60 protein-coding genes and 2 tRNA genes (1 of these 62 cut by a window edge) are annotated in these 53,156 nt (G+C 71.0%); 28 read left to right on the top strand and 34 right to left on the bottom strand.

Annotation, left to right across the window (positions count from 1 at the left end):
• Positions 1–111 precede the first annotated feature (111 nt).
• The gene (locus tag CF165_RS00900) at positions 112–648 is read left to right on the top strand and encodes an AAA family ATPase (protein ID WP_093945458.1); all 537 of its coding nucleotides are present in this window, start codon (positions 112–114) and stop codon (positions 646–648) included.
• 54 nt (positions 649–702) lie between these two features.
• Here the strand turns inward: CF165_RS00900 and CF165_RS00905 are convergent, their stop codons facing one another.
• Complete coding sequence (locus tag CF165_RS00905; RefSeq protein ID WP_167441303.1) at positions 703–1,521, bottom strand: COG1361 family protein; 819 nt, start codon at positions 1,519–1,521, stop codon at positions 703–705.
• A gap of 230 nt (positions 1,522–1,751) precedes the next feature.
• Between CF165_RS00905 and CF165_RS00910 the strand changes: the two genes are divergently transcribed.
• Positions 1,752–2,294: a DinB family protein gene (locus tag CF165_RS00910; protein WP_093945460.1), complete on the top strand. Its 543-nt coding sequence runs from the start codon at positions 1,752–1,754 to the stop codon at positions 2,292–2,294.
• Positions 2,295–2,298: 4 nt separating this feature from the next.
• On the opposite strand, the gene CF165_RS00915 is transcribed toward CF165_RS00910, so the two are convergent.
• On the bottom strand, positions 2,299–2,940 hold the full coding sequence (locus CF165_RS00915) for a TMEM175 family protein (RefSeq protein ID WP_093945461.1): 642 nt from the start codon (positions 2,938–2,940) through the stop codon (positions 2,299–2,301).
• A gap of 68 nt (positions 2,941–3,008) precedes the next feature.
• Here CF165_RS00915 and CF165_RS00920 point away from each other — a divergent pair, with 68 nt between their 5' ends.
• Both CF165_RS00920 and CF165_RS00925 read left to right on the top strand, forming a co-directional pair.
• Positions 3,009–4,535 (top strand): class-II fumarase/aspartase family protein, encoded by a 1,527-nt coding sequence (locus CF165_RS00920; RefSeq protein ID WP_093945462.1) that lies wholly within the window; start codon positions 3,009–3,011, stop codon positions 4,533–4,535.
• Positions 4,536–4,743: 208 nt separating this feature from the next.
• Positions 4,744–5,745 (top strand): SCO0930 family lipoprotein, encoded by a 1,002-nt coding sequence (locus CF165_RS00925; protein WP_093945463.1) that lies wholly within the window; start codon positions 4,744–4,746, stop codon positions 5,743–5,745.
• Positions 5,746–5,759: 14 nt separating this feature from the next.
• On the opposite strand, the gene CF165_RS00930 is transcribed toward CF165_RS00925, so the two are convergent.
• A complete protein-coding gene (locus tag CF165_RS00930; RefSeq protein ID WP_093945464.1) occupies positions 5,760–6,392 on the bottom strand; it encodes a DUF4383 domain-containing protein in 633 nt (210 codons plus the stop codon).
• A gap of 190 nt (positions 6,393–6,582) precedes the next feature.
• Between CF165_RS00930 and CF165_RS00935 the strand changes: the two genes are divergently transcribed.
• The gene (locus CF165_RS00935) at positions 6,583–7,461 is read left to right on the top strand and encodes a serine hydrolase (RefSeq protein ID WP_093945465.1); all 879 of its coding nucleotides are present in this window, start codon (positions 6,583–6,585) and stop codon (positions 7,459–7,461) included.
• 4 nt (positions 7,462–7,465) lie between these two features.
• On the opposite strand, the gene CF165_RS00940 is transcribed toward CF165_RS00935, so the two are convergent.
• On the bottom strand, positions 7,466–8,674 hold the full coding sequence (locus CF165_RS00940) for an alpha/beta hydrolase (RefSeq protein ID WP_093945466.1): 1,209 nt from the start codon (positions 8,672–8,674) through the stop codon (positions 7,466–7,468).
• Between the two features lie 144 nt (positions 8,675–8,818).
• Positions 8,819–9,781, bottom strand: coding sequence for an alpha/beta hydrolase (locus CF165_RS00945; protein ID WP_093945467.1), 963 nt, complete (start codon positions 9,779–9,781; stop codon positions 8,819–8,821).
• Positions 9,782–9,933: 152 nt separating this feature from the next.
• Here CF165_RS00945 and CF165_RS00950 point away from each other — a divergent pair, with 152 nt between their 5' ends.
• From CF165_RS00950 to CF165_RS00960, 3 genes are all read left to right on the top strand, one after another.
• A complete protein-coding gene (locus CF165_RS00950; protein WP_093945468.1) occupies positions 9,934–10,392 on the top strand; it encodes a MarR family winged helix-turn-helix transcriptional regulator in 459 nt (152 codons plus the stop codon).
• Between the two features lie 37 nt (positions 10,393–10,429).
• Positions 10,430–11,272, top strand: coding sequence for an SAM-dependent methyltransferase (locus CF165_RS00955; protein WP_093945550.1), 843 nt, complete (start codon positions 10,430–10,432; stop codon positions 11,270–11,272).
• A gap of 90 nt (positions 11,273–11,362) precedes the next feature.
• Positions 11,363–11,830 (top strand): DUF1453 family protein, encoded by a 468-nt coding sequence (locus CF165_RS00960; protein ID WP_093945469.1) that lies wholly within the window; start codon positions 11,363–11,365, stop codon positions 11,828–11,830.
• Here the strand turns inward: CF165_RS00960 and CF165_RS00965 are convergent.
• The gene (locus CF165_RS00965) at positions 11,813–12,760 is read right to left on the bottom strand and encodes a patatin-like phospholipase family protein (RefSeq protein WP_240521413.1); all 948 of its coding nucleotides are present in this window, start codon (positions 12,758–12,760) and stop codon (positions 11,813–11,815) included. The two genes, CF165_RS00960 and CF165_RS00965, sit on opposite strands and share 18 nt — an antisense overlap.
• 109 nt (positions 12,761–12,869) lie before the next feature.
• Between CF165_RS00965 and CF165_RS00970 the strand changes: the two genes are divergently transcribed.
• The 3 genes from CF165_RS00970 to CF165_RS00980 are packed head-to-tail and all read left to right on the top strand — an operon-like array spanning position 12,870 to position 16,425.
• A complete protein-coding gene (locus CF165_RS00970; protein WP_093945471.1) occupies positions 12,870–13,412 on the top strand; it encodes a PadR family transcriptional regulator in 543 nt (180 codons plus the stop codon).
• A complete protein-coding gene (locus tag CF165_RS00975) occupies positions 13,409–15,421 on the top strand; it encodes an NADPH-dependent 2,4-dienoyl-CoA reductase (protein ID WP_093945472.1) in 2,013 nt (670 codons plus the stop codon). The genes CF165_RS00970 and CF165_RS00975 overlap by 4 nt, the downstream gene beginning before the upstream one ends.
• 50 nt (positions 15,422–15,471) lie before the next feature.
• Positions 15,472–16,425, top strand: a complete 954-nt coding sequence (locus CF165_RS00980; RefSeq protein WP_093945473.1) for a prephenate dehydrogenase — start codon at positions 15,472–15,474, stop codon at positions 16,423–16,425.
• 4 nt (positions 16,426–16,429) lie between these two features.
• Here CF165_RS00980 and CF165_RS00985 read toward each other — a convergent pair whose 3' ends face one another.
• Together CF165_RS00985 and CF165_RS00990 are read right to left on the bottom strand one after the other, a co-directional pair.
• Positions 16,430–16,642 (bottom strand): antitoxin, encoded by a 213-nt coding sequence (locus tag CF165_RS00985; RefSeq protein WP_093945474.1) that lies wholly within the window; start codon positions 16,640–16,642, stop codon positions 16,430–16,432.
• A 23-nt stretch (positions 16,643–16,665) separates the two neighbouring features.
• Positions 16,666–18,633, bottom strand: a complete 1,968-nt coding sequence (locus tag CF165_RS00990; RefSeq protein WP_093945475.1) for an FUSC family protein — start codon at positions 18,631–18,633, stop codon at positions 16,666–16,668.
• A gap of 68 nt (positions 18,634–18,701) precedes the next feature.
• On the opposite strand from CF165_RS00990, the gene CF165_RS00995 reads away from it, so the two are divergent.
• Positions 18,702–19,151, top strand: a complete 450-nt coding sequence (locus tag CF165_RS00995) for an SRPBCC family protein (protein ID WP_093945476.1) — start codon at positions 18,702–18,704, stop codon at positions 19,149–19,151.
• 101 nt (positions 19,152–19,252) lie between these two features.
• The gene (locus CF165_RS01000) at positions 19,253–20,032 is read left to right on the top strand and encodes a polysaccharide deacetylase family protein (protein ID WP_240521414.1); all 780 of its coding nucleotides are present in this window, start codon (positions 19,253–19,255) and stop codon (positions 20,030–20,032) included.
• Here the strand turns inward: CF165_RS01000 and CF165_RS01005 are convergent.
• From CF165_RS01005 to CF165_RS01020, 4 genes are all read right to left on the bottom strand, one after another.
• Positions 20,029–20,502 carry a hypothetical protein gene (locus tag CF165_RS01005; protein ID WP_093945477.1) on the bottom strand — a complete coding sequence of 158 codons (474 nt, stop codon included), beginning with the start codon at positions 20,500–20,502 and terminating at the stop codon, positions 20,029–20,031. The two genes, CF165_RS01000 and CF165_RS01005, sit on opposite strands and share 4 nt — an antisense overlap.
• On the bottom strand, positions 20,499–21,104 hold the full coding sequence (locus CF165_RS01010; protein WP_093945478.1) for an RNA polymerase sigma factor: 606 nt from the start codon (positions 21,102–21,104) through the stop codon (positions 20,499–20,501). Before CF165_RS01010 ends, CF165_RS01005 begins: the two co-directional genes overlap by 4 nt.
• A gap of 420 nt (positions 21,105–21,524) precedes the next feature.
• Positions 21,525–22,190: an SGNH/GDSL hydrolase family protein gene (locus CF165_RS01015; RefSeq protein WP_093945479.1), complete on the bottom strand. Its 666-nt coding sequence runs from the start codon at positions 22,188–22,190 to the stop codon at positions 21,525–21,527.
• A 10-nt stretch (positions 22,191–22,200) separates the two neighbouring features.
• Positions 22,201–22,809: an NAD(P)-dependent oxidoreductase gene (locus tag CF165_RS01020; protein ID WP_093945480.1), complete on the bottom strand. Its 609-nt coding sequence runs from the start codon at positions 22,807–22,809 to the stop codon at positions 22,201–22,203.
• Between the two features lie 83 nt (positions 22,810–22,892).
• On the opposite strand from CF165_RS01020, the gene CF165_RS01025 reads away from it, so the two are divergent.
• Positions 22,893–23,456, top strand: coding sequence for a TetR/AcrR family transcriptional regulator (locus CF165_RS01025; protein WP_093945481.1), 564 nt, complete (start codon positions 22,893–22,895; stop codon positions 23,454–23,456).
• Here the strand turns inward: CF165_RS01025 and CF165_RS01030 are convergent.
• A complete protein-coding gene (locus CF165_RS01030; RefSeq protein WP_093945482.1) occupies positions 23,453–23,941 on the bottom strand; it encodes a GbsR/MarR family transcriptional regulator in 489 nt (162 codons plus the stop codon). The two genes, CF165_RS01025 and CF165_RS01030, sit on opposite strands and share 4 nt — an antisense overlap.
• A 93-nt stretch (positions 23,942–24,034) precedes the next feature.
• Between CF165_RS01030 and CF165_RS01035 the strand changes: the two genes are divergently transcribed.
• Together CF165_RS01035 and CF165_RS01040 are read left to right on the top strand one after the other, a co-directional pair.
• Positions 24,035–24,931 carry an ABC transporter ATP-binding protein gene (locus CF165_RS01035; RefSeq protein ID WP_093945483.1) on the top strand — a complete coding sequence of 299 codons (897 nt, stop codon included), beginning with the start codon at positions 24,035–24,037 and terminating at the stop codon, positions 24,929–24,931.
• Positions 24,928–26,562 carry an ABC transporter permease gene (locus tag CF165_RS01040; RefSeq protein WP_093945484.1) on the top strand — a complete coding sequence of 545 codons (1,635 nt, stop codon included), beginning with the start codon at positions 24,928–24,930 and terminating at the stop codon, positions 26,560–26,562. Before CF165_RS01035 ends, CF165_RS01040 begins: the two co-directional genes overlap by 4 nt.
• Here the strand turns inward: CF165_RS01040 and CF165_RS01045 are convergent.
• Both CF165_RS01045 and CF165_RS51995 read right to left on the bottom strand, forming a co-directional pair.
• Positions 26,559–27,035, bottom strand: coding sequence for a hypothetical protein (locus CF165_RS01045; RefSeq protein ID WP_093945485.1), 477 nt, complete (start codon positions 27,033–27,035; stop codon positions 26,559–26,561). The genes CF165_RS01040 and CF165_RS01045 overlap by 4 nt on opposite strands.
• Positions 27,036–27,074: 39 nt before the next feature.
• On the bottom strand, positions 27,075–27,413 hold the full coding sequence (locus CF165_RS51995; RefSeq protein WP_158226728.1) for a hypothetical protein: 339 nt from the start codon (positions 27,411–27,413) through the stop codon (positions 27,075–27,077).
• Between the two features lie 140 nt (positions 27,414–27,553).
• Here CF165_RS51995 and CF165_RS01055 point away from each other — a divergent pair, with 140 nt between their 5' ends.
• Entirely contained in the window at positions 27,554–28,780 is a 1,227-nt protein-coding gene (locus tag CF165_RS01055) for an MFS transporter (RefSeq protein ID WP_093945487.1), read from the top strand.
• Here the strand turns inward: CF165_RS01055 and CF165_RS01060 are convergent.
• Positions 28,722–29,306 carry a TetR/AcrR family transcriptional regulator gene (locus CF165_RS01060; protein WP_093945488.1) on the bottom strand — a complete coding sequence of 195 codons (585 nt, stop codon included), beginning with the start codon at positions 29,304–29,306 and terminating at the stop codon, positions 28,722–28,724. The genes CF165_RS01055 and CF165_RS01060 overlap by 59 nt on opposite strands.
• Positions 29,307–29,401: 95 nt before the next feature.
• Here CF165_RS01060 and CF165_RS01065 point away from each other — a divergent pair, with 95 nt between their 5' ends.
• The gene (locus CF165_RS01065) at positions 29,402–29,827 is read left to right on the top strand and encodes a nuclear transport factor 2 family protein (RefSeq protein ID WP_240521415.1); all 426 of its coding nucleotides are present in this window, start codon (positions 29,402–29,404) and stop codon (positions 29,825–29,827) included.
• Positions 29,828–29,933: 106 nt separating this feature from the next.
• On the opposite strand, the gene CF165_RS01070 is transcribed toward CF165_RS01065, so the two are convergent.
• From CF165_RS01070 to CF165_RS01080, 3 genes are all read right to left on the bottom strand, one after another.
• Positions 29,934–30,722, bottom strand: a complete 789-nt coding sequence (locus tag CF165_RS01070; RefSeq protein ID WP_093945552.1) for a metal-dependent hydrolase — start codon at positions 30,720–30,722, stop codon at positions 29,934–29,936.
• Between the two features lie 59 nt (positions 30,723–30,781).
• Complete coding sequence (locus CF165_RS01075; RefSeq protein ID WP_093945489.1) at positions 30,782–31,135, bottom strand: STAS domain-containing protein; 354 nt, start codon at positions 31,133–31,135, stop codon at positions 30,782–30,784.
• Positions 31,136–31,353: 218 nt separating this feature from the next.
• A complete protein-coding gene (locus CF165_RS01080) occupies positions 31,354–31,662 on the bottom strand; it encodes a WhiB family transcriptional regulator (protein ID WP_093945490.1) in 309 nt (102 codons plus the stop codon).
• A 164-nt stretch (positions 31,663–31,826) separates the two neighbouring features.
• Between CF165_RS01080 and CF165_RS01085 the strand changes: the two genes are divergently transcribed.
• The 3 genes from CF165_RS01085 (at position 31,827) to CF165_RS01095 (ending at position 33,500) form a co-directional block, all read left to right on the top strand.
• Positions 31,827–32,243, top strand: a complete 417-nt coding sequence (locus CF165_RS01085) for an ATP-binding protein (RefSeq protein WP_093945491.1) — start codon at positions 31,827–31,829, stop codon at positions 32,241–32,243.
• The gene (locus tag CF165_RS01090; protein WP_093945492.1) at positions 32,240–33,019 is read left to right on the top strand and encodes a SigB/SigF/SigG family RNA polymerase sigma factor; all 780 of its coding nucleotides are present in this window, start codon (positions 32,240–32,242) and stop codon (positions 33,017–33,019) included. The genes CF165_RS01085 and CF165_RS01090 overlap by 4 nt, the downstream gene beginning before the upstream one ends.
• Positions 33,020–33,080: 61 nt before the next feature.
• Positions 33,081–33,500, top strand: a complete 420-nt coding sequence (locus CF165_RS01095) for an ATP-binding protein (protein WP_093945493.1) — start codon at positions 33,081–33,083, stop codon at positions 33,498–33,500.
• On the opposite strand, the gene CF165_RS01100 is transcribed toward CF165_RS01095, so the two are convergent.
• Positions 33,486–33,980 carry a MarR family winged helix-turn-helix transcriptional regulator gene (locus tag CF165_RS01100; protein WP_167441305.1) on the bottom strand — a complete coding sequence of 165 codons (495 nt, stop codon included), beginning with the start codon at positions 33,978–33,980 and terminating at the stop codon, positions 33,486–33,488. The two genes, CF165_RS01095 and CF165_RS01100, sit on opposite strands and share 15 nt — an antisense overlap.
• Before the next feature lie 48 nt (positions 33,981–34,028).
• On the opposite strand from CF165_RS01100, the gene CF165_RS01105 reads away from it, so the two are divergent.
• Both CF165_RS01105 and CF165_RS01110 read left to right on the top strand, forming a co-directional pair.
• On the top strand, positions 34,029–35,006 hold the full coding sequence (locus tag CF165_RS01105; protein ID WP_093945495.1) for an aldo/keto reductase: 978 nt from the start codon (positions 34,029–34,031) through the stop codon (positions 35,004–35,006).
• 18 nt (positions 35,007–35,024) lie between these two features.
• Positions 35,025–35,663: a nitroreductase family protein gene (locus CF165_RS01110; protein WP_093945496.1), complete on the top strand. Its 639-nt coding sequence runs from the start codon at positions 35,025–35,027 to the stop codon at positions 35,661–35,663.
• Here CF165_RS01110 and CF165_RS01115 read toward each other — a convergent pair.
• Both CF165_RS01115 and CF165_RS01120 read right to left on the bottom strand, forming a co-directional pair.
• On the bottom strand, positions 35,608–36,306 hold the full coding sequence (locus CF165_RS01115) for an alpha/beta fold hydrolase (RefSeq protein ID WP_093945497.1): 699 nt from the start codon (positions 36,304–36,306) through the stop codon (positions 35,608–35,610). The two genes, CF165_RS01110 and CF165_RS01115, sit on opposite strands and share 56 nt — an antisense overlap.
• A gap of 10 nt (positions 36,307–36,316) precedes the next feature.
• Positions 36,317–36,991: an HNH endonuclease family protein gene (locus CF165_RS01120; protein ID WP_093945498.1), complete on the bottom strand. Its 675-nt coding sequence runs from the start codon at positions 36,989–36,991 to the stop codon at positions 36,317–36,319.
• Positions 36,992–37,171: 180 nt separating this feature from the next.
• Between CF165_RS01120 and CF165_RS01125 the strand changes: the two genes are divergently transcribed.
• Together CF165_RS01125 and CF165_RS01130 are read left to right on the top strand one after the other, a co-directional pair.
• Positions 37,172–38,215 carry a tetratricopeptide repeat protein gene (locus CF165_RS01125; protein WP_093945499.1) on the top strand — a complete coding sequence of 348 codons (1,044 nt, stop codon included), beginning with the start codon at positions 37,172–37,174 and terminating at the stop codon, positions 38,213–38,215.
• A 58-nt stretch (positions 38,216–38,273) separates the two neighbouring features.
• Positions 38,274–38,741, top strand: coding sequence for a hydrogenase maturation protease (locus CF165_RS01130; protein ID WP_093945500.1), 468 nt, complete (start codon positions 38,274–38,276; stop codon positions 38,739–38,741).
• Here the strand turns inward: CF165_RS01130 and CF165_RS01135 are convergent, their stop codons facing one another.
• Entirely contained in the window at positions 38,742–39,650 is a 909-nt protein-coding gene (locus tag CF165_RS01135) for a LysR family transcriptional regulator (protein WP_093945501.1), read from the bottom strand.
• An 87-nt stretch (positions 39,651–39,737) separates the two neighbouring features.
• On the opposite strand from CF165_RS01135, the gene CF165_RS01140 reads away from it, so the two are divergent.
• Entirely contained in the window at positions 39,738–41,039 is a 1,302-nt protein-coding gene (locus tag CF165_RS01140) for an aspartate aminotransferase family protein (protein WP_093945502.1), read from the top strand.
• 72 nt (positions 41,040–41,111) lie between these two features.
• Here CF165_RS01140 and CF165_RS01145 read toward each other — a convergent pair whose 3' ends face one another.
• The 11 genes from CF165_RS01145 to CF165_RS01195 all read right to left on the bottom strand — a co-directional run bounded on the left by CF165_RS01145 (position 41,112) and on the right by CF165_RS01195 (position 51,783).
• A complete protein-coding gene (locus CF165_RS01145) occupies positions 41,112–42,455 on the bottom strand; it encodes a cellulose binding domain-containing protein (protein ID WP_093945503.1) in 1,344 nt (447 codons plus the stop codon).
• Entirely contained in the window at positions 42,452–44,071 is a 1,620-nt protein-coding gene (locus tag CF165_RS01150) for a glycosyl hydrolase family 18 protein (protein ID WP_093945504.1), read from the bottom strand. The genes CF165_RS01145 and CF165_RS01150 overlap by 4 nt, the downstream gene beginning before the upstream one ends.
• Before the next feature lie 183 nt (positions 44,072–44,254).
• A complete protein-coding gene (locus CF165_RS01155) occupies positions 44,255–44,557 on the bottom strand; it encodes a hypothetical protein (RefSeq protein ID WP_093945505.1) in 303 nt (100 codons plus the stop codon).
• Positions 44,558–44,583: 26 nt separating this feature from the next.
• Positions 44,584–45,294 carry a nucleotidyl cyclase domain-containing protein gene (locus CF165_RS01160; protein WP_093945506.1) on the bottom strand — a complete coding sequence of 237 codons (711 nt, stop codon included), beginning with the start codon at positions 45,292–45,294 and terminating at the stop codon, positions 44,584–44,586.
• Complete coding sequence (locus CF165_RS01165; RefSeq protein ID WP_093945507.1) at positions 45,291–45,932, bottom strand: hypothetical protein; 642 nt, start codon at positions 45,930–45,932, stop codon at positions 45,291–45,293. Before CF165_RS01165 ends, CF165_RS01160 begins: the two co-directional genes overlap by 4 nt.
• Before the next feature lie 101 nt (positions 45,933–46,033).
• Positions 46,034–46,627: a Crp/Fnr family transcriptional regulator gene (locus CF165_RS01170; protein ID WP_158226729.1), complete on the bottom strand. Its 594-nt coding sequence runs from the start codon at positions 46,625–46,627 to the stop codon at positions 46,034–46,036.
• 378 nt (positions 46,628–47,005) lie between these two features.
• A tRNA-Arg gene (locus CF165_RS01175) sits at positions 47,006–47,079 on the bottom strand.
• Between the two features lie 46 nt (positions 47,080–47,125).
• Positions 47,126–47,215 (bottom strand) — tRNA-Ser (locus CF165_RS01180).
• A 65-nt stretch (positions 47,216–47,280) separates the two neighbouring features.
• Positions 47,281–48,996, bottom strand: a complete 1,716-nt coding sequence (locus CF165_RS01185) for a phosphatidylglycerol lysyltransferase domain-containing protein (protein WP_093945509.1) — start codon at positions 48,994–48,996, stop codon at positions 47,281–47,283.
• Between the two features lie 22 nt (positions 48,997–49,018).
• Positions 49,019–51,013, bottom strand: a complete 1,995-nt coding sequence (locus CF165_RS01190; protein WP_093945510.1) for an acetoacetate--CoA ligase — start codon at positions 51,011–51,013, stop codon at positions 49,019–49,021.
• 140 nt (positions 51,014–51,153) lie between these two features.
• A complete protein-coding gene (locus tag CF165_RS01195) occupies positions 51,154–51,783 on the bottom strand; it encodes a dienelactone hydrolase family protein (protein WP_093945511.1) in 630 nt (209 codons plus the stop codon).
• 146 nt (positions 51,784–51,929) lie between these two features.
• On the opposite strand from CF165_RS01195, the gene hisC reads away from it, so the two are divergent.
• Positions 51,930–52,985 (top strand): histidinol-phosphate transaminase, encoded by a 1,056-nt coding sequence (gene hisC / locus CF165_RS01200; protein WP_093945512.1) that lies wholly within the window; start codon positions 51,930–51,932, stop codon positions 52,983–52,985.
• An 88-nt stretch (positions 52,986–53,073) separates the two neighbouring features.
• On the top strand, positions 53,074–53,156 hold the beginning of the coding sequence (locus CF165_RS01205; RefSeq protein WP_093945513.1) for a helix-turn-helix domain-containing protein. It continues 790 nt past the right edge of the window; the window shows 83 of its 873 coding nt (coding positions 1–83); its start codon is at positions 53,074–53,076; its stop codon lies off the right edge, out of view.

The following is a 53,156-nucleotide window of genomic DNA, read 5'->3' on the forward strand; positions in this document are numbered from 1 at the left end:
GTGTCCCCAGTTTAGCCAGGCCCCCGTCACCCGGTCGCACACCGGGTCCGGCTGAGGGTGCGCCGGAGGTCAAGACTGGTTCTCGCCGGATGGGCCGGCCAGGATGCGTTCATGCCTGGCTCGCTGCTGATCCTCACCGGGCCGCCCGGTGCCGCGAAGTCGACCGTTGCGCGGCTGGTCACCGAAGACGCGCCTCGGCCTGCCGTGCATCTGCACACCGACAGCTTCTACGTCTGGATCCGGACCGGGTTCGTGGCGCCCTCTCTGCCCGAGGCCGCCCGGCAGAACGATGTCGTGCTCGGGGTCATCGCCGAGGCCGCCTGTGGCTATGCGCGCGGCGGCTACGACGTGGTGCTCGATGGCGTTGTCGGGCCCTGGGCCCTGCCGCCGTTCCGCGATGCCGCGAAGCGGGACGGTCTGGACCTCTTCTACGTCGTGCTGCGGCCGAACCTCGAGGTCATCCTCGCGCGGGGAACCGCCCGGGACACCGCCGAACTCACCGAGGTCGAGCCGCTCACCGGGATGCATGCCGCGTTCGGCGGGCTGGGTGAGCTCGAACCGCACGTCATCGACACGACCGAGCACACCGTCCAAGAGACCGCCGGCGTGGTGCGGCGCCGGGCGCGCACGGCGGCGTTCGCGTTGTGAAGCTCCTGAATGGACGGACCGCGCGGGGCCCGGCGGGCCCCGCGCGTCAGCCCGTCAGCACTGCACGTAGAGACCGGTGTAGGCGGTGCACTTCTTCGACGCCTTGTCGTTCGTCGCATCCGGGTCGGCCGGGGCGCTCGCCGCGCGCTGGGCCGTGGCCGTGAACGGGCCCCACGCGAAGAAGCCACCCTCCGAAGTGAACTTCGCCGTGGCCGAGGCGCCCGGGGCCAGGGTGCCGATCGCGCAGGTCAGGGCCGCTCCCGAGCGGGTGCAGCCGGTCGTCGAGACGACCGTGCGGTTCGCACCGGGGTTGGCGGTCACGCGGACGCCGGTCGCCGTGGCCGGGCCGGTGTTCGACACCTTGATCGCGTACTCGACGCGGCCGACCAGGCCGACGCGCGGGGTGGCGGTCAGCGCGACCTTGACGTCGGCCTCGTCCGGCGGGGCGATCGTGACGGCCGGGCCGTCTTCGACGCCGAACGCGTAGTTGTCGCCGGCGAACTGGTGCTGCAGCGTGAACTGGCCGGGCTGGACGTCGTCCTTGACGCGGAAGGTGAACTTCACCGTCCGGCTCTCGCCCGCGGCCAGGTCTCCGACGCCGCCGCGGAAGCTGCTGAGGTACTGCGAGCACGGCGCGATCGAACCGGTGCACGACACGAGGTCGACCAGGTCGACGATCGGCTTCTCCTTGACGTAGACCGCCGCCTTCGCGCCGGTGACCGTGAAGTCCGCCGGGTTGTACAGCTGCTCCGTGACCGAGAACGTGTCGCCCGCGTGCACGGTGGTCGCGCTGACGTCGATCGTGCTCGCTGGTGGCGCCGCGGCCGCCACGGCGGGCGCTGCGAGCAACGCTGCCATGGTCAGCGCGGCCATTACTCCGGTTCGCTGCATAGTCGTGATCTCCTGGTTCCGAACCGAGGGGTGCCGCTCCGACCGGTGGGGCTGGCGTGCGCAGCAGGATGACGATGATCAGATCGCCGCACCCGAAAATTCGTTACCGGGTTCTCGAAAGCGTGTCTGAACTGGGCTTTCCAGCCGGTTGCCCGATCACCGGCCACCCGGACGGCCCGAAAATTGTCGGACCCCCGTGGCACGCTCCGCACATGACCGAACACACCATCCCGACCACTTTCGGCCCACGCCTGAGCGGCGAACGCAGCGACCCGGCTCCCCTGGGAGACGAGCGGCAGGCCCTGACCGAGAGCCTCGAGTACTACCGGCGCACCTTCGAGCTGAAATGCACCGGCCTGGATCCCGGGCAGCTGTCCGAACGCTCGGTACCACCGTCGACGCTGACCCTGCACGGCCTGCTGCGGCACCTCACCGGCTGCGAACGGTGGTGGTTCCGGATCCAGTTCGCGGGCGAGGCCGTCCCGAACCTCTACTACTCCGACGACGACCCGGACCAGGACTTCACCGCGCTGGACGGTGACGTCGGCGAGGCGTTTTCGTTGTGGCACAACGAATGCGAGCGATCCCGGGAGATCGTCGCGGCGAGCCCGCTGGAGCGGACCGGCACCCGCATCAGCACCGGCGAACCGTTCACCCTGCGCTGGCTGATGCTGCGCATGATCGGCGAGTACGCACGGCACATCGGCCAGGCCGACCTGATCCGCGAGCGGATCGACGGCGCGACCGGCGAATGACGGCTCAGGCGGCTGCCGAGCGGCGGCGGAAGCGGAACAGGAGGTTGCCGACGACCGGAACGACGATCCAGCACGCGTAGGCCCAGTGCGTGAAGAACGCGACCGGGATCGAGAGGGCGAAGGCGGCGATCATCGTGCCGATCCCGTGGTAGACCGCGCCGAAGAGCTCCGGCGGGGTGTCCGCGCGGTAGAGGTGGTTGCGCTTGATCTGCCAGGCCATGAGGAGGAACAACGTCAACGCGATGACCTGCACGAGTGCGTAGAAGACGAAGCGGAATTCGAACCCGCTGTCTTCGGAGATCACCTTCGTGGCGAAGGGCATGATCACCTGCATGAGGAGCCAGCCGAAGGTGAGCCGGATGAGCCCGCCGCCGAGCGTGGTGACGTAGTGGAACAGGCGGTGGTGGGCACGCCAGTGGCCGCCGATCACGACGAAACTGATCAGGAAGGAGACGTATTCGGATTGGTGATGGCCGAGTGATCGCAGCAGTTCGGCGCTGGTGGCGCCCTCCGGCAGCGGCAGCTCGAGCGCGAGCAGGGTGATCGCGATGGCGACGACGGCGTCCGAGAAGAACGTGAGCCGCTCGGCGGCGATCCCCCTGGACTCCGAGGCGACGGTGTCCTCGCTGGACGTGGCGCTACTCATGGCCGATGAGCGTGCCAGACCCGGTCGCGTGACGGTCGCCGAGGTGGGACGCGTGCGATGCTGGCGGCATGACCGTCGATCCCGATTCGGGACTGCTGTCCCCGGTGCGGGCCGGCACGCCGGCCGAAGCGTCGACCGGCGACGAGGCGTGGCTGCGCGCCATGCTCGACGCCGAGGCTGCGCTCGCGAGAGCGCAGGCGCGGCTGGGGACGGTGCCGCCGGAGGCCGCTGACGCGATCACGGACGCGGCGGGCAGTGCGCGGATCGACGTCGTCGAGCTGGCGCGGGGGTCGCGGGCGACCGCGAACCCGGTCGTCGGGCTGGTCAAGGCGCTGACGTCGGCGGTGGGCGCGATCGCGCCGGGTGCCGAGGAGTACGTGCATCGCGGCTCGACCAGCCAGGACATCTTCGACACCGCGATGATGCTGGTCGCCGACCGGACGCTGCGGCCGCTCGCCGCCGACCTCGACGCCACCGCCGAGGCGCTGGCCGAGCTGGCCCGCACGCACCGGGACACGACCATGGCCGGGCGGACCCTGACCGCCCATGCCGTGCCGACGACGTTCGGGCTCAAGGCCGCGGGCTGGCGGCAGCTGGTGCTGGACGCGGCCGTCCGGATCCGGCGCGTGCTCGACGGCGGGCTGCCGGTCTCCCTCGGCGGCGCGGCCGGGACGCTGGCGGCGTACGTCGAGTACGCGCGCCTCGCCGGCGAGCCGCACCTCGGCCGGGCGAGCGGGGGCGGGGGCGGGGGCGGGGGCGATGCCAGCACACCGGCCCGGGACTCCGCGACCTCGGCCGCCACTCGAGACGCCGTCGGCGGCGACTACGCGGAACGGCTGACCGCCGCTTTCGCCGAGGAGACCGGGCTGGCCGCGCCGGTGCTGCCGTGGCACTCGCTGCGGACGCCGGTCGTGGACCTCGCGGGTGCGCTCGCCTTCACCGCCGGTGCGCTGGGGAAGCTGGCCGTCGACGTCGAGACGCTCAGCCGGACCGAGCTGGGTGAGGTCGCCGAGCCGGCTGCCGGGGGGCGGGGTGGCTCCTCGGCGATGCCGCACAAGCGGAACCCGGTGCTCGCGACGTTGATCCGCTCGGCCGCGCTGCAGGTTCCGGTGCTGGCCGCGGGCGTCACGCAGTCGATGCTGACCGAGGACGAGCGCTCGGCCGGCGTGTGGCACGCCGAGTGGCAGCTGATCCGCGAATGCCTCCGGCTGACCGGGGGCGCCGCCCACACCGCCGCCGAGCTGGCGCGCGGGCTCACCGCGCAGCCCGGCCGGATGCGGGACAACCTCGCGTCGACGCACGGGCTGATCGTCTCCGAGCGGCTCTCCGCCGTGCTGGCGCCGCTGCTCGGCAAGGCGACCGCCAAAGAACTGCTCGGCGAGGCGTCCCAGCGAGCGGTACGCGAAGACCGGCCGCTGCGGGATGTCCTCGATGAGCTGCCGGCCGTCACCGGCGTGCTGACGCCGGCCGCGCTGGACGAGCTGCTCGACCCGGGCGGCTACACCGGCGCTGCAGGTGCCCTGGTCGACCGGGCCCTCCGCGAGCGCGAGCCAGAGCTGGGCCAAGAGACCGAGACGGGCGGCGCTTCGGAGTAGCCAGCCTCCGGAGCAGCGGCCGCTACGGCGACGACAGACCGCACCCGCGGGAACCCGCGCAGCTCAGCGTCCTCGGTCGGCCCCGGCCCGGCCGGCCGTCGATCCCGGCGAAAATTCTTTGAACCGCCTCCGCCGGGGGTCCGTGTAGTGGGTATCAGGAAGCCGCACCGAGCGGCGGGAAAACCCAACGGACACAAGGAGAACTTCCATGCTTCGCACGCGCATCGCCGTCTCCGTCGCCGCGGCGGCAGCCGGGCTGGCAGTGCTCACCGCTTGCTCGGGTGCTGAGACTGCCCAGCCGGTTGTCGCTCCTGCGGCGGCCGGGGGCAACGGCGGCGGCCAGGTCGGCAACGGCCAGGTGGGCAACGCCGCACCGGCGTCGCCCGAATCCAAACTGATCGTCGCCGACGTGGCGGACGTCGGGCAAGTGCTCACCGACCAGAACGGCATGACCCTCTACCGGTTCGACAAGGACACCGCGAAGCCGCCGAAGTCCAACTGCGACGGTGACTGCGCCAAGGCCTGGCCGCCGATGCTGGCCACCGGGGACGTGCAGGTACAGGGCGTCGACAAGAGCCTCGTCGGGAAGGTGACGCGCTCCGACGGCACCGAGCAGGTCACCGTCGGCGGGTGGGCGCTCTACCGCTACGCCAAGGACGCCAAGGCCGGCGACGCGACCGGTCAGGGCGTCGGTGGCGCCTGGTACGCGGCGAACGCCAAGGGCGGCAAGGCCGGGCAGGCCGCCGCGGCCGGTTCCGAAGCCGGTGGCGTCAAGCTCAGCGCCAGCAACATCGACGGCCTCGGTGAGGCGATCGTCGACCAGAACGGCATGACGCTCTACCTGTTCACCAAGGACACCAAGAAGAAGGCCTCCGCCTGCAACGGCGACTGCGCCAAGACCTGGCCGCCGGTCCTGTCCAAGGGCAAGGTCGAACTGCAGGGCATCGACTCGAAGCTGCTCGGCAGCATCAAGCGCCAGGACGGCACCGAGCAGGTCACCGTCGGCGGCTGGCCGATCTACACCTTCTCGAAGGACCTGAAGCCGGGCGACGCGAACGGCATGGGCGTCAACGGCACCTGGTTCGTCATCGAGCCCAACGGCTGCAAGGTCGGCACCACCCCCAGCTCCACCGCCAACCAGGCCCCGGCGGCCAACAGCGGAACTGGGAGCAGCAACGACACCTCCGGTGGTACCGGCACCACCTACTGAATCACCGGACGAACCTAGTGGGCGAGGCCCGGCGGACGCTCTTCGTGAGTGACCTCCGGGCCTCGCTCCTTGTGGTCACGACGCAGGAACGACCGGCGGCGCGGTTCGTCGTCGACGCGGTCGGAGACGCGGTCGCGGTCGATGACTTCGGTGCGCTGCTCGGCGACCGTCGGCTCGTCGACCGTCTCGTCCTCGGGCAGCAGGATGGTGCGGCGGGCCGGCAGCACCGCGATGAGCAGACCGAGCGCGGCGACGCCGAGGTGCAGCCAGGTGTCGGCGCGCCCGAGGTCCATCGGGTTGCCGGCGTTGGCGAAGGGGTTGGTCGCGATAAGGCCATCGATCATCAGGCCCCACACGAACAGCAGGCCGTAACCGATGAACAGCAGCCAGCCGAACACCCGGGCGCGGCCCGAGCCGAACGCGAGCAGCAGGCCGACCACGCCGGTCACGACGCGGACCAGGCTCATGAGCGGGTTGCCGGAGAACCTCCAGAACCCGGCGTCGTGGTGGCCGGCGAAGTTGCCGAAGCCGGTCCTGGTGAATCCGATGATGCCGACGACGAGGAACGCGATCCCGGCCAGTCCGGCCAGTACCTGCGCCGGTTGCAGGCCTCGGACCCGGATGCGTGCGCCTTTCGCGTGAACCATGACTCCAGTCCTTCCCAGCGGGTGGTGACGATCGTCACCGCCCTCAGGTACCCCGCGGACACAGGGAGCGAAACGACGCTGCTTGCCCGCAGCGCCGCCGCGTGTTCCCGGATCACCCGGCCGGTGAGACCTGTCCCACAGATTCACCCGTTTTGGGGAACGCCAGACCGGTCTCCCGGCAATCCGGATCATGCGCAAGTTGAGCGGCATCTTCCTGGTGGGCCTGTGCCTGGGCGCCCTCGGCGCGGTGGTGGCGACGGCGAGTCAGGGCACGTCCACGGCACCGGTCGCGGTCGCCGAGGCCGTGACGACGACCACGCCCGACGCACCGGACGCCCCGGACGTCCCGGACCTCCCGAGCGAGGTGCCGACGCCGACCCCGACGCCCGGCCCGCCGCCCACGCCCGCGGTGGACGCCGGGAAGCTCGACAAGCTGGTCGGCAACGGCAGGCTCGGCGCCATCGTGTTCGACCGCCAGCGCGGCGCCGCGACCGTCTCCGTGCACGCGAACCGCGTGTATACGTCGGCGTCGCTGGTGAAGCTGCTCATTGCGCTCACGGTGCTCGAACAGCACGGTCCCGCCGACCAGGTGCAGCGGATGCTGTCCCGCAGCGACGACGCGCTCGCGAGCCAGTTCTGGGTGCAGTACGGCGGCCCGTCGATCGTCACGCGCTGGGCGTCGAAGCTGAAGCTGACCGGGACCCGGCCGCCCGCGGACCCCGGCATGTGGGGCGACACGCAGATCACGGCGAAGGACGTCGTGCGGATCTACCAGTACGTCCTGGCGAAGGCGCCGGCCGCGATCCTGACGGCTCTGCGCGCCGCGACCGAGCGGGGCTCCGACGGGTTCCGGCAGTACTTCGGGATCCCCGACGCCGCCGGCGGACGTCCGTGGGCGGTGAAGCAGGGCTGGTCGTGCTGCAACCCGCAGCGGTCGCTGCACACCTCGGGGCTGGTCGGCGAAGGCGACCGCTACATCGTGGTGGTGCTGACCGAGTTCCCCACCGGGGTCGACTACGCGACCGGATCGAAGCGGGTGACTGATGTCGTCGCGGCGCTGCTCGGCTGACGGGCTACTGGTCGGTGTCGGCGAGCGCCCCGTGCGCGCCCGAGCGGGGCAGCGGCCACGGCAGAACTCCGCCGGTCGTCTCCATTTGCCGCCCGGTGGGGGCCGGGCCCGCCGTGTGCGCGCCGATCCAGGCGAGGACGTCCGGGATCTGGGACTTGAAGGTGTTCATGTTGTGCCCGGCGTCGTGGATGCGCCACGACGAGAACTGGATCGGCGGCCGGGCCGCTTGGCGGATCTGGTCGATCGCGTAGCTCTCGTAGTTCTCCTTTTCGCCGGAGATGGCGAGGATCTCCACCGGCGACGGGTGCAGCCGCACGTTGAGCCGGACGTTGTTGGCGTCGTTGATGTCCTGGCGGCCGTGGAAGAGGTCTTCGGTTTCGGCGTCGACCTGGGCCTTGTCGTACCCGCTGATGCTGACCGCCTGCCCGTACCACTGCGGGTGCCGGGTCACGAGGTTCATCGCGCAGTACCCGCCGGACGACCAGCCGGCGATCGTCCAGGCTCGCCGGTTCGGCGAGACGCCGAGCTTCTGCACCGCCCAGTCGCGCAGGTCCGCCGTCAGGAAGGTGTCGTTCGCGGTGCCGTTGACCTCGTCGACGCACTCGGTGTCGTGGCCGACCTTGGGCACGCCGGTGGGGTCCGGCACGATCACGACCGTCGGCGGCAGCGTGTGCTTGGCGATCGCCGCGTCGAGCTGTTCCGGCATGTGGTAGCCGTTGGTGAAGACCTCGGGGCCGGACGGGTAGTTCGGGATCCACTCGACGGCCGGCAGCCGCAGCTCCTTGAACGAGGCGTCGAAGTACTGCGGCGGCAGGTAGATGGTGACGTCGCGGGCGACCTTGGTGCGCCGCCCGGTGATCTTCATGTGGACGACGGTCCCCTTGCCGTCGCGGGCGTGCGCGACGCCGGTGTCCCGCAGCTTTTCGAGGTCCTCACCGTTCTGCGTGGCTTCGGCGTCGGTGCCCTGCGCGGTGTAGACCCCCGTGCCCAGCAGCGATCCGACCGTCGGGAAGAACCCGCCGATCATGTTGCCCGCCATGCCGGTGGTGAGCACGAGGAGCACCACCCCGAGCAGGATCGTGGCGCTGCGCCACAGGCGTTTGCGCTTCCACCGGTCCCAGAACCACGGGACGGCGATGATCGCGAGCAGCGTCAGCACGACCATGACGATCATGTTGACCGGCGAATCGAGCCGGATGCTGCTCAAGTGCATGGCAACGGTCCTTCCAGGCGGGCAGAAATGCGCGCCCGGATCACGGGACTCGCGTATATATCACGTTTGAGCGGCCAGGCACGTTGCGGCTCTGTGAGTTCTGTCATAGGGCCGCAACGTGCGCGGGACTCAGCGTTTTCTCAGTTATCCGGCGAGGGCGCGCGACAGCACCGTCACGGCCTGGGTGATCGCGGCCTCGGCGGCGTGGGTTTCGCGAAGGGCGTTGACCATCACGAAGTCGTGGATGATGCCCTGGTACCGGACGGCCGTGACGGGCACACCGGCCTGACGCAGTTTCGCCGCGTACGCCTCACCTTCGTCGCGGAGGACGTCGGCTTCGCCGGTGATCACCAGGGCCGGCGGCAGCCCGGCCAGCTCGTCGAGCGACGCGCGCAGCGGCGACGCCGTGATCTCCGCGCGCTGGGCGGGATCCGTCGTGTACTGGTCCCAGAACCACTTCATGCCCTCGCGGCCGAGGAAGTAGCCCTCGGCGAACTTCAGGTACGACTCGGTGTCGAAGTTCGCGTCGGTGACCGGGTAGAAGAGCACCTGCTGCCGGAAGGTGACGTCGCCGCGCCGCTTGGCCATCAGGGTCAGCGCCGCGGTCATGTTCCCGCCGACGGAGTCGCCGGCGATCGCGATGCGCGAAGTGTCGAGACCCTTTTCGGCGCCGTGCTCGGCAACCCACTTCGCCACGGCGTAGTTCTCTTCGATGGCGATCGGGTAGCGCGCCTCGGGCGAGCGGCTGTACTCGGGGAAGACGACGGCCGCGCCGACGCCGGCCGCCAGTTCGCGGACGAGCCGCTCGTGGGTGTGGAAGTCGCCGAACACCCAGCCGGCGCCGTGGATGTAGACGATCACCGGCAGCGGACCGGAAACACCCGCGGGGCGGACTATCCGAGCTTCGACGTCGCCGTTCGGGCCGCCCGGGACGGCCAGCACCTCGATCTCCGCGTCGGCCATGGCGACGTCGCCGTCCTGGACGCCGTCGACGGCCTTCCGGCCCTCCTCCGGCGGGAGCTGGAACAGGTACGGCGGCTGGTCGGTGGCCTCGGCGAACGCCTGCGCGGCCGGTTCGAGGGCCAGGTTGTGCGGGTTGGCGGTCATGTCGTCCTCCTCGGGAGCGAAGCTGATGTCACAAAGCTAGCGCGCAACTGAGTTGTGCACAACTGAATTGGATCCAATGAGATTAAGGGCACTTAAGTTGCCGTTCAGGCGGGCATCCGGAAACATGGAGAGTTACGAGACAGGAGGACGCCATGACCGACACCGGCTCCCCGCGCCTGGACGACCAGCTCTGCTTCGGCCTGTATTCGGCGTCGCGAGCGGTGACGTCGCTGTACCGGGCCGTCCTGGCGGACCTCGACCTGACCTACCCGCAGTACCTCGTGATGCTCGCGCTCTGGGAGCAGGACGACCGGCTGGTCAAGGAGCTCGGCGCCGAGCTGAACCTCGACTCGGGCACGCTGTCGCCACTGCTCAAGCGGCTGGAGAGCGCGGGTGTGGTCAAGCGCACCCGGCAGGCCGACGACGAACGCGCGGTCCGGGTCAGCCTCAGCGACGCCGGGAAGGCGTTGCGCGAGAAGGCCGCCGGCGTCCCGGCCGTGATCGGCGAGGCGATGGGTCTGGACCAAGCCGGACTCGCCCGGATGCGCGGCGAGCTGGACCGGTTGACCGAGTCGGTGAACGCCTATCGGGACGCCTTGTCCCCGGCATGATCGCCGCCGTGGCAGCATGGCCGTGAAGGGGATGGTCATGATCAACCACGACGACGCGCTCAAGGCCGTCGAAGGCAGCCTGGACCGGCCGTCGGCGGCTCGGGTCTACGACTACTTCATCGGCGGCAACACGCACTACGCGATCGACCGCGATTTCGCCGAGAAGGTCCGGGAACGGCTGCCGCTCATCGGCGAATACTGCCTGACGAGCCGTCAGTTCCTGGGCCGCGCGATCCGCCAGTGCGTGCACGCGGGCGTGCGGCAGTTCGTCGACATCGGCTCCGGCCTGCCGACCGCGGGCAACGTGCACGAGGTCGCAGATGACACGAGCTCGAAGCTGGACACGCGAGTGCTCTACATCGACAACGAGCCCATCGCGCTCGCGCACTCGACGCTGCTGCTCGCCGACACGGCCGATCCCGAGCGTCACCACGCCATCGCCGCGGACTTCCTGCGGCCGGAGGACCTCTGGGACCGGGTGACCGCGTCGGCGGTCATCGACGTGCGCGAGCCGATCGCGCTGGTGATCAACGCGGTCATGCACTTCGTCAAGGACGAGCAGAACCCCGACCACCTGCTCGAGTACTACCGCGCGCGGCTGGCGCCCGGCTCGCTGCTCGTGTTGTCGCAGATGACCAACGAGAATCCGGTGGACGAAGACGAGCGGCAGGCGCTGCTCGACCTCCTCGAGTACTACGAGACGACGACGAACCCGGCTTTCATGCGCTCGATGGCGGAGTTCGAGCGTTTCTTCGGCGGCTGGCCGATGCTGGAACCCGGGCTGGTCTACGCACCGGCCTGGCACCCGGACGAGCACACCGTGTTCGCCGGCGCGCCGTCCCAGTCGCGGGTGATCGGCGGCGTCGCGCGCAAGCCTTGATCCACCCGGCTTCCACCCTCGGGTTGACGTCGTGACGCTCCTCGTGCGGGCACCGTGGTGATCGGGAGATCACCACGGGAGGGAACGTTCGTGAACAGCACAGTCAACGTCGTCGCCGGGCTCGCCGTCCTGGCCCTGCTCGTGGTGCGGCAGATACGGAAGCGCCCGCTCCGGGAAGACCCCAGGCCGGTCGTGCTGGTGGTCCTGCTGGTTCTCGGCATCCTGCAGCTGGGCACCTACCTCAAGGTCGTTCCCGCGTCGGCCGCGGTGATCGCGCTCCTCGTGGCCACCCTCCTGCTCGGCGCGGGCTTCGGCGCCGTCCGGGCGTGGAGCGTCCGGATCTGGCGGGAGGACGGGCAGCTGTGGCGCCAGGGCAGCCGGCTCACCGCGGTGCTGTGGCTGGTGGGTTTCGGTGTCCACATCGGACTGGACGCGCTGTTCGACGGCGTCGCCCACGGCCTCGGCGTGGGGTCGATCCTGCTGTATCTGGCGGTTTCCCTTGGCGTGCAACGGCTCTTCGTGCAGTCGCGGGCCAGCCGGCTAGGAAGCTTCGCGTAGTCCTTCCAGGAGACCGAGAACCGCGTTCTTGCCGAGTTCGACGGCCTTGCGCAGCACCTCGGGGTCGCGCTCCAGCACCACGACGTCCGGTGCGCCGGCGGGCGGGCGGATGGTCAGGACGCGCGGGTCGGACGCCAGGAACTCCTCGTCCTCGACGTCTCGCCGGTAGGTGTCGCGCCAGGCCGGGATCGCGCCGGGGGCTTGGCGGCGCAGGAACCGCGGTACGAGGACGTCGTGCATCCGAGGGGGCGGCAAGGGCAGTTCGTCGGCGCGGCGGGTGCGCAGCACCAGGAGGTCGGTCGCGTCCTGGGCGAGTGCGGTGCGGTACGGGATCGGCTCGGCCACGCCGGCGTCGACGAACCGGCGGCCCGCCATCGGGATCGGCGGTCCGGCCAGCACCGGCATGCACGAGGACGCGGCGAGCGCGACCTTGATCGCGTCGACATCGGTCAGAAAGGGGTGCAGGTCGGTGGACTCGCCGGTGTCGGCGTCGGTGGCCAGCGGGCGGAAGGTGACCGGGTTGGCCAGGATCGCCGGGAAGTCCATCGGTTCCAGGACCGAATACACCTGGTGGACGAGGTATTCGAGGTCGATCACCGCGCGGCCGCGCAGGGTGTGGAGCGGGTTGATGATCCGCCGCATGACGACCGGGTTCCACCAGGTCCGGACGCCGGTCGAGGACCGGCCGCAGAGCAGCCAGGCGCCGTTCAGCGCGCCGGCCGACGAGCCGTAGACGGCGTCGAACGCGGGCGTGACGCCGAGTTCGTCGAGGGCGAGGACCATGCCGCTGGAGTAGGTGCCGCGGCTGCTGCCGCCCTCGATGGCGAGCGCGAGACGTCGGCCGTCGGTGCGTTGTCCCGGGACGCTGCCCGCCGCCATCCGTTCGGAGATCAGTTCGAGTACCGGGTGCACTCCTCCCATCCTGGTCATTTCGCTCATGAAGTCGACCCGTTTTGTGAAGGGCGCGGCATCCCACCCTGGCGGGTGAAGTGATGTGTGCCTCGTTGCACTGCAACTCGTTGCATAGGACCCTCGGACGATGGCACTGGAGCACGCGATCCTCGTCTCGCTGTCCGAGCGCGCCGGTTCGGGCTACGAGCTCACGCGCCGCTTCGAGAAGTCGATCGGGCTCTTCTGGAGCGCCACCCACCAGCAGATCTACCGCGTGCTGAAGCGGATGGAAGAGGCGGGCTGGGTCGCCGTCGCCGTCGTCGCGCAGTCGGGCCGCCCGGACAAGAAGGTCCACACCGTCAGCGACGCCGGACGCGCCGAGCTGGTTCGCTGGCTCGCCGCGCCCGATCCGTCGGCCGGGCCGGTCGAACTCGCGGTGAAGATCCGCGGCGCGACCTTCGGCGACCCGGCGAAGGTGGCCGAGGAGATCGTCCGGCACCGCGCGAAACACGCCGAACGTCTCGACGTCTACCGCCAGATCGAGAAGCGCGACTTCCCCGCGCCGTCGGCCCTGACCGGCCAGCACCTGCACCAGTACCTGGTCCTGCGCGGCGGCATCCGCGTCGAAGAGGGCCAAGTCGAGTGGTTCGACGAGGTACTCGCCGCCCTCCACCCGAAGGACGCCCGATGAGCCCGTACCCGCACCTGCTCAGCCCGCTCGACCTCGGCTTCACGACGCTGCGCAACCGCGTCCTGATGGGGTCGATGCACACCGGCCTGGAAGACAAGGCCGCGCACTTCCCGCAGCTGGCCGAGTACTACGCCGAACGCGCCCGCGGCGGCGTCGGCCTGATCGTCACCGGCGGGTTCGCCCCGAACCGCACCGGCTGGCTGCTGCCGCTCGCCTCCAAGCTGACGACGTCCGCCGAAGCGAAAGAACACCGGCAGCTCACCGCGCCGGTGCACGAAGCCGGCGGCAAGATCGCGCTGCAGGTCCTGCACGCCGGCCGGTACGCCTACCACCCGCTGAGCGTGTCCGCGTCGAGCATCAAGGCGCCGATCAACCCGTTCCGGCCGCGCGCGCTGACCGGCTACGGCGTCCGTCAGCAGATCCGCGCCTTCGCCGACTGCGCCGCTCTCGCGCGCGAAGCGGGCTACGACGGCGTCGAGATCATGGGCTCCGAGGGCTACCTGATCAACCAGTTCCTCACCGAGCGCACCAACAAGCGCACCGACGCCTGGGGCGGTACGCCCGAGAAGCGCCGCCGGTTCGCCGTCGAGATCGTGAAGCGGACACGCGAAAAGGTCGGGGACGACTTCATCATCATCTACCGGCTCTCCATGCTCGACCTCGTCCCGGGCGGCCAGCGCTGGGAAGACGTCGTCGCGCTCGCCAAGGACGTCGAAGCCGCCGGTGCCACGATCATCAACACCGGCATCGGCTGGCACGAAGCCCGCGTCCCGACGATCGTGACGTCGGTGCCGCGCGCCGCCTTCACCTGGGTGACCGGGAAGCTCAAGCCGCACGTGGACATCCCGGTCGTCACGTCGAACCGGATCAACATGCCGCAGGTCGCGGAGGAAGCCCTGACCGCCGGTCACGCCGATCTCGTGTCGATGGCTCGGCCGTTCCTCGCCGACCCCGAGTGGATCCGGAAGGCCGAGAGCGGGCGCGAAGACGAGATCAACACCTGCATCGCGTGCAACCAGGCCTGTCTCGACCACGCCTTCAAGCGGAAACTCGTGTCCTGCATGGTGAACCCGCGCGCCGGCCACGAAACCACGCTGACGCTCGCGCCGACCCGCCGGTCGAAGCACGTCGCCGTCGTCGGCGCCGGGCCCGCCGGGCTGTCGGCAGCGACCGCGCTGGCCGAACGCGGGCACAGCGTCGAACTGTTCGAAGCCGACGACGAGATCGGCGGCCAGTTCGGCATCGCGCGGAAGATCCCCGGCAAGGAGGAGTTCGCCGAGACCATCCGCTACTACCAGCGGCGCATCGAGGTGACCGGGGTGAAACTGCACCTCGGGACCCGCGTGCGGGCGGACGACCTGACCGGCTTCGACGAGGTCGTGCTCGCCACCGGCGTCGTGCCGCGCGTGCCGTCGCTGCCCGGGATCGACCACCCGAAGGTGCTGTCCTACGTCGACGTCGTCCGGCACGGCAAGCCGGTCGGCGAGCGGGTCGCGGTGATCGGGGCCGGCGGCATCGGCGTCGACGTGAGTGAGTTCCTCACACACGCGGACTCGCCCGCGCTCGACCTCGGCGCGTGGCTGGCCGAGTGGGGTGTCACCGACCCGGAACAGGCGGCGGGCGGGCTCGGGACGCCGAAGCCCGAGCCGTCACCGCGGCAGGTGTACCTGCTGCAGCGCAAGAAGTCCGGGATCGGTTCCGGGCTCGGCAAGACCTCGGGCTGGGTGCACCGGGCCGCGCTCAAGGCCAAGCGCGTCGAGCAGCTTCCCGGCGTCACCTACGACCGGATCGACGACGACGGCCTGCACATCACCGTCGACGGCGTGGCGCGGCTGCTGGAAGTCGACACGGTCGTCGTCTGCGCCGGTCAGGAACCCGTGCGGGACCTCGCGGACGACTTGCGGGCGGCGGGGCTGCCGGTGCACCTGATCGGCGGCGCCGACGTCGCCGCCGAACTCGACGCGAAACGCGCCATCGACCAGGGGACGCGGCTCGCGGCGGCGCTTTAGCCCGAGAAGCGTTCGGCACTGGCAGGATGGGCCCCGTGCGAGACGTATGCGTGATCGGGCTCGGGCTGATCGGCGGTTCGCTGCTGCGCGCGGCGGCCGCGAGCGGCCGCACGGCGTTCGGCGCCGCGGTATCCGAAGTGGACGCCGACGCGGCGAGCAGAGCGGGCTACGACGTCACGACGGACGTCGAAGCGGCCCTGCACCGAGCCGCGGCCGAGGACGCCATGGTCGTGCTCGCCGTGCCGCTTCCCGCCGTCGAAGACCTGCTGCGCCTGGTCTCCCAGCACGCGTCGCACTGCCTGCTCACCGACGTGACCAGCGTGAAAGCGCCGGTCCTGGACGCCGTCCGCCGTCGCGTGCCGTACACGCGGTACGTCGGCGGGCACCCGATGGCGGGGACGTCGAACTCCGGCTGGCTGGCCGGTGACGCCGCGCTGTTCCAAGGCGCCGCTTGGGTGGTCGGCGTCGAGGACGACACCGACCTGGAGGCCTGGGCCGAGGTGACGAAGCTCGTGCTGGACATCGGGGCGCACGTCGTGCCGCTGCCCGCGGAGTCGCACGACGAGGCCGTCGCCCGGATCTCACACCTGCCGCACCTGCTCGCGGCGATCCTGGCGACGATCGGCGCCGAGGGCGGGCCGCTGGCCATGTCACTGGCGGCCGGGTCCTATCGCGACGGCACGCGCGTCGCGGGGTCGAACCCGCACCTCGTGCGCGCGATGACCGAAGGCAACCGGGACGCGCTGCTGCCGATCGTCGACGAAGCGCTCGGCCGGCTCGGCGCGGCGCGGGGTTCGCTCGCGTCGACCGGCGGCCTGGCGGCCACGATCAACGCGGGATACGAAGGCACGCAAGCGCTTGCGGCCGGCCTGGACGTCGAACGCGCCGGCGTCCGGATCAGCCTGTCCGCGCCGGACGCCCGCCAGGGCTTGATCGCCCTCGGCGAGCGCGGCGGCCGGATCACCGGCCTCTCCGACGGCATCGCGACCGGCGAAGTCCAGTAGCGGGCTACCGGGGCGTGTCCGGGGTGTCCGGTGTGTCGTCGAACTTGTTGAGGAAGTCCTTGGCCTTCTCGATGCCGCTGTCGATCTGCTCGTCGTGGCCGGCGAACTTGGACTTGGCGAAGCCGGCCGCCTTGTCGAGGCCTTCCTCGATCTTGTCGTTGTGCTCGCGCAGGGCCTCCTCGGCCTTGCCCTTCAACGCCTCGAAGTCGATTCCCATGGGTACATCCAACCGCAGGAGCGTCAGGTGCGCCTGGGGTAGGGCAGGAACCGCCGGACGAGCCGCGGCGGGCGGCGTTCCGTCAGGTCCGGCCCGCGGACGGCGTCGAACGCCGACTCCAGCTGGTCGACCACACCGGACAGCCGCGGCGCGTCCGGCAGCGGCATCGACCGTGGCTCGCGTTGTTCCCGGACGGCCGACGCGAGTTCGCCCAGAGCGGCCGTGAGCAGCTCGACCTCACCCGGGTCCGGTGGCGGCACGCCCCGCCCGATCGTCACGCCGACCTCGGTGACGGCGTCCGCGACGCGCTCCTGCGCCGCGATCACCGGCCACCACGCCACGGCTTGCCGGCCGTTCGCGGACGGCTCGACGACGACCTGCTGGAACGCCGTCCGCAGGTCGGCCAGTGCCCGGTAGGCGCCGCGGCGGGCCCGGGACCGAGTCAGCCGGGCCTCCCCCGACGACGCCTCGACCAGCGCGTGCGAGACGTACTTCGCGACCGCGTCCAGCCCGTCGGCCAGCCGCCCGCCGACCTGCGGCCGCCTGCTGCCCGGCCACAGCAGGTAGCCGAAGACCAGGACGATCACGCAGCCCAGCGCGGTGTCGACCAGCCGCGCGAGCACGACGGACCAGTTGCCGGTGTGGGCCAGGCCCATCTGCAGGATGATCAACGGCGTCACGAAGGCGCTCTGGACGCCGTAGTTGCGCACCTTCCCGACCGCGATGCCGCCGGCGAAGACCGCGCTCAGCACCACCAGCACCCAGCCCTGCGCCCCGAGCGCGAGCACGACGGCGCCGATCCCGACGCCGATGACCGTGCCGATCCCGCGCAGCACCGCGCGGCCGAAGACGGACCCGAAGTCGGGCTTGAGCACGATGCCGACGGTCAGGGTGATCCAGTACGACCGCTCCAGCGGCACGAGCAGGCCGACGACCTCGGCGATCGCGACGCACAGCGTCAGCCGCAGCGCGGCGACCCACGTCAGCGGGCCGGACGCGAGCGAACCCGCCCACTCCCGCAGCCGCCGGTACCAGGGCGTCGGCGCGCGGCGCTTGCGGTCGTCACCCTTGCCGATCCGGACCAGGCCGGCGTACAGCGCGGTGAGCACCGGGTCGGGGTCGCCGGGCGGCATCGGCGGCGGTTCCGGCAGCGGCTGGCCGGCCAGCACCGACGCCGACAGCGCGACGAAGTGGTCGATGACCTGCTGGGGCGCGCGGCGGCCGGCGTTGACCATCGCGACCGATGCCTCGACCGCGGGGGTCGTGGCCGAGAGCAGGTTGAGCAGGTGCCGGTAGGCGGCGTCGCGGCCGGACAGCCACGAGCGCGCGGTCAGCAGCTGGTCGTAGGCGGTGTTCATCGCCGTGGTCAGCCGGTGGCGGGCCACGCGGGAGACGGCTTCGTCGGTCGCCGACAGCATCGCGGCCAGCTCGACGTAGACGTGTGCGACGGCGGTGCGTTCGGGGCTGGTCGCCCGGAAGGTCCAGCTGGCGAGCGCGACCAGGAAGCTCCAGGCCGCGCCGAGGCAGAAGTAGCCGAACAGGACTTCGACGCGCACGCCGGTCGCGTGCTGCCCGGTGGCGAGCACGCAGAACACCAGCATCTGCAGCCCGGCGACGGAGGCGTTGCTGCCGGCCGCGCTGACCAGCGCGGAGACCGCGGCGACCAGGATCACCGCGGGCACGGACAGCGCGGGGGTGCCGCCGGTGAGCAGCCCGGCGAGGTAGCCGGCGGTCGCGGCCAGCGTCGCGCCGCCCAGCCTGCGCGCGCGGTAGCGGTAGGGCCCGGCCGATTCGGAGAGCACCGCGGGGAGCGCGCCGGTCGAGATGAGCGCGCCGACGGCGATGTCTCCCGCCGCGTAGGCCACCGCGAGCGGCACGGTGAGCGCGACGACGGCGCGGGCGACCATGTTCCACGGCACCGGCACCGGCTTGCTGCGGAGCAGCTGGACGAGCCAGTGCGGCGCGGCGAGGTCGGGACGCGGCGTGCTCACCCCCTCATCTTGACCTACGCTGCGCGAGAGGATTAATTATCAGTCTGTCAACAAAGCGGGAGGTTCCGGTGGGCCGTAGGTACTCCTTCGAGGTCAACCGCACGAGCACCGCACCGCCGGAGGCCCTGTTCGCGCTCGAGGCGGACGGCCCGCGCTGGGCGGAGTGGGGAAAGCCACTGATCGTGCAGGCCCGCTGGGCACGCCGGGGCGACGCCGAGCCGGACGGCGTCGGCGCGGTCCGCGAGGTCGGCATGTGGCCGGTGCTCATCCGCGAGGAGACGCTCGAGTACGAACCCGGCCGCAAGCACGTCTACACGTTCGCCGGCCCCAAGCCCCTCAAGGACTACCGGGCCGAGGTGCTCTTCACGCCCGCCGACGGCGGCGGGACGCACCTGCGGTGGACCGGGTCGTTCACCGAGCCGGTCCGGGGCACCGGACCCGCGCTGGCCGCCGGGCTCAAGGCCGTGATCGGCCTGTTCTCGGCCAAGCTGGTCAAGGCGGCCGAAACCGGGCGCTGACCTGGGTGCGCCGGACCACACCAAGATCCTCGGCGCAACGTTCCCCGCCCTTCGCACGTCACTCTTTCGGGTGGTCTTCACGACCTCCCGAAAGAAGGGGGATGCGAAAGATGAGACGTGTGGTAGCGATCGTGGCCGCGGCCGCGCTGACGCTCACCGCCTGTTCGGCGCACGAGCCGGACCGGCAGGAGGTGGTCACCAGCCAGCCCAACCCCGCACCCGGCAGTGGCCCCGGGCCCGCCGTGGCGGCGGCGGGGCCGTACCCCTTCGGCTCGGTGCAGCAGAAGGCCCCCGCGGTGGCGAACGGCGAGGTCCCGCTCGTCCGCCGGATCACCACCGACAAGCCGTACGTCTTCCTCACCATGGACGACGGCGCCGTGCAGGGCCCCGACGCGCTGAACCTGATGCGGCAGAACGCGACCCACCCGGTGCTGTTCCTGAACCAGAAGTACGTGAAGGGCCACGAGGCCTACTTCAAGCAGATCCTCGACGCCACCGGCGCGACGCTCGGCGACCACACCGTCAACCACCCGAACCTCAAGGGCAAGACGCTGGAGTTCCAGCGCAAGGAGATCTGCGACGACGCCGACGACTTCCAGAAGGGACTCGGCGTGCGGCCGTCGATCTTCCGGCCGCCGTTCGGCAACTACGACCAGAACACCCTGCGCGCGGCGGCCACCTGCGGGATGCGCGTCGCCGTGCTGTGGACGGCCGCGGTCAACGACGGGCACGTCCAGTTCCAGTCCGGCGACAAGCTCAAGCCGGGCGACATCGTGCTGATGCACTTCCGCAAGACCTTCAAAGAGGACTACACGGCGTTCGTCGAGCAGGCCAAGAAGGACGGGCTCACGCCCGTCCCCCTGGCCGACTTCCTGGGTTAGAGCACGACCGTCGGCGTCACGACGGTCCGGCGGCACGACACGTCACCCAGGTGCACGAGGATCTGCGTCGTCCCGCGCGGCACGTTGTCGAGCACGAACCGGCCGCCTTCGTCGGCGGTCGTCGACGTCGTGCCGTGCTCGGCGACGCGCACCTCGACGCCGTACTGGCCGGCCGGCACGAGCCAGCCGTCGATGCGGTGCAGCTTGCCCATCTTGGTCAGGTTGATCATCACCGTCAGGTCGCTGACGGTGAACGTGATCGTGCCGGTGGCGCCGCCGCGGACACCGGCGAGGTTGTCCAGCCGCTCCCACCGGGCGACCTCGACGTCGAGGTCTTCGAGGGCGAGCGCGAACTGGACCCGCTGCACCAGGTCACCCGGTGGCGGGTCCAGTTCGTCGAGGAAACGGCCGATGCCGGCCAGGATCACTTCGTCGGTGAAGGCCTCTCCAGGCGTCCCGAGCTCGTTCATCGGCTTCCCCCTTCACTGGCGAGCAGATCGCGCATCTGGTCGAGGCAGCGCCCCCTCGTCGGGCCGACACTGCCACGCCGCATGTGCAGCGCCTCGGCGACGAGCTGGTACTCCGCGCGACCCGCGAGCACGGTCAGCCGGAGCAGGTCCTGACAGCGGTGGGGCAGCCGGACGAAGGCGCGCCAGACCCGGCGGTCGCGGTCGGCGCGGATGGCTTCGTCTTCGGGTGCCGGTTGGGTGCTCGGCATCGCCTCGGCGACTTCGTCGCTGAGCGGCACGGGCTGCATGCGGCGGCCGAACGGGTGCGTGGCCTCGCGGCGGGTGGTGGTGATCAGCCACGCGGCGAGGGCCTTGGGGTCACGCAGCTTCTCGAGCTGGCTGAACAAGGCGAGCCAGACGGTCTGGACGACGTCTTCGGCCACCGAGCGGTCGAGCCCGTTGCCACGCGCGACGTGCCAGACGAGCGGGGTCAGTTCTTCGACGAGGCGGGCCATGGCCCGGCGGTCGCCCTCCCGGGCGGCCTGCATGCACGCAGCGTGCAGCTCGGCGCCGGTCAGGCCCTCCCACGGCGGGTCTACCTCTGTGGTTTGCACGTCGGTCACCGTATCTGCCCCTCTTCGGATGCTTCTTCGAGTCGGCAATGGCAGTATCGCGGGTCCTTCGGGGGGAAGGAGCGTGCAGGTGGATCTCGGATACATCAAGTCACTTACTTCGTCGGTCGTGCACTACCGGTCAAATGTCAAAACGGGAGGTACCGGCCGGTGCGAGTTCGTGGTCCCGCGCCGGCCGGTACTCCCCTCCCTCAAGGGCCCGCTCCCCAACGGACCCCGCCGGGCGTCCCCTCCCCCGAAGGGCACCCGGCCGACGGTGTCCGGCAGCCCCCTCGGCTCCCGGTCACCGCGTTCTCTCCGAACTCGACACCCCCTGTCGCGTCCTTCGTGCTTGGCTGCTCCACAGGACGCAGTGGGGGCACCGCCAGATACACGAACCGGCGAACTTTTTCTCAAGTCGACGCAGGGCGCCTAACTGATCACGGAAAGTGCCAAAGTCCGCGCCCAGCGGGCGTAACCGGCGGGTCCCGGGTGGAACCGGTCGGACGCGAAGGCCGCGGGATCGAGCAAGGCGGGGTCCATCGGGAGGTGCCGGACGCCGGGGACGTGGCCGAGGGTCGCGGCCGCCCGGTCGAGCGCCGTCGACCGGGCGGACAGGACGTCACGCAGCGGCCGGGGCAGCGCCGGGAAACGGGACATCGGCGGCACCCCGGCCAGGAGGACGTCCACCGGGCCGAGCCGCCGCCGCAGGTCGAGCACCAGGCGCAGGAGGTCACGGCGGTAGGCCGCGGCCGTCCGGAGCTCGATGGTGTCGTTGACGCCGAGGGCGATCACCACCAGGTCGGCCGGGCGGACGAGCGGAGCCAGTTCGGCGCGCGTCACCCGGGCGTTGGCGCCGGTCCGGCCGACCGCCTGCCAGCGCACGGCCCGGCCGTCGCGCGCCAGCTCGCGGGCGAGGCAGCCGGTGAGCGCTTCCTCGTGGTCGGCCGCGCCGACACCGTCCACCGTGGACTCCCCGAGCACCGCCAGCCGGAAGGGTTCGCCGTCACCGGGCACGAGTCCTTCGGTGGGGCCGGCGGCGCCCGGGAGACGCGGGGTCGTGCGTTTGACGTACAGAGCTTGAGCCAGGAGCACCATGGCCTTGAAGCTAGCCGTGGGCGATGGAAACCTTCGCCCTGATCAGCGTGGGATCCGCCACGGCGTCGAGCAGGTACGCGGCGACGTCGGCGCGCCGGATGGTGAACGTGCGGACGTTGCCGTCGAGCCGGCTCGCGACCTTGCCCGTGCGCGGCCCGTTCAGGAGCATCGGCGGGCGGACGATCGTCCAGTCCAGGTCGGTGGCCGTGACCACGTCCTCCATCGCGAGCATGTCCGCCCAGCCGTGCTTCAGGAAGGTGTTGAGCAGCGGCTTGACGAGCGTGCGGGTGAAGAAGCCGTCCCCCTCGGTGTGCATGCCGCTCGCGCTGACGACCAGCAGGCGCTTCGCCCCGGCCTCGATCGCCGCGCGGGCGCCGTCCGCGCAGACCGTGGTCGGCCCGCGGTCGCGGGAGCCGACCGCCGAAATCACCGCGTCGCGGCCTTCGACGGCGGCCGCCAGCTTCTCGTGGTCCTTCAGCCCGGCGACGACGACCTCGGCCGGCAGCCGCAGCCGGGCGGAGTCGCGGACGACGGCCGTCACGTGCCAGCCGCGTTCCAGGCCCTGCTTGACGACCTCGCCGCCGACGCCGCCGGTGGCTCCCAGCACAGTGATCCGCATGGTGGTTCCTCCTCGGTTAGTGAACACTCACCAGGTAGGGTGAGTGTTCACTAACCGAGCTGAGAACGCACTCAGGAGCCGCCATGGGAAGCCGCGAAGAGATCGTCGCCGCGGCCGCGAAGGTGATGCGCGAGCAGGGCTACGCCCACGCGACCACCAAGGTCATCGCGCGGACCGCCGGCTATTCGGAAGCGATGCTCTACAAGCACTTCCGCGACAAGACCGACCTGTTCCTCAGCGTCATGGGCGAGCAGCTGCCCGCGCTCGGCGCCGCACTGGACGAGCTGACCGCCGACCCCGGCCGGGCGCCGTTGCGGGACAACCTGGTCCGCCTCGCCCGGCTCGGCCTCGCCTTCTACCTCGAGGGGTTCCCGATCGCGGTGTCGGTCTTCTCCTCGCGGGAGCTGCTGCGGTCACACCGCGAACGGCTGGGCGAGCACGGCCCCCACGTGCTCCTGAAGGGCGTCGCGGGCTACCTGCGCGCCGAGCAGGCGCTGGGCCGGGTCAAGGCGGAGACCGACGTCGAGGCGGCCGCGGCCCTGTTGCTGGGGGCGTGCTTCCAGCAGGCCTTCCTGGCGACGTTCGAAGAGCGCGAGCCCGCCGACCGCGCCGACCGGCTGGCGGACGTCCTGCTCGCCGGGCTTTAGGCGTTCTTCTCTTCGTGGAGCCGATGCCAGCGCTCGTACATGCCGTTGAGCTCCTCCAGCATGAAGGACAGGAAGTCCCGCATCTCGGCGAGCCGCTTCCCGGCGGGGGTGTCCTCGCCGAGCGCGTCGATGCCGTTCTCGGCCGCGTCGCGCCACATGATGATCATGCGGTCGCGCTTCATGAACGTCGCGTACCAGAGGTCGTCGTAGAGGCGGTAGTGGTCGCGGCGCTCGCCGGGCTCGCGCTCCTTGGCGACCAGGCCGATCTGCTCGAGGTAGCGCACGGCACCGGAGACGGCCGCCGGGCTGACCTGCAGCTGCGAGGCCAGGTCGGCGGCGGTCAGGCGGCCCTCGTCGGTGGTCATCAGCGCGGCGAACACCCGCGCGGACATGCGCTGCATCCCGATCTGCGAAAGCACGAGCCCGAGGCTTTCGACGTACCGGCGGACGGCGTCTTCATCTCGCTTCGTGTCAGGCGTCGTCATCGGCCCATCCTCCCGTACCCGGCCCCCATGATCACTCGATCTAGACATTTTCTTAACTTCACAACTTCGTGAAGCGAGTGTAGCTTCCGAACCATGGAAAACGCCATTTCGGTCACCGGCCTGCACAAGTCGTTCGGCCGGACCAAGGCCCTCGACGGCCTTGACCTGCAGGTACCCGCCGGGGAGGTGCACGGCTTCCTCGGCCCGAACGGCGCCGGGAAGTCGACCACCGTCCGGGTCCTGCTCGGCCTGCTCCACGCGGATTCGGGGGACGTCCGGCTGCTCGGCGGCGACCCCTGGAAGGACGCCGCGAGCCTGCACCGCCGCCTGGCCTACGTGCCCGGCGACGTCAACCTGTGGCCCAACCTCTCCGGCGGCGAGGTGATCGACCTGCTCGGGCGCCTGCGCGGCGGGCTCGACGAGAAGCGCCGCGCCGAGCTCATCGAGCGCTTCGACCTCGACCCCAAGAAGAAGGGGCGGACGTACTCGAAGGGGAACCGGCAGAAGGTCGCCATCGTCGCCGCGCTCGCTTCGCGCGTCGACCTGCTGATCCTCGACGAACCGACGTCCGGGCTCGACCCGCTGATGGAGGCGACGTTCCAGTACGCCATCCAGGAGGAACGCGAGCAGGGCCGCACCGTGCTGCTCTCCAGCCACATCCTCGCCGAGGTCGAGGCGCTGTGCGACAAGGTCAGCATCATCCGCAACGGCCGCACGGTCGAGTCGGGCACGCTCGCCGAGCTGCGCCACCTGACCCGGACGTCGATCACCGCCGAACTCGCCGGGCCGCCGAACGGGCTGACGAAGCTGGCCAACATCCACGACCTCAAGGTCGAGGGCAACCGCGTCCGCTTCGACGTCGAGACGCGCTCGCTCGACGAAGCCCTGCGGCAGCTCACCGAAGTCGGCGTGCGGAGCCTGGTCAGCCAGCCGCCGACGCTGGAGGAGCTGTTCCTGCGCCACTACACGACCGAAGCGAGCGCGAAATGACCGCGACGCTCGAACGCCCGGTCGCGGTGGCGCCGGCCCACGAACTCGCCGGCACCTGGCACCTCACCCGGCTCGCGCTGCGCCGCGACCGCGTCGTCCTGCCGATCTGGATCGTGCTGCTCAGCGTCGTCCCGGCGAGCACGGTCAACACGTTCACGCAGTTCTACCCCACCGTCGCCGACCGGCTGGCGCTGCAGGCGGGCGCGCACGCCAACCCGTCGTACGCGCTGCTCTACGGGCCGCCGTTCGACCTCACGACCGCCGGCGGGTTCATCGCCTGGCGCATGGCCGGGTTCCTCGCGCTGCTCACCGGGCTGATGGTCGTCTTCACCGTCACCCGGCACACCCGCGCCGAAGAGGACACCGGCCGCGCGGAGCTGCTCGCGTCCGCGGTTGTCGGCCGGTACGCGGCGCTGACGGCGTCGCTGCTGGTGGCCGGCGGCGCGAGCGTGCTGATCGGGTTGCTCCAGGCGGGCACCATGATCGGCGCCGGCCTGCCCGCCGCGGGGTCGTTCGCCTTCGGCGCGGCGGAAGCCTTGGCAGGACTGGTCTTCACCGCCGTCGCCGCGGTCGCCGTCCAGCTCGCGGAGTACTCGCGGACCGCCAACGGGATCGGTGCCGCCGTGGTCGGCGCGGCCTTCCTGCTGCGCGGGGCCGGAGATTCCACTGTGGACGCTCGCTGGCTGTCGTGGCTGTCGCCGATCGGCTGGGTGCAGCAGGTCCGGGCGTTCGCCGCCGAACGCTGGTGGGTGCTGCTGCTGCCGGTGGTCCTCGCGCTGGTCGCCGGCGCGGCCGGGTACTGGCTGCTCCCCCGCCGCGACGTCGGCGTCGGCATCCTGCCGCCGCGGCCGGGCCCGGCGACGGCGGCGCCGGGCCTGCGCTCGCCGTTCGCGCTCGCCTGGCGGCTGCACCGCGGACCGCTGCTCGGCTGGACGATCGGGACCGCCGTCGTCGGCGCGGTGTTCGGCTCGATCGCCAGCGGCATCGGCGACCTCGTCGGCTCCAGCCCGCAGGCCCAGCAGATCTTCGAGCGCCTCGGCGGCAGTCACGCGCTGACCCAGGCGTTCCTCGCCGCGATGGCCGGGATGTTCGCCATGGTCGCGTCGCTCTACGGGATCCAGGCCGTCCTGCGGATGCGCAGCGAGGAGACCGCGTTCCGGCTCGAACCGGTGCTGGCCACCAGCGTCGGCAGGCTGCGCTGGGCCGGGAGCCACCTCGTTTTCGCCTTCTTCGGCACGGCGGCACTGCTGCTGACCGGCGGGCTGTTCATGGGCCTGGCCAACGGGTTGCGCACCGGCGACGTCGGCGGATCCATCGGCGACGCGCTCGCCGGGATGGGGGTCCAGCTGCCCGCGGCCTGGGTGGTGGTCGCGCTGGCCGTGACGATCTTCGGGCTGCTGCCGGGCTTTTCGGCCGCGGCGTGGGCGACCGGCTCGCTCGCGCTGCTGCTCAGCCTGTTCGGCCCGGTCCTGAACCTGCCGCAGGCGGTGCTGGACGTCTCGCCGTTCCAGCACCCGCCGAAGCTGCCCGGCCAGGAGTTCGCCGCCACCCCGCTGGTGTGGCTGACGGCGATCGCGGTCGTCGCACTGGCCGCCGGCCTGCTGGGCTGGCGACGCCGGGACGTCGGTTAAGCCGCCCGCAGCTCGTGGTCGGGACCGGCCACGAGCTGCGCCTGCGGCCCCACCTTCCCGCAGGCGGCGCCGTGCGGCTCGCTGTACGCCGGGGTGATGTCGGCGGTGTGCGGCTTGCCGTCGTCGAACCGGACGGTGACCCGGACCGGTTCGGCGGGCAGGCCGGGCACCTCGGCGAACCCGCGGAGGCCGCCGGTCGGCACCATCGACGCGGCGCAGGCACTGTCCGGGCCTCCGGTGCAAGGTGACGCGACCGAGGTGGTGTCGGGCCCGAGGACGACTTCGCGCGTCACGCACTGGCCACGCCAGCACGCGTCGAGCGTCGCGCGCGAAATACCCGCGGGCTGGGGAATCGTCAGGCTGATGCCGGTGAGGTAGCCGATCGCCGGGCAGGCGACCTCCGGCCCGGCCCCGGGCCCGGCACAGCCCGCCGTGACGGCGGCGGCCAGGGCGATCCAAGGAATACAGCGCATACCGGCCAGACGGGACCCGCGCCCGGTTGGTTGCACCGCTCAGTCACGCCATCCGCTGGTCAACGGCAACGGGCTGGCCGTCGAGGTCGGCGTGGCCGAGGTCGACGACGTCGACGGCACCACCGTGACCTCGACGAAGCTGGTGGTGGTCGTCGGCGGCGAAGTCGTCTCCGACGTGACGGTGGACGGCGGCGCGGACGTGGTCATCGTGACGGGCACGGCGGAAACGGTCCTGGTCGGCGGCGGAGTGGTGCCGGTCGTGTCGGCGGGGTGCGGGGTGGTGCGCCCGGCGACGAGCAGCGCGGCCACCAGCAGCCCGGTGGCGAACCCCGCCAGCCCGGTGACCGCGGCGGAGCCCCAGGTAGGTCGGCCACTCATCCGGGCACCCCCTCGCCACGCGTAGCGCAGGTACGAGGAATAACTCGGGCTGATCTTACTTCTTGTTACCGGAAGTGCATATTGAGTCTTGTCGACTCAACTTTCTTGCGCTTGCTGCGCGCACGTGCCAGCTTGGGTTCATGGGGGTACTGAGGAACGCGGACTTCCGGCGGCTCTGGCTCGCCGACCTCGTGAGCCAGCTCGGCAGCCGGATCGACGTCCTGGCCGTGCCGCTGCTCGCGGCCACCACGCTCGGGGCGTCGGTCTTCGAGATCTCCCTGCTGCGGACCGCGGAAACCCTGCCGTACCTGGTCCTCGGCCTGCAGGTCGGCGCGTGGTGCGACCGGATCCGCCACCGCCCGGTGCTGATCGCCGCGGACGCCGGGCGGGCGCTGCTGATCGCCTCGGTCCCGGTCGCCGCCCTGTTCGGCGTGCTCGGCCTGGCCCAGCTGCTCACCGTCGTCCTCGCGGCCGGCGTGCTCCGCGTCTTCTTCGACGTCGCCCACCAGACCTACGTCCCGCGGCTGGTGCCACTCGAGCAGCTGCCGGAAGCCAACGCCCGGCTGCAGACGAACCGCTCGGTGGCGGCGGTCGCGGGTCCCGGCCTGGCCGGGCTGATCGTCCAGGCGCTCGGCAACGCGGCGGCTCTGGCCGTCGACGCCGTCAGCTACCTGTGGTCGGCCCTCTGGCTGAGCAGGATCGCGACACCCGACGTGCTACCCGAACGGCGTGAGCGGCGGCTGCTCCGAGAAATCGGCGAAGGACTGCGCCTGGTCCGCGGCGACCGCGTCCTGCTGGCGATCAGCCTGCACGGCGCGGTGTCGAGCTTCTTCCAGTCGGCCCACCTGGCCATCGTGGTCGTCTTCCTGGCCCGCGAGGTCGGGCTGTCCGCCTGGGTGATCGGGCTGCTCGGGACGGCGTCGCTGACCGGCGCCCTCACCGCCGGGCTGACCGCGCGGTGGCTCGGCGAGCGGATCGGCCAGGCGCGGGCGCTGCTGTTCGCGGCGGTGCTGTTCGGCTTGGCCTACCAGCTGTACCCGCTCACCGGCCGCGGCTGGGCGCTCTCCTGCTACGTCGCCGCCGGGTTCTTCACGAGCTTCAGCGTCATCGTGCTGAGCGTCTTCGGAGTGAGCTTTCAGCAGGCCGTCACGCCACCGGACCTGCTGGGGCGGGTCAACGCCATTTCGCAGACGCTGGTGTTCGGCGTCGCCCCGCTCGGCAGCCTCCTCGGCGGCGCGCTGGCCAGTGCGTTCGGCATGCGGGCAACCCTGCACATCGCGGCGGCGGGAGTCCTGGCGTCGGCGGCGGTCATGGTGTTTTCGCCGCTGCGGAAGCTGCGCGACCTGGATCGGCTTCAGGCGGCCTGAGCCCGTCGACGACGACGCGGACCAGGTGCCGGCTCCCCGGCGAGTACCGCTCGACGGCGAGGCAGCCGACGATGAGCGCCCGCAGGTCGTCGCCGTCGATGTCCGGCCGGACGGCGCCGACGGCCTGGGCCCGGCCGAGCAGTTCGGCCAGCGCGGCACGGAACTCGTCGCCCGCACCGGCCTTGAAGGCGTGCCCGCCGGACTCGGCGAGGGCGTCGCAGATGGCCCGGTTGAGCGATGCCTGCTTGATGACGCGGACGAAGTAGCCGAAGAACGCCTCGCCGGGATTCTCGGCGGTGACCAGCTCGCGGGCCTCCGCGGCGAACTGCTCGATGCGTTCGAGGACGACGGCCTGGAAGAGGGCTTCCTTGCTGGGGAAGTGCCGGTAGACGGTCCCGGCCCCGACGCCGGCCAGCCGCGCGATGTCGTCGAGTGGCACGGCCAGCCCGTCGACGGCGAACGCCTCCTCGGCGGCGGCCAGCACCTTGGCCCGGTTGCGCCGCGCGTCGGCGCGCATCTTCTCCATCGAGTCTCCTCGTTGACAACCGGAGCGTGCGTTCCGTATCGTCGTAAGCGGGTCCGTCGTTCCGATTCAACGCCCATTCTGGCAGGAGAATTCCGATGACTCGCACCGTGCCCGAAATCGCCGCCCTCGTCCGTGAGGGCATGTCCTCCCTGGACGCCGCCCCGTTCGCCGGCCACCTCGCCGCCGATGTGGTGTTCGAAATGCCGTTCTCCGGCCTGCGGATCGAAGGCCGGGAGGCGGTCGTGGCCACTCTCACCGACGGCGGAGTCCGGGCCCGGGCGGCCGGACTGACCCACGCCGAGGTCACGACCACCCTGACGGACTCGGGATTCGTGGTGGAACTGGTGGTCTCCGGCCCAGCGGTGAAGTTCGCGTCGTCGGTGGGGATCCTGACGGTCTCGGACGGCGAGATCACGTCCTACCGCGACTACCCGAACGTGCCCGGAGCCGCGGCCGCGATGGGCTTTTCGGACACGGAGGCGCTTGTTGTCAAGTCCGGAGCCCCGGAAAACGCCGAGTAGTCCGCATCGGCCGCGGTTGTCCACGGATTCCCCGGCGAACTGCTTGACCTCCGGCCCCTCGTCCACTCGCGCGACTACACCGACACTGCGGCCGCCGCGGAACGGCTCAAGGCGTTGTCGCGCGCTGACTCGTCGGCGGGATGAACAAGCGCTGGAACGTGTCCACTGTGTACGTCCAGACCCCCGGCACCAGCAGCACGCCGAGCAGCGCGAACACCGGGAAGATCAGCCGCTTCTCGACCTTCTTGCCGGTACGGAACCGCAGCACGCGCGGTGGCCGGATCTCGTACCAGGTCTCGCCCGCGATCGGGATCGGGAACAGGAACGGGCAGCCGGCTTCGGTCAGCGCGTCACCCAGGCAGTGGGTCAGGCAACCCGCCGCGACCGCGATCCCGAGCCAGCCCGAAATGGACGCCAGTTCACCCGCTCGATCGGGTGGGGCCGTGAAGAACCACCACGCCACCGCCGCGCCGCTCACCGGCAGCAGCCAGTCGCCCAGTGCGCCTTCCGCCAGCATCAAGCCGAAGATCACGACGCCGACCACGGCCCACGGGCCGCCTTCGGTGGTGCCCCAGGACGTCAGGACGCCCAAGCCGGCCGCGAACAGGACGGTGTGGGACAGGTGGCGGTGCTTGCCGGTGACGTTCTCGTCGCGCGGACCCTTCGTCAGCGCGTAGAACCCCGCCGAGACCCGGCGCAGCACCCAGGACAACGCCCCGGTCAGCCAGCCGAGGAGCCGGGACGCGCTCGCGCCGGGGTGATCGAGGTCGGGCAGCAGGGCGAACCCCGCCGTCGTCGCCGCGAAGACCACCGCCTGGTGCACCGAACCCGCCCCGACCGCGGGCGCCAGCGCGAGGCCCGCGCACCAGCCGGTCAGGGCATGCGTCCGCCCCATCATCGTGCCGCCCCCAGGTTCCGCGAACCGAAATCAGTCCGCGGAACCGTAGCGGGCGGTCAGCCTTGGGGGTCCTCCGACACGCTCAGGTGTTCGGCCACGCCGGTGAGTTCGATCACCCGGCTCACCGCGGGGCTGGGGACGACCTCGAGTTCGACGTCCTGCTCGCCGGCCTGGCGTTGTGCGCGGAGCACCACGTTCAGCGCGGAGGAATCGAAGAAGGTCACCCCGGTCAGATCGGCCACGACCCGCTGCGCGCGCTTGTCCGCGATAAGCCCCGCCAGGGCCTCCTGCAGCTGCGGACTGGTCAGCAGATCGAGCTCGCCGGTGACCACCACCCGGGGCTCCGTCGCGTCGGTGTCCAGCGTGATGCCGAACCCGGGCGGGGTGGCGTTCTGGTCGGCTGCGGGCATGCAGTTTCTCCTCGTCAGGCGCTGCTCCTGCGCCGGGTACGCGCCTGCTGTCTCAAGCGGCAACCGTGTCACCGTGCCCTTCCGAAGCTCGCGCCCGGCACGGTCAAGGCAACTCCGGGGCCAACCCTAACCCAGGAGGCGACCGAGCCCGCCACGGCCGCCGCCCTTTCGCGTGTACTGCTCACGAGGGATCAAATCCTGCCTGCTCAGCGCTCTGCTCAGTGCGCACTCATCGCCTTCCGCGCCGCCCTGCGCTCGCGCAGGAAGAGCTGCCGCCGCTCGATCTCCCCGAGGCCGCCCCAGATGCCGTACGGCTCCTGTACGGTCATCGCGTGCTGACGGCACTGGGCCAGGACCGGGCAGGTCTGGCAGATGGCCTTGGCCCGCGTCTCACGCCGCTCCCGTGCCGAACCCCGCTCGTTGTCCGTGTGGAAGAAAAGGCTGCTGTCCGCACCCCGGCAAGAGCCGTGCAGCTGCCATTCCCACTCTTCAGCAACCACGTTGGGCAGCCGGCTCACGTCAGCCATGTCGTCCCTGCCTTTCCCAGGAGCTCCCGTGTCGACCGCTACATGCCCGCCGGTGCAGCGGATCAAACGCGGGTTTGGTTTGCTCACACCACGGGCATCTCGCCGACGGGCGTGAACAGGACACCGCCGCACACCTGGAGCGCGAGCCGGAGAAAGGAACAAACGTGGAGGACAACGCCCCGCTCGTCCCGGAAGGCGCGCAGGTCATCGAGGTGCGGACGGCAGCGATCCCGCACGTCGTGCCCACCCTGCGGACCATCGTGGCCGACATCGCGATGCGCCAGGACTTCGACCTCGACGCCGTCGAAGACCTCCGGATGGCGGTGGACGAGGCCTGCTCGCTCCTGCTGCCCGCCAGCGCGGACGGCCGGCTGACCTGCGTCTTTTCGTGGAGCGGGCCGCGCATCGAGGTCTCGGTGTCGGTGCTGGCGGACAGCGCCGAGCACGAGGACGACGCCGGCCTGTCTTGGCAGCTGCTGACCGCGCTCGCGACGACCGCGCAGCGCACGGTCACCCCGGAGAACGGCCGGTACCTCTCCCGGGTCGACCTCGTACGGGAGAGCCAGGCGGCGGACTCGTGACCGAACCCGCCGGGAGCAGCGGGAACGACCTCGACGTCGGCGCGCTGTTCACCCAACTCGCCGCCCTGCCCGCGGACTCGCCGGAGCGCGACCGCGTCCGCGACACCCTCGTGCGCGCGCACCTGGAGCTGGCGCGGAACCTGGCCCGGAAGTTCCGCAACCGGGACGAGGCGATGGAGGACCTGGTCCAGATCGCCACGGTCGGGCTGATTCACGCCGTCGACCGGTTCGACCCCGGGCAGGGGACGGACTTCCTGGCCTTCGCGGTGCCCACCATCTCCGGCGAGCTGCGGCACCACTTCCGGGACAACAGCTGGTCGGTGCGGGTGCCGCGGCGGCTCAAGGAGCTGAACGCGAACATCTCCGCCGCGCGCGAAGAGCTCACCGTGCAGCTTTCCCGCGCGCCGAAGCCGAGTGAGATCGCCGCGCGGCTCGGCGTGCCCATCGAAGACGTCTACGAGGGCCTTCGCGCTGGTCAGGGCCGCTACGGCGCGTCGCTGGACCACCTGCTCGAGAACGCGGCGCACACCCGGTTCGGGGCGCCGGACGCCGAGCTCGGCCAAGCCGAGCTGCGCGAGGCACTGCGTCCCATGCTCGAGAGCCTGCCGGACCGGGAGCGCAAGATCGTCGCGCTGCGGTTCGGCTCGGGGATGAGCCAGTCGGACATCGCGCGCCGCGTCGGGGTCTCCCAGATGCAGGTATCGCGGTTGCTGGCTGCGACGCTGAAGAAGCTGCGTTCGGGCCTGGACGAATCCGAGCTGGCCGACGGCACCTGATTAGCCGCACCCCCGCTTGGGTACTTCGCGGGCGGACCGAACTCACTGGGAGGGGGACCGGATGACGACGTCGAAGACACCGCCGTGCACAGACGTGGCCGTCCCTCCGCTGAGGGTGCTCCTCCCGGCCGACGTCACGGCACCCGCGCTGGCCCGGCACGAGGTCCGCGCGGCGCTGCTGCGGCTCGGCCTGCAGGAGCGGCAGTTCGACGACGTCCTGCTGGCGACCTCGGAGCTGGTCACCAACGCCTTCGAGCACGGCGAACGGCCCCAGCGGCTCGAGTTGGAGTGCGCCGACGGGCGGCTGACGCTGCGGGTGCACGACACCGGCCGGATGCTGCCGCGGCTGCGGGCGCCGTTGCCGGGCGAGGCTCGCAGCCGCGGGCTCGTCCTGGTCCAGGCGCTGTCGCTGGACTGGGGTTTCGAACGCTGCCCCGGCGGCAAGTACGTCTGGGCGGTCTTCCAGCTACCGGACGTCTGATCCGGCGAGTCCCCTGGCGGCGCCGGTCTCGCCGATCCGCTGCCGGAACGGCTTCCTTTCCAGGGCTTCCAGGATCGCGTCCAGCAGGGCGCGCAGCGAATACGGCAGCTCGGCTTCGAGTGCCTCCGCCGCCTCGGTCGTCGCCGTCCACTCCGCCTCGATCAGCGGCAGCAGGTCGCGCGTCTTCTCGGTGAGCGAGACGATCCGCTGCCGGGCGTCGGCGCCCGGCTCGAGGCTCACGAAACCGGCCCGGTTCATCTGCGCGACGGTCTGGCTGGCCGCCGAGTGCGTCACGCGCATCTCTTCGGCGAGGTCGCGGATGGCCAGCGGGCCGCGCGCGAGCAGGGCCCGCACCACCGGCGAGTAGCGGGGCCGGTAGCCGTCGAGGCCGATGTCGGCGAGGAACCGCGCGACGTCGCCGTCGAGGATCTCGAGGACGTGCCGCATCCGGGTCCCCAGTCCTTCCGGACCCGAAATCATGGCCATGACGGCCGATCATAGGCGCCGGTCGTGTGCTTGGATCGCGACATGGAGAACCGGAAGATCACCCGCCTCGGCCGCGAGGTGTCCGTCGTCGGGCTCGGCTGCTGGCAGCTCGGCGCGGACTGGGGCGAGGTCGACGAGAACGACGCACTGGCCGTGCTGCACGCCGCCGCCGACAACGGTGTCACCTTCTTCGACACCGCCGACGTCTACGGCGACGGCCGCAGCGAGCGGCTGGTCGGCCGGTTCCTCGCCGAGCGCGGGGACGTCTTCGTCGCGACCAAGATGGGCCGCCGGGTCGAGCAGGTGCCCGAGAACTACGTCGCCGCGAACTTCCGCGAGTGGAACGACCGGTCGCGCCGCAACCTCGGCGTGGACACGCTCGACCTCGTCCAGCTGCACTGTCCGCCGACGCCGGTGTACTCCTCCGACGCGGTGTACGACGCGCTCGACGCGATGGTCGACGAAGGCCGCATCAAGGCGTACGGCGTGAGCGTCGAGACGTGCGAAGAGGCGCTGACCGCGCTGGCCCGGCCTCACGTGGCTTCCGTCCAGATCATCCTGAACTGCCTCCGGCTCAAGCCCCTGGAGCGCGTGCTGCCCGCGGCGGCGGAGGCGGGCGCCGGGATCATCGCGCGGGTGCCGCTGGCCTCGGGCCTGCTGTCCGGGCGCTACACGGCGGAGACGAAGTTCGCCGAGAACGACCACCGCAACTACAACCGCCACGGCGAGGCGTTCGACGTCGGCGAGACGTTCTCCGGTGTGCCCTACGAGGCCGGGCTCGAGGCCGTCGAGCGGCTGCGCGGGCTCGTGCCCGCCGGCCAGACGCTCGCGCAGTTCGCGTTGCGGTGGATCATCGACCAGCCGGGCTTGAGCACGGTCATCCCGGGCGCGCGGAACGCTTCGCAGGCTTCGGCGAACACGGCGGCGGCTTCGCTTCCGCCGTTGTCCCCGGAGGCGCTGGCCGGTGTGCGCGAGACGTACGACGAGCTGATCCGGCCGCTGGTGCACGACCGCTGGTAGGCCCGGCATGATGGGCCGATGATGACGCCCGAAGAGCTCCTGACCACCACCAGGACCGTCCGGAAACGGCTCGACCTGGACCGGCCGGTGCCACTCGACCTGGTGAAACACTGCGTGCAGGTGGCGCTGCAGGCGCCGAGCGGCTCGAACACCCAGCGGTGGCAGTGGCTGGTGGTCACGGACGAGGACCAGCGCGCGGCGCTCGGGCGGATCTACCGCAAGGCGTGCCAGGAGTACCTTTCGTCCGACCGGGCGGCCGGCAAGCTCTTCGCCGACGACCCGTCGCGGGCTCCGGTGCAGCAGCGCGTGGGCGACAGCGTGGCGTACCTGGCGGACCGCATGGGTGACGTGCCGGTGCTGGTCGTCCCCTGCCTGGAGACGGAGTCGGCGGAGCTGCCGCCGGGCAACCAGGCGGGGCTGTGGGCGTCGCTGCTGCCGGCGGTGTGGAGCTACATGCTGGCGGCCCGCTCGGTGACGCTGGGCACGGCGTGGACGACGCTGCACCTGAAGTACGAGCAGGAGGCCGCGGAGGTGCTGGAGCTGCCGAAGAACGTGCACCAGGCGGCGCTGATCCCGACGGCGTTCTACACGGGTGAGACGTTCAAGCCGGCGGCGCGCCAGCCCCTGGAGGAAGTGCTGCACCTCGACCGCTGGTGACCTCCGCCAGGTAGCCGGCCAGGCGGTCGGCTACCTGGGCCGGGTGGCTCAGGGGCGCGCAGTGCGGGCCGTCGATCTCGTCCGGCTCGATGCCGAGCCGGTCGCGGGCCACGCGGCGCTGGAAGTCCGGGACGAAGAACCGGTCGTCGCGGCAGAGCAGGACGCGGGTCGGGACGTCCGGGTGGGCCGGCAGCGGCCACGGCTCGTCCCACTCCTTGCTGACCTGGTCGCGTCCCCGCGCCTGGCATTCCTCGGCGAGCCCGGCCGGGACGCCGTTGAAGAACTGCTCGGTTTCGCTCAGGCCGGTGGGTGCCCGGAAACCCGTGTTGCCCCACCACTGCCCCGGCGGCTCCCCCGGCGCCGGGATCATCCCGGCCAGGTACACCAGCAGCCGCGCCCGGACCTTCGCCGCGACCAGCGGCGCGGTGAACCCGCCGTACGAGTGGCCGACGACGGCGACGTCCGTGCGGTCGCCGAGCGCGGCCAGCACCGTCTCGGTGAACTCCGCCAGCCCGGCCGCGGGGTCGGTGATCGGCAGGTCGGGCGCGACCGCGTCGTGCCCGCGGGCCGCCAGCTCGGGCACGAGCCGGTGGAAGTCCCACCCGCTGCCGCCGCCTCCGTGGATCAGCGCGAACGTCGTCATTCCGGCCACCTCAGCAGCGGTGCAGCATGTCCGTCAAGGCGGTTTTCTCGGCCTGCGTGACGGTGAGGCCGTAGTAGTGCTTCACGACGATCCAGTCGGTCGCGTAGGTGCACCAGAACGCCACGAGCGGCGGCTTCCACTGGTCGGGCGCCTTGTCGCTCTTCTGCTGGTTGACGTTGTCGGTGACGGCGAACAGCTGCGGCCGGGTCAGGTCGTTGGCGAACTGCTCGCGCTTCTCGGTCGTCCACGCCTTCGCGCCGCTCGCCCACGCCTGTCCGAGCGGGACCATGTGGTCGATGTCGACGTCGGTGGCCTTCGTCCAGGTCTCGTCGTCGTAGACGCTGGTCCAGGTCCCGGACGTCGGCTTGCAGTCCTTGTCGGTCTTGACGTCCTTGCCGTCGCGCTTGAGCACGACTTCGCGGGTGTCGCAGCCGGAGCCCTGGCTGTCCCAGTGCGGGAACTTCTCGCGTGAGTAGCCGTCCATCGACGTCCGCGCGGCGACGGTCAGCTCGCCGAGCTGCTTCTGCGCGTCGGCCGCGCCGACCGGAACCGGCGCGCCGGAGGTCGGCGGCGTCGCGCCCGCGCCTCTGCTCGTCACCCAGTAGCCGAAGAGGGCGACGGCCAGGACGGCGACTACCAGCAGGATCCGGTGCGTCACGCTCAGCCGAAAGCTTCGGGCCGCCACGATTTTCTCCTCTCACCTGCGCGTGCGCGCGGCGTAGTGTCACCTCTGCCGGCGCGGGAAAACCGCGTCGACACGACGACCTGGCGCGAATGTGACCTGGCCCACCCACGGCCGAAACTGTCACACCGAGCCGATCCTCTGCGACTACCGGAGCAGGACCCATCCGGGAGGGAGCAGCCGATGCCCGGTCGGCTCAAGAAGTTCGACGAGTTCTTCCAGCGCAAGGCCGCCGAGGGCGGCAACGTCGTCGCCATGGCCCGGATGGGCGCGGCGATGCGCGAGCGCGGCGACCTCGCCGAAGCCGAAGCGTGGTACCGGAAGGCCGCCATGGGCGGCGACCGCGTCTCGATGACGGCGCTGGCCCACCTCCTCGCCGACCGCGGCGCCCGGGACGAGGCCGAGCGCTGGTACCACGAAGCGGCACTGGCCGGCGAGCCCCACGGGATGCTGAACCTGGCCCGGGCGTACGAACGGCAGGGGAAGCGCGAAGAGGCCCAGCACTGGTACGGCGAGGCAGCCGGCGCCGGTGACCTGCCCGCGATGGCCGCGCTGGGGCACCTGTTGCGGGAACAGGGCCGTCCCGAAGAGGCGGAGTCGTGGCTGCGCCAGGCCGCCGACGCCGGCCTCACGGGCGCGATGATCGACCTGGGGCTGGTGCTGCGCGACCGCGGCCAAGCCGCGGAGGCGGCCCGCTGGTGGCGGTCGGCGGTGCTGGCCGGCGACTACGCGGCCACCTGCCCGCTCGGCAGGCAGGCCGAGCGGCTCGGCAGGCCGGGTGACGCGGAATCGTGGTACCGCCAGGGCGCGAGCGGCGGCCACGTCGAGGCGATCGTCCGGCTCGGACTCCTCCTGCACCGCCGCGGCGACCTGGAAGAGGCCGAGCACTGGTACCTCGACGCGGCCGAGCACGGCGACCCGGCGGCGATGACCAACCTGGGCGTGCTGGCCCGCAACCGCGGCGACGAGGGCGAAGCGGCGGCCTGGTACCGCAAGGCCGCCGAGCACGGCAGTGTTCCGGCGCTCACCAACCTCGGCCACCTCGCCGAGCACCGGGAGGACCTGGCGCAGGCCGAGCAGTGGTTCCGCCGCGCGGCGGAGACGGGCGACGTCCAGGGGATGCTCAGCCTGGCGCGCATGCTGCGGGCGCGGGGCGCCGCTCACGAGGCTGAACAGTGGCTGGCCCGTGCGGAGACCGTCCAGGAAGACCGCGAGCATCAGCACTGAGTATTGTGTGATCCATTTCACAGTTCTAGCCTGAGAGCGCACCCCTGGAGGTCGCGCAATGAGGCCACGAGTCCTGGTCGCGGGTATCGGCAACGTCTTCCTGAGCGACGACGGCTTCGGCGTCGAAGTGCTGCGGGAACTGGACCGGACGGGCCTGCCGCCGTGGGTGCAGATCGCCGACTACGACATCGCGACGGTCCACCTGGCCTACGACCTGACCGGCGGCTACGACACGACGATCCTCCTGGACGCCACGCCGCACGGCGTCCTACCGGGCACACTGTCCCTGACCTCGGCGACCGACACACACGACCTGCACGGCGACGCGGTGTTCCGCCTGCTCCGCCTCCTGGGCGGCGACGCGGGCCGGGTCCTCGTCCTGAGCTGCGAACCGGCGTGCGTCGACGGCGGGATCGGGCTGTCACCGCGGGTCCGGGCCGCGGTCCCGGCCGCGGTGCGCGTGGTCACCGAACTGGCGTGGGGCGCCAGCCCGGAACTGCCCGTGCGGGAGCCGACCGAGGTGTGATCACTTCCCGGCCCAGTCGGTCAGGGCCGGCAGGTCCGGCGGTTGCCGCAGGGCTTCGAGGACCACGTTGACCCCCGCGCGTTGCGGTGTGCCTCTGCGCACCGCCGCCGTGATCGTGCGGTTCACCGGTGTTGCCAGCTCGCGCGTGGCCACGCGGTAGCGGCGGTCGACCGCCAGTCCCGGCAGCAGCGCTATCGACAACCCGGCCTCGACGTGCTGCAGCGTCATCAGGTAGTTGCTGAACCGGCACACCACCCGGGGCTCGAAGCCGGACTCGCGGCACAGGCGCAGCGTCAGGTTCGCCATGTACGACTGGGGCATGTCCAGCGCCCACGGCTCGTCCGCGTACGCCGACAGCACCGCCGGGCCGCGGGGTGCCTCCGCTGCCGTGACCAGCACTATCGGGTCCGTGGCCAGCGGGACGATGTCGAGGTCGGGGCCCAGCGGCAGCTCGACGAAGTCGGTCGTCGTGATGATCACGTCGGCGTCCCCGCCGCGCAGGGCCGGGATGCTCTCGTGCGGCTCCAGCTCCAGCAGCTGGACCTCGAGGTGCGGGTGTGCCGCCCCGAGGCGGGTCACCGCCGGGACCGCCAGGGTGTGGATCGCGCTCTGGAACGCGCCGAGCCGCACCAGGCCGGCCGGTTCCTCGCCGAGGCTGCGCAGCTCCGCCTCGACCGTGTCCATGTGGTCGAGGATCGCCCGCGCTCGCCGGGCCAGCATCAGTCCCGCCGGGGTCAGCCGGACCCGGCGGCCGGTGCGTTCCAGCAGCTGGGTGCGGGTTTCGGCTTCGAGCACGGCCAGTTGCTGCGACACGCTCGACGCGCTCAGGTGGGCGTCCTGCGCCACCGCGCGGACCGTGCCCAGCGTGTCGAGCCTGCTCAGCAGACGCAGGCGCCACGGGTTCAGCATCGGCCCATTCTTGTCCGGCCAAACCGAACAAGAAAGCCGGAATTGTGAGATGGACCTGTCGCTCGGCGCGGCCTTACCGTCGACGGCATGGCTGCGGAATTCTGGGCGGACGTCGACCGCCACATCGTGCGCTACGGCGGGGCGTTCACCCGCGAGATCATCGATCACGCCGAAGGCAGTTTCGTCTTCACCGAGGACGGCCGCCGGATCCTCGACTTCACCTCCGGGCAGATGAGCGCGATCCTCGGGCACTCGCACCCGGAGATCGTCGCCACCGTCCGGCAGCAGGTCGGGAAGCTGGACCACCTGTTCAGCGGCATGCTGAGCCGCCCGGTCGTCGACCTCGCGCGGCGGCTCGCCGGGACACTCCCGGCGCCGCTGGAGAAGGCGCTGCTGCTCACCACCGGGGCCGAGTCGAACGAGGCCGCCGTCCGGATGGCCAAGCTCGTCACCGGGAAGCACGAGATCGTCTCCTTCGCCCGCTCGTGGCACGGCATGACGCAGGGCGCGGCGAGCGCCACCTACAGCGCGGGCCGCAAAGGCTACGGGCCGGCCGCGCCCGGCAACTTCGCCATCCCGGCGCCGAACGCGTACCGGCCGGACTTCACCGACGCCGACGGCCACCTCGACTGGCGCAAGCAGCTCGACTTCGGCTTCGACCTGATCGACGCGCAGTCGGTCGGGAGCCTGGCCGCGTGCCTCGTCGAGCCGATCCTCAGCTCCGGCGGCGTCATCGAGCCGCCGCCCGGCTACTTCGCCGCGCTGGCCGCGAAATGCCGCGAACGCGGGATGCTGCTGATCCTCGACGAGGCCCAGACCGGCTTGTGCCGCACGGGGAACTGGTACGCGTTCGAGCGCGACGGCGTCGTCCCCGACATCCTGACGCTGTCGAAGACCCTCGGCGCCGGGTTGCCGCTGGCCGCGGTGCTGACCAGCGCCGAAATCGAGCAGGAGGCGCACGAGCGCGGGTTCCTGTTCTTCACGACGCACGTGGCGGACCCGCTGCCGGCGGCGGTCGGCAACACCGTCCTCGACGTGCTCGTCCGCGACCGGCTCGACGAACGCGCGCTCAAGCTGGGTGACCTGCTGCGGAAGGGGCTCGAGCGGATCGCCGAGCGGCACGAGGTGGTCGGCGACATCCGCGGCCGCGGCCTGCTGGCCGGGCTGGAACTGGTCGTGGACCGTGAGACCAAGCGCAGCTCGGACGCACTGGGCGCCCAGGTGACGCGGCGCTGCCTCGAACTCGGGCTGCACATGAACATCGTGCAGCTCCCCGGGATGGGCGGGGTGTTCCGGATCGCCCCGCCGCTGACGGCGTCCGAAGACGAGATCGCGCTCGGCCTGGAGATTCTCGACGAGGCGATCGGCGACGCCGTCAAGGCGCTTTGACAGGCGAAGGGCCTCCTTGCCGGCCCGGGGAGCCGGCAAGGAGGCCCTTCATTCGACAGCGTCAGAAGCCAGTCAGAAGCCCGCTGTCACCTTCGTGAAGTCCCAATCGTTCTGAGCGATGCCGCTGCAGGTCGACTGCACGCCGCCGCCGGGGCAGCCGCGGTCGCGGTTGACCGACCAGAACGCCAGGCGCGCGATCTTGTTCGACTTCGCCCAGCTGGTGATCTGGGACCAGGTCGAAACGCTCGTCAGCTCCTGCTGGTCGGACAGGCCGTTCATGCCCGAGATGCCGAGGTGGGCGTACGCCGTGGCGTCGCTCCACCCGAACGTCGACTTCAGCTTGTCCCGCAAGCCGTTCGCCGCGCTCACCGTGCTCGCGTACATGTCCGCGCCGCCGCCGAAGTCGAACGGCATGATCGTGTACACGTCCACTCCGGCACCCAGCGCCTTCGACTGGTCGATGAGCCGGTTGCCGTAGTAGTTCGGGCCGGTCGTCGACGTGCCGAACGTCAGGATCGTCTGGACACCCGGGTTGTTCTGCTTGACGATCTTCAGCGCACCGAGGATCCGGTCCTGCACGGCCTCGTTCTCGAACTCGTCGGAGTTCTCGATGTCGATGTCGATCGCCTTGAGCCCGTACGCGTTGATCACCTGCTGGTACGCGCCGGCCAGCGCGGCGGACGTCGAACAGTTCGGGCCGAGCTTGTTGCCGCTCCAGCCGCCGAACGACGGGACGACCTGGCCACCCGCCGCCTTGATCTGCGCGATCGCGTTCGCGTCGGCGCTGCCCGACAGCGGACGGCTGCCGTCCCACGCCGGGTTGCAGCCACCGGAGGAGTTGACGAACGCCATGGTGAACCACTTGATCCCGGTCGCGCTCATCACCGCCTGCGGGCTCGGCGGGTTGCCCCAGCCCAGGTACAGGTACGGCGCGCCGCGGCCACCCGCCGGAGGCGGTGTCGTGGTGGTCGGCGGAGTCGTCGTAGGCGGCGTAGTGGTCGGTGGTGTGCCCCCGGCGGAGCACGAACCCCCGTTCAGCTTGCAGTTCGACGGCGCGACGTACGAACCGGAGTACGCCACGTTGAACCCGAAGCCGGCACTACCGCCGTTGGCGACGTTGCCGTTCCACGTGTTCTTCACCGTGACGTGCTGGCCGGACGCCGTGTAGCTGCCGTCCCACAGCGACGAGATCTTCGCGCCGCTCGGCAGGTCGAACTCGACGGTCCACGTCGGCAACGTCGAACCCGAGCCGTTGGCGATCGTGTACTTGCCCTCGTACCCGGTGCCCCAGTCGGAGCCCTTGCTGAAGGTCGCCGAGACCCCGCCGGCCGCGTTCGCCGGGGCGATCACGAACATCGCGCCGATCGTGGCGGCCGCGGCCGCCAGCCCGAGTGCGGGCAACCACCCGCGCCTCACGACAGGCCGCCCTTCATCGCGGAGATGAGCTCGCCGTTGCTCGTGTCGCCGGTCAGCTCCCAGAAGAAGGCACCGCCGAGACCCTGCTGCTTGGCGTAGGACATCTTCCCGCCGATGGTCGACGGGGTGTCGTAGCTCCACCAGTTGCTGCCGCACTTCGCGTACGCCGTGCCGGCGATCGTGCCGGTCGACGGGCAGCTGTTCTTGAGGACCTTGTAGTCCTCGATGCCCTGCTCGTACGTGCCCGGCGCGGGGCCGGTCGCCGTGCCGCCCGGCGTCGACTGCGTGACGCCGGTCCAGCCGCGGCCGTAGAACCCGATGCCCAGCAACAGCTTGCTCGACGGGACGCCCTTGCTCTTCAGCTTCTGGATCGCCGCGTCGGAGTAGAACCCGGCCGTCGGGATGCCCGAGTACGACGTCAGCGGCGAGTGCGGGGCCGTCGGGCCCTGTGCCGCCCAGGCGCCGAAGTAGTCGTAGGACATCACGTTGTACCAGTCGACGTACTGCGCGGCGCCGCCGTAGTCGGCGACGTCGAGCTTGCCGCCGCTGCTGCCGTCCGCGGTGATGGCCGACGTGATCAGGAACGACGAGCCGAACTTCGCCCGCAGCGCGCCCATCAGGTTCTTGTAGGCCGCCGCGCCGCTTGTGTCACAGGACAGGCCACAGGCGTTGGGGTATTCCCAGTCGATGTCGATGCCGTCCCAGATGTCCGCCCAGCGCGGATCCTTGAGCAGGTTGTAGCAGGACTGCGCGAACGCGGCGGCGTTCTGCGCGGCCTGACCGAAGCCGCCCGAGTAGGTCCAGCCGCCGAACGACCAGATCACCTTCAGCCCGGGGTGCAGCTTCTTCAGCTTCCGCAGCTGGTTGAAGTTGCCGGCCACCGGCTGGTCCCAGGTGTCGGCGACACCGTCGACGCTGCCCGGGGCGTCGTAGGTCTTCTGGTAGTCGGCGTACGGGTCGTCGTTCGCCGAGCACTGCCCGTTCGTCACGTTGCCGAACGCGTAGTTGATGTGGGTCAGCTTGCTCGCCGAGCCGGACGTCTCGATGTTCTTGACGTGGTAGTTGCGGCCGTAGACGCCCCACTGCACGAAGTAGCCGACGTTCTTCAGCCCGCCAGGCGGAGGCGGCGGGGTGGTCGTCGGGGTGGTGGGCGTCGTCGGGGTGGTCGTCGGCTGCGTGGGCGTTGTCGGCGTGGTGGTCGGCGTGCCGCCGCCGGCGTCGCAGGAGCCGCCGTTCAGCTTGCAGTTCGACGGCGCGGAGTACGTGCCGGAGTAGGCGACGTTGAAGCCGAAGTTCGCGCTGCTGCCGTTGCCGACGTTGCCGTTCCACGTGTTCTTGACGGTGACGTGCTGGCCGGACGCGGTGTAGCTGCCGTCCCACAGGGACGAGATCTTCGCGCCGGACGGGAGGTCGAACTCGACCGTCCAGCTCGGCAGCGTCGAACCGGAGCCGTTGTTGATCGTGTACTTGCCTTCGTAGCCGGTGCCCCAGTCGGAGCCCTTGGTGAAGGCGGCGCTGACGCCACCGGCGGCGCTCGCCGGCACGGTGACGATCCCGACCGCGAGCGCGCCGACCGCGGTGAACAGACCGAGGAGGTGCCATCTCTTTCTGGACATCGCTCTCCTTTGAGCCAGGTACCGGACGGCGGAAACCAACACCACCGGCGGGGACCATGGCGGTGTTTTGCGCCGTTTGCGCAAACGGTACGTGGTCCAGACCATTTGCGGAAGCGTCACCACGAAGAGTGATCAATGGTCAAGACCACCGCCCGGCTCAGGGGTCGCAGTGGTCCAGTCCAGTTACACTCTGGCACCGGCCGGGTTCGCGGAAGACCGGGGACGGACGTAGGCGTAGAACACCGTGCCCACCAGGAGCGCGACACCGCCCCACATCGCCACGGTGCCGACGGTGTGCCAGGTTTGGGCCTTGGCGCACAGGGTCGAATGCGTGAGCTCGGTGCCGATCTGGCCGATCACGGTGTTGCAGACGCGCAGGCCGGTGTTCGTCACCACCCGCGCCACCAGGCCGGCCAGGGCCAGGAGGACGGCGAGGACGCCGGAAAGGATGCGCAGGGCGAGAGATCCGCGGTAGGTCGTGGACATGTCGTGGCCTTTCTGCCGGAAGGGGTTCAGTGCCGACGGCGGCGGGCGCCGGTGACCGAGCGCCCCGCCAGCAGCGAGTTCGTGACGTGCTGGTCGCCGCCCGCCGAAAGCGCCACGCCTCCGGCCGGCCGCGCCGGGCGCCGGGGTGCCCGCGCCCGCTCGGCGATCCGCTCGGCGGCGGCGTCGGCGCCAGGAATGGTGAGCCACGCCGTCACCCGGGTTTCCTTCTCCGCGACGGGCACCGGGAAGTAGCCGCGGGCCGGCCCGGGCCCGTAGCCGTGCCGGGCGGTCCCGCGGTAGAGCTCGTCGGAGATCAGGACGGCGGCCGGGGCCCCGGACGTGGTGAGCGCTTCCCGCAGCGGCGTCGCCTCGACGAGCCGGAAGACGTGGTTGACGTCGCTGCCGACGAACCCGAGACCGTCGTGGTGGAGGTCGCCGGCGTGCAGGGCGATCCGCACGGGCCGCGGCCAGGGACGGCGGGCGTCGGTGAGCCGGTCGAGCACGGGCCCGAGCAGGACGGGTTTCGGCACCTTCGCCGGCACGACGACGAGCACGCCGTCACCCCGGTCCTCGTGCGCGCACCCGTCCCACGGCACGCCGCCTTCGTCGAAGGAAACGGCCAGCCTCGAGTAGAGCGCGGACCGGGCCGCCAGCTGCTCGGGATTGGTCAGCGACCCGAACCCGCGCAGGTCAGCGACCAGCAGGGTCGCGGGCAGCGGGTAGTGGCCGGCCGTCACTTCTTGCAGCCGATCGCGAAGCCGCCGAGCGCGCCGCAGCCGTGCTGGGTTTCGAGCGCGGACATCGCCATGCCGCCGTTGTTCAGCATCAGCGCGTAGGCGGCGGGGTTCAGTTCCCACCGCTTGCCGTCCCACCGCATCGGCACCACGCCGAGCTGCGAGCCGCCGACCGAGATCGGGATGGACGCGGTGTCGGCGTTGCCGGTCGCGGTGCCGAGCCGGACGTCCGTCAGCTTGGCGCGCAGCGGGTTCCCCGAGGCGAACGACAGGCCCATCATGGTGTGGCAGGTCTTCGAGTCGTTCGACGACGCGAGCAGGCACCAGCTCGCCGAATCGCGGTCGATCTCCGCCTGCCGGAGCTGCTCGGCGGTGTGCTGCGCGCCCGCGAGCCCCTTCTCGTACATGGCTCCGTCGGGTCCGGTGAGCGCGTTGTAGGTGGCGATGCCCCCGCCGAGCAGCAGGAGCACGGCCAGTCCGCCCAAGCCGATCCGCATCCGCCGGGAATTGTCGTTGTGCGTGGTGTTGATGTCGCGGCCCGCGAGCTGGGAGTTCGAAACGGTCTGGTTGCCCCCGGCGTCGAGGCGTACGCCTGCCGGGGGCTCGTCGTCCTCCACCTGCTCCGTTCGGTACTGGTCCACTGGGTCTCCTTCGCTGCGTCCGTTCGGGCGGCGAGGAGTCGACCACGCGGAGGTGGGACGGCCGAAGGGCTTGTGCCTCCGGTGTCCCACAAGACACCGGTTTAGTGATCCAGCTGAGCGAGCTCGCGGAGCTTGGGGACGTCGTGGAGCTGGACGACACCCCGGCGGGTGCTGATCAGCTCTTTGCGGCGGAGGTCCGCCAGCACCCGGCCGACGGTCTTGCGTGACGTGCCGATGATCGAGCCGAAGTCCTCTTGGGACACGATGTGGACGGTCGCGGCACCGGTGGCGTTCTCGCGCGCCGCGCCGACGAGCGCCCTGGCGACCTTGACCACCGGCGCGGTGTCGCTCTCGATCCGGTAGCGGTCGGACTCGACCATCCGCTCGGCGACCACGCCGAGCACGAGGGTGAGGAACGCGGGGAACCGGCTCATGAGCTGGTCGAGCTGCTGCGGATGGAGGACCAGCGCGCTCACCGGCGTCACGGCGGTCACGGTGGCGGACCGCCGCTGCAGGCCGAAGGCGGCGAGCTCGCCGATCAGGTCGCCGTCCCGGCGGTGCGCGATGACCCGCTGCGAAGCGACGTCGTGCCCGCAGACCCGGACGACGCCGCGGGTGATGACGCCGATCCAGTTCGTCGTGTGGCCGGCCCGCATCAAATCGGCCCCGGCGGCGAACTTCTGGTCACTGCCCACGCGTTCCAGGGCACGCCGGAGTGGCGGTGGGAGCCGGTGCAGGAAGGGCAGGTGCACGTCCGCATTCGCCGTTTCACCCGGCCCACGGGAAAAATCGCGACCGGTATCGAAACCAGGCATGGTATTCGAGCCTCCTCCGGCGTAGTGCCACGTCAAGAGACCAAGTCGTGCCGGAGAGCGACGATGTTGCAGCCGAGAAGGTCCCAATTCCGCCACGCAGGAATTCGACGGGGAAATGGGAGAACCGGTAATCGATCACCGTTGCGGTTTGCTGCGGGTCGCCACCGTGAGGAGGCACACCGGGAGCCACTGGCCCGGCGAACAGAGAAGAGGCCCCTCCGGCGAACCGGAGGGGCCTCTTGCCGTCTCAACCAGACGTGCGCCCGAAGGGATTCGAACCCCTGACCTTCTGATCCGTAGTCAGATGCTCTATCCAGCTGAGCTACGGGCGCGTGTTCAGTTGTTCTCTAACCTAGCACCCGGCGAACCGGGCACCAGCGGAGGCTCCGGGATTTGAACCCGGGAGGGGGGGTTACCCCCAACCGCATTAGCAGTGCGGCGCCATAGACCAGACTAGGCGAAGCCTCCTGGGCCCAACGACCACTGCTCAGATAGGTTACACACCCCCCGATCACCCCGGAACGGCACCCCCCTCACGCGCGCCGCAGGAGTCTGAGCAGGCGGGGGGAGCGGCCGCCGAGGCCTTCGGCCTCGAACGTCGCGATGCCGACTCGGGGGAGTTCGCGGACCGCCGGGTACACCAGGTAGCGGGGTACCCAGCGTGGCTGGAACTTCGCGTTGAAGCGGTAGAGCGTCTCGATCTGGATCCAGCGCGAGAAGAAGTGCAGCACCTTCGCCGACATGCGGGCGACCGGGCCGGCGCCGATGCGCTGTCCTTGCTCCATCAACGCCCTGAACGCCGCGAAGTTCAGTGACACCTGCGAGACGCCGTGGCGGGGAGCCGCCAGCAGCAGCTCCGAGATCATCAGCTCGTTGACGCCGTTGTCGGCCGCGCGGTCGCGGCGCATCACGTCCAGGGAGAGGCCCGTCGCGCCCCACGGGACGAATTGGAGGACCCCGCGGACCCGGCCGCCTTGTTCGGCCGTCACCAGCACCGATCCCGGGTCGCCCATGCGGCCCAGTGCCATTGAGAAGCCGCGCTCGGTGTCCGTGCCGCGCCAGTTCGCGGCCAGGACCTCCAGCTCGGCCAGCTCGCCGGGGCGCAGGTCCTCGGCCCGGCGCACCAGCACCTTGTAGCCCGCGCGCTTGGTGCGGGCCGCCGCTTGACGGACGCCGCGCATGGCTCGGCCGTCCAGGGTGAACTCGTCGACGTCGACGACCGCTTCGTCGCCGATCTCCAGGACCTCCAGGCCGAACCGGGCCCAGACCGTCGCGCCCAGCTCGGAGACGCCCATCGCCGCCGGGGTCCAGCCGTTGCGCCGGCAGACCTCCAGGTACTCCTCGATCGCGCCCGGCCACGCCTCGTGGTCGCCCAGCGGGTCCGCCGAGGACAGCGCGACGCCGGCGATCACGCGGTAGGTGACCGCGGCCTTGCCCGTCTTCGAAAACACCGCGAACTTGTCCCGGCGCAACGCGAAGTAGCCGAGCGAGTCCCGTTCGCCGTGCTCGTCCAGCAGCTTGCGCAGGCGGGCGACCTCGTCGTCGGACAGCCTCGGCGCCGGCTCGGCCGACCGCAGCAGGAAATACGCCGCGACCAGGACCGCGGCGAGCCCGAAGAGCAGGCCGACGGCCGCGGTCATGTCCTCCAGCCACATCTGGCGGAACACCGCGGGCCCGCTGGCGCCGACCAGCGCGAGCGCGGACTCGGCGAGCCGGTCCGGAAAGGGCATCGGCTCCAGCACCGCACGCGACGGCACCGACAGCAGGATGACGTTGATCACGAACCCGGCCAGCAGCAGCTGCAGGAACACCCGCGCCGCGCGCCAGCGCCCGACCACCGGGTCCGGCTTCGCGACGAAGTACCGCCGGTTCGCGATCAGGCCCACCAGCAGCACCACCGACACCACGCCGGCGCCGAAGACGTGCTTCAGCCCCAGGTGCGACATCGTGAGCAGCACCGTCGCACCGACCGCCAGCTGCCAGGCCCGGCGCTTGCGGCGCCGGAGCCCCGCGGCCAGCATCACCAGCAGCACGCCCATGGCCAGCGCCACGGTCGCCGCCGCGACCGTCGCCTCCTGCGGCAGCTCGAGCCATTCGGCCAGGTGACCGCGCAGGCTGCGCCGCCCGGCCGGCACCAGGATCGATCCCAGCGTCATCAGCCCGGCCAGGCGGGTCACCCAGGTGATCACTCCCACGGTGGTGGCTCCCGCCACCTTCCAGGTGATCTGCGCGCGTGTCCCGGTCACCACCTGTGCAACCCGCTGTGGATGATCATGCTTCCCCCATCCACCCCCCGGCGAGCTCCACGAACGGCGCCAGCGCCGCCGGGTTGGCCAGCGCATCGCGGCTGACGGCCCGGTCAGGAGCCACACCGGCGAGGATCTTCTTCACCGGTACCTCACACTTCTTACCGTTCAAGGTACGAGGTATCTCGGAAACCACGACGAACCGATCGGGTACATGGCGTGGTGACAGTGCGCTACGGAGCTCCTTCCGCAGCGCCGGTTCGACGGTTTCGAGCTCGACGCCGTCCGCGAGCACCACGAAACAGATCAGCTGACCGTCCTCGTTCCCGGCGGCCGAGGTGTCCACGACCAGGGAATCCGCGATCTCGTCGTAGCCCTCGACGACCCGGTAGAACTCCGCCGTGCCCATCCGGACGCCGCCGCGGTTGAGCGTCGAGTCGCTGCGGCCGTAGATCACCGCCGAGCCGCGGTTCGTGATCCGGATCCAGTCACCGTGGCGCCACAGCCCCGGGTACATCTCGAAGTACGCCTCACGCAGGCGCGAGCCGTCCGGGTCGTTCCAGAAGAACACCGGCATCGACGGCATCGGCTTCGTGATCACCAGCTCGCCGACCTCCTCGACGACGGCGTGGCCCGCTTCGTCGAAGGCGTTGACCGCGGCACCGAGCGCCGGGCAGGACAGCTCGCCGAGCCAGACCGGCACGTCGGGCGCCGACGCGACGAACGCCGCGCACAGGTCGGTCCCGCCGGAGACCGAGCAGATCTGGACGTTCTTCCCGACCTCGTTCACGATCCACCGGAAGCCCTCGACGCTCAGCGGCGCGCCGGTCGAGCCGAGCGCCCGCAACGCCGTCAGGTCGTAGCGCTCGGCGGGCTTGATCCCGGCCTTGAGGCAGCTCTGGATGAACGGCGCCGACGTGCCGAAGTACGTGACGCGGTGCTGCTCGGCCAGGTGCCAGAGCGCGTTCAGGTCAGGGTGTCCGGGGCTGCCGTCGTAGAGCACGATCGTGGTGCCGACCAGCAGGCCGGAGATGAGGAAGTTCCACATCATCCAGCCGGTGGTGCTGAACCAGAAGAACCGGTCGCCGGGCCCGAGGTCGGTCTGCAGGGCCAGTGCCTTGAGGTGCTCCAGCGTGATGCCGCCGTGGCCGTGCACGATGCCCTTCGGCAGGCCGGTCGTGCCCGACGAGTAGAGCACCCACAGCGGGTGCGCGAACTCGACCGGTTCGAACAGCAGCGGCGCGCCCTCGTGCTTCGCGAGCAGCTCGTCCCAATCGAGGGCGCCGTCCATCCGGCCTTCGCCGACGTACTCGACGAGCACGGTCGCGGCCAGCGACGGCAGCTTCGCCTGCAGGTCGGCGACCGTCGTCCGGATGTCGAACTGGCGGCCGTTGTACGCGTAGGCGTTGACCGCGAAGAGCACCTTCGGCTCGATCTGGACGAACCGGTCCGCGACCGCGCGGACGCCGAAGTCCGGCGAGCACGACGACCAGATCGCCCCGATGCTCGCCGCGGCGAGGAACGCGACCAGCGTCTGCGGGCAGTTCGGCGCCAGCGCGACGACCCGGTCCCCCTTGCCGACGCCCAGCTCGAGGAACCCCGCCCGGGCCGCGGCGACCTGCGCGCGAAGCTCGCCGTACGTCAGGTGGTTCGCGAAGCCGTCTTCGCGGTGGAAGATCACCGCCGTCTCGTCGTCGCCCTTCGCGGCGCCCGCGACGCCGGGGGTGAGCGCGTGCTCGGCGTAGTTGAGCGTGCCGCCGTCGAACCAGACGGCGTCCGGCATCGCACCCGACAGCACCTCACCGGGCTGGTCGTGCCAGCGGACGCCGAGGAAGTCCGCGACCGCCGCCCAGAAGTCCGGGCCGCGCTCGACCGAGAACTCCCACAGCGTGCGGTAGTCGTCCACCTCGACGCCGCGCTCGGCGCGCAGCCACCGGCGGAAGGCTTCGATCTTGGTGTCGGCAACGTGGCCCGGCTCGGGGCGCCAGAGCACTTCGGGGGCGTCGGCGGTGTGCGTCACGCCCCGAGCCTAATCCTTGCGATCAGGAAGTCACCGTAGTCGGAACCGACATGGAACCGCAGTTCGCAGTGGTGGCCGCCCACACCTGCACAGTGGCGCGCAGCGCCTCGATTGAGGGTGGTGGCGGGGGCATGGATGGACTACCGCAGGTGGGCGTCGAACCAGTTGAGCGTGCGCTGCCAGGCCTCCGCGGCCGCGCCGGGGTCGGCGTCGAAGCGGTGGTTCGCGCCCGGGTAGTGGACGACGTTCGTGGCGACCTTCGCCGACGCGGCGGCGTCACGCAGGCGCTCGACGTCGGCGCCGCCCGCCTCGTCGCCGGCGTCGCCGTACATGCCGAGCCACGGGCTGGTGAGCCGCCCGGCGATCTCGACCAGCGCGGGCAGTTCGGCGGCCTGCTGCCCGCCGACGCTCACCGCCGCACCGAGCTTGCGGTGCGACGCGACGACGAGGGCCGCGGTGCCGCCCAGGTCGAAGCCCATCACGCCGAGCAGGTCGGCCTGGACGCCGCGCTCGACGAGCCAGGCGAGGGTGCGGTCGGTGGCGTCGAGGAGGTCCTGCTGCGTGAGCTCCTCGTTCTCGAGGTGCGGGGTGACGGTGAGCCAGCCTTCCGTGGCGAGGCTGGCGAGCAGCAGCTTCACGCCGTCGGTGACGCCGTCCGCCTCGTGCAGCACGACCAGTCCACCGCGTAGCGCGCCCTCGGGTTCCGAGAAGGTCAGGCGCAGGGTGCGGCCGTCGGTGCGCTGGTAGTCCACGGTGCTGGTCGACGTCATTGCGTCACCCAATCACTTCGAAGTGAACGGTAGGAACTCAGTGTCGCAGGTCACTGCGCCGGTTACCGCCCGAAGGCAGTCGCGGGAGGGCGCCGGGAAAAGATACGGTGACCGGGTCGTCCCGCCGATTTCCAGGAGCGCCGAAGATGCCGTCCGTGTCCCCGCGTGCCGATCTCGAATCGTTGCCGAAGTACGTCCCCGGCCGGACGATCGAAGGCGCGGTCAAGCTGGCGAGCAACGAGGTGCCCGGCGGCGCGCTGCCGAGCGTCGCGCGGGCGATCGCCGAGGCCGCGGCGGGCATCAACCGCTACCCCGACACCGGCTCCCAGGCGCTGCGCGAGCGGCTGGCGCGCGAGCTGGACGTGCCGGTGGAGCGCGTCGCGATCGGCTGCGGCTCGGTGTCGCTGTGCCAGCAGACGATCCAGGCGGTGTGCGCGCCCGGCGACGAGGTCATCTTCGGCTGGCGCTCCTTCGAGGCGTACCCGATCGTCACGCAGGTCGCGAACGCCGTCGCGGTGAAGGTCCCGATCACCGAGGGCCAGGAGCTCGACCTCGACGCGATGCTCGCGGCGATCACCGACCGGACGCGCGTGGTGTTCGTGTGCAACCCGAACAACCCCACCGGGACGGCCGTGCGCCGCGCGGAGCTGGAGCGGTTCATGGCCGCGGTGCCCGAGCACGTGCTGATCGTGCTGGACGAGGCCTACAAAGAGTTCGTCACCGACCCCGAGGTGCCCGACGGCGTCGAGTACACGCACACGCGGTCGAACGTCATGGTGCTTCGCACGTTCTCGAAGGCGTACGGCCTGGCGGGTCTTCGCGTCGGCTACGCGGTCGCGCCCGAGCCGATCGCGGACGCGCTTCGCCAGGTGTACGTGGCTTTCTCGGTGAACATGCTGGCCCAGGTGGCCGCGCTGGCGTCCCTCGACGCGGCCGACGAGCTGCTGGCCCGCTGCCGGGACATCGTCGTCGAGCGCGGGCGGGTGCGGGAAGCGCTGCTGGAGGCGGGTTACCGGGTGCCGGACACGCAGGCGAACTTCGTCTGGCTGCCGCTCGGTGACCAGGCCATCCCGTTCGCCGAGCACGCGCTGGACCGCAAGCTGGTGGTGCGCCCCTTCGACGGCGACGGCGTCCGCGTCACCATCGGGACCCGCGAGGAGAACGACCTGTTCTTGGCCGCGGCACGGGACTTCCGCCGGTAGCTTGCCACGGTGGCAAGGCGGCGTCCGATGGGTTGACCTTGCCGTGGCGCTGAGCCGTTTCGTGGGTGGAACGGCTTAGCTTCCCGGCATGAGTGAGCGAGACCGCGATTCGTCGGCGACCGGCCGGGAGATCGGCGACGAGCTGAAGCGGTTTCGCGTCGGAGCCGGGCT

It is taken from the genome of Amycolatopsis vastitatis, assembly GCF_002234595.1.
GTDB lineage: Bacteria > Actinomycetota > Actinomycetes > Mycobacteriales > Pseudonocardiaceae > Amycolatopsis > Amycolatopsis vastitatis.

What these genes read in the sequence shown, in the direction of transcription:
- CF165_RS00900 (WP_093945458.1), top strand. Translation starts at nt 112, where the DNA reads ATGCCTGGCTCGCTGCTGATCCTCACCGGGCCGCCCGGTGCCGCGAAG.
- CF165_RS00905 (WP_167441303.1), bottom strand. Translation starts at nt 1,521, where the DNA reads ATGGCCGCGCTGACCATGGCAGCGTTGCTCGCAGCGCCCGCCGTGGCG.
- CF165_RS00910 (WP_093945460.1), top strand. Translation starts at nt 1,752, where the DNA reads ATGACCGAACACACCATCCCGACCACTTTCGGCCCACGCCTGAGCGGC.
- CF165_RS00915 (WP_093945461.1), bottom strand. Translation starts at nt 2,940, where the DNA reads ATGAGTAGCGCCACGTCCAGCGAGGACACCGTCGCCTCGGAGTCCAGG.
- CF165_RS00920 (WP_093945462.1), top strand. Translation starts at nt 3,009, where the DNA reads ATGACCGTCGATCCCGATTCGGGACTGCTGTCCCCGGTGCGGGCCGGC.
- CF165_RS00925 (WP_093945463.1), top strand. Translation starts at nt 4,744, where the DNA reads ATGCTTCGCACGCGCATCGCCGTCTCCGTCGCCGCGGCGGCAGCCGGG.
- CF165_RS00930 (WP_093945464.1), bottom strand. Translation starts at nt 6,392, where the DNA reads ATGGTTCACGCGAAAGGCGCACGCATCCGGGTCCGAGGCCTGCAACCG.
- CF165_RS00935 (WP_093945465.1), top strand. Translation starts at nt 6,583, where the DNA reads ATGCGCAAGTTGAGCGGCATCTTCCTGGTGGGCCTGTGCCTGGGCGCC.
- CF165_RS00940 (WP_093945466.1), bottom strand. Translation starts at nt 8,674, where the DNA reads ATGCACTTGAGCAGCATCCGGCTCGATTCGCCGGTCAACATGATCGTC.
- CF165_RS00945 (WP_093945467.1), bottom strand. Translation starts at nt 9,781, where the DNA reads ATGACCGCCAACCCGCACAACCTGGCCCTCGAACCGGCCGCGCAGGCG.
- CF165_RS00950 (WP_093945468.1), top strand. Translation starts at nt 9,934, where the DNA reads ATGACCGACACCGGCTCCCCGCGCCTGGACGACCAGCTCTGCTTCGGC.
- CF165_RS00955 (WP_093945550.1), top strand. Translation starts at nt 10,430, where the DNA reads ATGATCAACCACGACGACGCGCTCAAGGCCGTCGAAGGCAGCCTGGAC.
- CF165_RS00965 (WP_240521413.1), bottom strand. Translation starts at nt 12,760, where the DNA reads ATGACCAGGATGGGAGGAGTGCACCCGGTACTCGAACTGATCTCCGAA.
- CF165_RS00970 (WP_093945471.1), top strand. Translation starts at nt 12,870, where the DNA reads ATGGCACTGGAGCACGCGATCCTCGTCTCGCTGTCCGAGCGCGCCGGT.
- CF165_RS00975 (WP_093945472.1), top strand. Translation starts at nt 13,409, where the DNA reads ATGAGCCCGTACCCGCACCTGCTCAGCCCGCTCGACCTCGGCTTCACG.
- CF165_RS00985 (WP_093945474.1), bottom strand. Translation starts at nt 16,642, where the DNA reads ATGGGAATCGACTTCGAGGCGTTGAAGGGCAAGGCCGAGGAGGCCCTG.
- CF165_RS01000 (WP_240521414.1), top strand. Translation starts at nt 19,253, where the DNA reads ATGCGAAAGATGAGACGTGTGGTAGCGATCGTGGCCGCGGCCGCGCTG.
- CF165_RS01005 (WP_093945477.1), bottom strand. Translation starts at nt 20,502, where the DNA reads ATGAACGAGCTCGGGACGCCTGGAGAGGCCTTCACCGACGAAGTGATC.
- CF165_RS01015 (WP_093945479.1), bottom strand. Translation starts at nt 22,190, where the DNA reads ATGGTGCTCCTGGCTCAAGCTCTGTACGTCAAACGCACGACCCCGCGT.
- CF165_RS01020 (WP_093945480.1), bottom strand. Translation starts at nt 22,809, where the DNA reads ATGCGGATCACTGTGCTGGGAGCCACCGGCGGCGTCGGCGGCGAGGTC.
- CF165_RS01025 (WP_093945481.1), top strand. Translation starts at nt 22,893, where the DNA reads ATGGGAAGCCGCGAAGAGATCGTCGCCGCGGCCGCGAAGGTGATGCGC.
- CF165_RS01030 (WP_093945482.1), bottom strand. Translation starts at nt 23,941, where the DNA reads ATGACGACGCCTGACACGAAGCGAGATGAAGACGCCGTCCGCCGGTAC.
- CF165_RS01035 (WP_093945483.1), top strand. Translation starts at nt 24,035, where the DNA reads ATGGAAAACGCCATTTCGGTCACCGGCCTGCACAAGTCGTTCGGCCGG.
- CF165_RS01040 (WP_093945484.1), top strand. Translation starts at nt 24,928, where the DNA reads ATGACCGCGACGCTCGAACGCCCGGTCGCGGTGGCGCCGGCCCACGAA.
- CF165_RS01045 (WP_093945485.1), bottom strand. Translation starts at nt 27,035, where the DNA reads ATGCGCTGTATTCCTTGGATCGCCCTGGCCGCCGCCGTCACGGCGGGC.
- CF165_RS51995 (WP_158226728.1), bottom strand. Translation starts at nt 27,413, where the DNA reads ATGAGTGGCCGACCTACCTGGGGCTCCGCCGCGGTCACCGGGCTGGCG.
- CF165_RS01055 (WP_093945487.1), top strand. Translation starts at nt 27,554, where the DNA reads ATGGGGGTACTGAGGAACGCGGACTTCCGGCGGCTCTGGCTCGCCGAC.
- CF165_RS01060 (WP_093945488.1), bottom strand. Translation starts at nt 29,306, where the DNA reads ATGGAGAAGATGCGCGCCGACGCGCGGCGCAACCGGGCCAAGGTGCTG.
- CF165_RS01065 (WP_240521415.1), top strand. Translation starts at nt 29,402, where the DNA reads ATGACTCGCACCGTGCCCGAAATCGCCGCCCTCGTCCGTGAGGGCATG.
- CF165_RS01070 (WP_093945552.1), bottom strand. Translation starts at nt 30,722, where the DNA reads ATGGGGCGGACGCATGCCCTGACCGGCTGGTGCGCGGGCCTCGCGCTG.
- CF165_RS01075 (WP_093945489.1), bottom strand. Translation starts at nt 31,135, where the DNA reads ATGCCCGCAGCCGACCAGAACGCCACCCCGCCCGGGTTCGGCATCACG.
- CF165_RS01080 (WP_093945490.1), bottom strand. Translation starts at nt 31,662, where the DNA reads ATGGCTGACGTGAGCCGGCTGCCCAACGTGGTTGCTGAAGAGTGGGAA.
- CF165_RS01095 (WP_093945493.1), top strand. Translation starts at nt 33,081, where the DNA reads ATGACGACGTCGAAGACACCGCCGTGCACAGACGTGGCCGTCCCTCCG.
- CF165_RS01100 (WP_167441305.1), bottom strand. Translation starts at nt 33,980, where the DNA reads ATGATTTCGGGTCCGGAAGGACTGGGGACCCGGATGCGGCACGTCCTC.
- CF165_RS01105 (WP_093945495.1), top strand. Translation starts at nt 34,029, where the DNA reads ATGGAGAACCGGAAGATCACCCGCCTCGGCCGCGAGGTGTCCGTCGTC.
- CF165_RS01110 (WP_093945496.1), top strand. Translation starts at nt 35,025, where the DNA reads ATGATGACGCCCGAAGAGCTCCTGACCACCACCAGGACCGTCCGGAAA.
- CF165_RS01115 (WP_093945497.1), bottom strand. Translation starts at nt 36,306, where the DNA reads ATGACGACGTTCGCGCTGATCCACGGAGGCGGCGGCAGCGGGTGGGAC.
- CF165_RS01125 (WP_093945499.1), top strand. Translation starts at nt 37,172, where the DNA reads ATGCCCGGTCGGCTCAAGAAGTTCGACGAGTTCTTCCAGCGCAAGGCC.
- CF165_RS01130 (WP_093945500.1), top strand. Translation starts at nt 38,274, where the DNA reads ATGAGGCCACGAGTCCTGGTCGCGGGTATCGGCAACGTCTTCCTGAGC.
- CF165_RS01135 (WP_093945501.1), bottom strand. Translation starts at nt 39,650, where the DNA reads ATGCTGAACCCGTGGCGCCTGCGTCTGCTGAGCAGGCTCGACACGCTG.
- CF165_RS01140 (WP_093945502.1), top strand. Translation starts at nt 39,738, where the DNA reads ATGGCTGCGGAATTCTGGGCGGACGTCGACCGCCACATCGTGCGCTAC.
- CF165_RS01150 (WP_093945504.1), bottom strand. Translation starts at nt 44,071, where the DNA reads ATGTCCAGAAAGAGATGGCACCTCCTCGGTCTGTTCACCGCGGTCGGC.
- CF165_RS01155 (WP_093945505.1), bottom strand. Translation starts at nt 44,557, where the DNA reads ATGTCCACGACCTACCGCGGATCTCTCGCCCTGCGCATCCTTTCCGGC.
- CF165_RS01195 (WP_093945511.1), bottom strand. Translation starts at nt 51,783, where the DNA reads ATGACGTCGACCAGCACCGTGGACTACCAGCGCACCGACGGCCGCACC.
- hisC (WP_093945512.1), top strand. Translation starts at nt 51,930, where the DNA reads ATGCCGTCCGTGTCCCCGCGTGCCGATCTCGAATCGTTGCCGAAGTAC.